We start from the raw sequence: 57,671 nt of genomic DNA on the forward strand, positions 1-57,671 counted from the left end.
GGGTGATCGAGGCGGTGGCGCAATGTTGCGCCGGCCTGTCGCGTCCCAGCGATTCGCTGGGCCGGATCGGCGGCGAGGAATTCGGGCTGCTGCTGCCCGAAACCAGCGAGACGGAAGCGCTGGCCGCTGCGCGCCGTTTCTGTGCCGCGATCGAGGCGTTGGAAATCCCGCACGATCCACCGTTGCGCGTGACCGCCAGTTTCGGCGTGGCGGCGATCGGCCCCGGCCGCATGACAAGCCAGGATTGGCTCACCGCGACCGATGCGGCGCTCTATGAGGCCAAGCGCGGCGGCCGCAACCGCGCGGTACTGGCCCCGATCGAGGCAATCCGCGCGGCCTGACCACCCAGGCGTCATCGCCGCCGTAATGGATTGATTAACAGTGATTTTCAGGTGACGCTCCTTGCCTTCGCCCATATATCGATCCTGGGGTCGATCTTATGTTGGGGGGAATATGTCGCGCATAATCATGCTATTGGCCGGTACAGCCTTGGGCGGGAGCGCGCTGGCGCAAACGCCGCCGCCCGCGCCCGTGGCCCAGGCGCAACAATGGACGGTCCGCGATTTCGCCGCGCTGCCGCTGATGGAGCGGCCGAGCCTGTCGCCCGACGGGCTGCACATCGCCAGCCGTGTCGCGGTGAATGGCGAACAGCGACTGGTGATCGCCGACGTCTATGAAGGCCCCAATCGCATCCGGTCGATGGGCCTGGGCGACAATGACCTCAACTGGTGGAAATGGGTCAATGACGACTGGCTGATCGCCGGAGTCGGCAATGAATCCAACGTCCAGGGCATGCCATGGTATCTGAGCCGCGTCGTCAGCATCAAACGGGACGGCAGCAAGGTGACGCTGCTCGCCAAGAATGCCGCCGCGCAAAATGCCGATGACGTCATCTGGATCGCGCGCGACGGCAGCCCGCGCATCCTGTTGTCCTATCAGACCTCCATCTATTATTCCGAGCCCGGCTTCTGGCCGAAGGTGGACGAAATCGACATCAGCACCGGCCGGATGCGCAGCATCGTCGCGCCGCGGCAGCATGTGCGCGGCTGGTATGCCGATGCCGGCGGTACGGTGCGGATGGGCGTGGGCTATAATGATGCCAGCCGGACGTCGACCCTGCTTTATCGCGCGGACGGCAGATCCAGCTTCCGCGTCGTCGATCGCGCCAACCGGCGACGCGACGAATCGATGGTGGTGCCGCTGCTCTTCACCGCCGATCCGGGCAAGGCGATCGCCAGCGACGATCATGAAGGCGCCGACGCACTCTACGAATATGACCTCGGCACGCTGGAACTGGGTCGCAAGATATTCGCCGCGCCCGGTTTCGACCTGGGCGGGATCGAGGAGGATGCCGCGGGAACCGGGCTGGCCGGGGTCCGCTACACCGCCGATGCGCCCGCGGTGCACTGGTTCGACCCCAATCTGGCGAAAATCCAGGCCGATATCGACAAGGCGGTGGGGGACCGGCGCGCGCGCATCATTTCCACCAGCCGCGACGGCCAGAAGATGATCGTCCATGTCGGCACACCCGACCAGCCGGGCGCCTATTATTATTACGACACGGCCGCCGGGGCGATGAGCGTGTTGTCGCGCGTCAGCGATCAATTCCCCGGCAAGACCCGCCTCTCCCCGGTCAAGACGATCCGCTACAAGGCGCGCGACGGACTGGAGATCGCAGCGGTACTGACCCTGCCGGCAGGGCGCGAGGCCAAGGATTTGCCCCTGATCCTGATGCCCCATGGCGGCCCCTTCGCCCGCGACAGCGAGGAATGGGACTGGTGGGTGCAGTTCCTGGCCTGGCGCGGCTATGCCGTGTTGCAGCCCAATTATCGCGGATCGGCGGGCTATGGCACCGCCTTTGCGGAAAAGGGCGAGGGGCAATGGGGCCTGGCGATGCAGGACGATCTGAACGACGCGGTCGACTGGGCCGTGGGACAAGGGATCGCCGACGCCAAGCGCGTCTGCATGGTGGGCGCATCCTATGGCGGCTATGCGGCCATGCGCGCCGCCCAGCGCGACGGCGGCCGTTATCGCTGCGCCATGTCCTATGCCGGCGTGTCGGACCTGGCGGCGATGATGCGCTATGATGGCCGCTTCCTGTACCATGGCACGCGCAAGGACTGGATGAAGGAACAGGCGCCTGATTTTACGACCGTGTCCCCGGTGAACTTCGCCGCGCAATTTTCGACGCCGATCCTGCTGATGCACGGCAAAAAGGACCGACGGGTTCAAGTCAACCAATCCCGCGAAATGGCCGAGAAACTGAAGGCCGCCGGCAAGGTGGAGGGGCGCGACTATATCTATGTCGAACAGCCATTGGCCGACCATTTCTTCTCGCGCGAAGCCGATCGGATCGAGTTCCTCGAAAAGCTCGACGCCTTCCTGAAAGAGCATAACCCCGCATGACGCGGGACGAAGATACGCAACAGACATGCATTGTCATTAAAATGCAATGAAATCGTCACCATGGAGTCATGCAACCGTCATAGTGGCGCGGCACCGCCAAGGCCGGCGGTGGAGATGATGCCCGATGCGCCCGACCGCCCTATTTTTGTCCATGCTGGCCGTGCTGGCGCTGCCCGCCGCCGCGCACGCCAGCGAGGACGAGCAACTTTGGACCACCGCCAGCGCCACGGTGAAGCTGGGCGAGCATTGGCGGCTGTCGCAGGAGGTGGTCGCCCGCTTCAGCGACGACCGCAAGGGTCTGTATGAAATCGAATCCAACACGCTGGTCGGCTACAAACTGTCCAAGGCGGTGACGATCTGGGCGGGCTATACCCATGATCCCCAATATGCCGGCGGCGACTTCACCGTGATGGAGCATCGCGGGCGTCAGCAGGTGACGTTCGACAATATCGCCAGGATCGGCCCGGTATCGGTCAGCGCCCGGATGCGGATGGAGGAACGGTGGCGCGAAGGCGTGGACGGCACCGCCTGGCGGCTGCGCCCCTATGTGAAGCTGGTCATGCCGTTCCGGGAAGGCGGCAAGACCGCGCTTGTGCTGAGCCATGAAAGCTTCTTCGACCTCAACAAGACCAATTTCCAGCGGGTCCAGGGCGAAGAACGGATGCGCAACCTGATCGCCATCACCACCCCGGTGGCGAAGAATGTGAATGCCGAGATCGGCTATCTGCACCAGCACGGTTTCCGCCGCCACGCCGACGACAGCAACGACAATGTCGCCTCCGTCTCGCTGAGCTTCAGTTTCTAGAGCCGTTTGCGATCCGATTAGATCGGATCAATCGCGCTCGTTTTTAGTGTTACGCGATGTCCGGGTCGTCAGATGATTGGCTTCGCCGAACTATCTTTCCATTTGATTGGAAATCGCTTTAGGGGCCGGGGCGATCCAGGCCGCCCCGGCCCTGCTTGCCGCCTCCGCCAGCCGGGCCTATAGGCGCGGCATGACCGCCGAACCGTACGCCAAGCAACTCGCCGCGCTGGAATCGCGCGGGCGGTTGCGTCGCCTGATCCCCCGTTCCGGGCGCGACTTCGCCTCCAACGACTATCTGGGCCTGGCCGGCGATCCGATCATCGCCCAGGCAGTCGCCGACGCGATCGGGCGCGGCGTGCCGGTCGGCTCCGGGGGATCGCGGCTGCTGCGCGGCAATGCGCCCGAACATGAGGGGCTGGAGACCAAGGCGGCCGATTTCTTCCGCACCCAGGCGGCGCTGTTCGTCGCCAACGGATACGTCGGCAATCTGGCGCTGTTTTCGACGCTGCCCCAGCGCGGCGACCTGATCGTTGCGGACGAACTGATCCACGCCAGCGCCCATGACGGCATCCGCATGAGCAAGGCGCAGGCCGTGTTCGCCCGGCATAATATGGTGCAGAGCTTCGCCGACCTGATCCTGGCCTGGCGCAAGGAGGGCGGAACGGGGCGCATCTGGATCGCGGTCGAGACGCTCTATTCCATGGATGGCGACATGGCGCCGCTCACCGATCTCGCCAAGCTGGCCGCGACCCATGGCGGGATGCTGCTGCTGGACGAAGCGCATGGCACCGGGGTCTTCGGGCCGGGTGGGCGCGGCCTGTCGGCCGGGCTGGACGGGCTGCACAATGTCATCACGCTGCATACGTGCGGCAAGGCGATGGGGGCGGAAGGCGCGCTGATCTGCGGTCCGCGCATCCATATCGACTATCTGATCAACCGCGCCCGCGCCTTCATCTTCTCGACCGCGCCGTCCCCGCTGATGGCGGTGGCGGCCTCGGCGGCGCTCGACCGGATCGAGCAGGCGAGCGACCTGCGCGACCGGCTGAAGACGCTGCGGCAGGATGCGGCCGAAGCGATCTGCGCGCCGCTCGGCCTGCCCTCGCCCCGCAGCCAGATCGTGCCGGTCATCCTGGGCGACGATATCCGCACCATGGCGGTGGCCGCAGCCTTGCAGCAGGCGGGCTTCGACGTGCGCGGCATCCGCCCGCCAACGGTGCCAGCCGGGACAAGCCGATTGCGCATCTCGCTGACGCTCAACGTCGGCCGCGCCGATGTCGCCGCGCTGGGCCACGCACTCAGGAAGGCGATGGCATGAGGAGGGGCAGGGCATGAGCGTCCTGATCGTCACCGGGACCGATACCGGCATCGGCAAGACCGTGTTCGCGGCTGGCCTGGCCGGAGCGCTGCGCGCGCATTATTGGAAGCCGATCCAGGCCGGGGTCGATCCGGAGGGCGACAAGGAAAGCGTCGCCGCCCTGTCCGGCCTGCCCGCCACGCATATCCTGCCCGAAGCCTTTCGCCTGGCCACCCCCGCCTCCCCCCATCTCGCCGCGCGGATCGACGGCGTGGCGATCGGGCTGGACCAGCTGGCGCTGCCCCAGGTGGACGGACCGCTCGTGGTCGAGGGCGCGGGCGGCGTGCTGGTGCCGATTTCCGAGACGTTGCTGATGGCCGACCTGTTCGCCCATTGGGGCCAGCCTGTGATCCTGTGCGCGCGCACGGGTCTTGGCACGATCAACCACAGCCTGCTGAGCATTGAGGCGCTGCGGGCGCGCGGCGTGCGCGTGGCGGGCATTGCCTTCATCGGCGAGGCGCATGACGAAAATGAGCGGATCATTCCGCAACTGGCGGGCGTGTCGTCGCTCGGCCGCTTGCCGCATCTCGACCGGCTCGATCCCGCCGCCCTGGCCGCCGCTTTCGCAGCCCACATCCGGCTTCCCGAATATTTCAACGATCGATAATTTTCGACCAACGACATGGACTTCATTCTTTGACGGGCGTTCAAGTCCGCGTCAGAACGGACGGCCCAAGGCCGATCGCCATTATGATGCAAGGGATGCAACCCATGAAAACCCTCCTCCTCGGCGCAGCCGCCACGGCGCTGGCGCTGGCCGCCACCATGGCGCAGGCCGACCAGCCGGCAACACCTGCCGCAGCGCCGGCCGCCTCTCCCGCCACCGCCGGCAAGCCCACCTATGGCAGCTATGGTTTCGACGCCGCGGGCATGGATCCGTCGGTGAAGCCGGGCGACGATTTTTACGACTATGCCAATGGCACATGGGCGAAGAACACGCCGATCCCCGCCGACAAGTCCAATTATGGCGCATTCAACACGCTGGACGACCTGTCGCGCACGCGGACCAGGGCGATATTGGAAAGCGCGCAGAAGGATAGCGGCAGCAAGATCGGCAATGCCTATGCCGCCTATATGGACGGCGCCACGGTCGAGGCGAAGGGACTGGCGCCGATCAAGCCCTGGCTGGACGAGGTCAGGGGCGTCACCGACCTGGCCGGCTATGCCAGGGTCGCGGCCAAGGGCGCCCGCGCCGGCGTGCCCGGCCCGTTCCGCTTCTATGTCGGGCAGGACGACAAGGACCCCGAAACCTATATCCTGTCGATGATGCAGGGCGGGCTGGGCCTGCCCGACCGCGACTATTATCTGGACCAGGGCGAGAAGATGGCGGCGATCCGCACCGCCTATGTCGCGCATCTGGAAAAGATGCTCACCCTGGCGGGCGAGAGCGACGCCAAGGCGCGCGCGGCGGCGCTGATGGCTTTCGAAACGGCGATTGCCAAGGTCCATTGGAGCCAGGTCGACAGTCGCGACGCCGACAAGACCTATAACAAGATGACGCTTGCCGACCTGCAGAAGGCCACGCCCGGTTTCGACTTCGCGGCCTATTACAAAGCGAACGGGCTGACCCCCGCCAGCCTGCTGGTCGCTCAGCCCAGCGCCGTGACGGGTGAAGCCGCGCTGATCGCCAAGACGCCGGTCGGCGTGCTGAAGGACGCGCTGCTACTGGCCAGTCTGCACGCCTATGCCGACTATCTGCCCGACAGCATCGCCAATAGCGACTTCGCCTTCTACGGCACCACCCTGTCGGGCACGCCGGAGCGTGAGGAACGGTGGAAGCGCGGCGTCACCTTCCTCAAGGAGTCGCTCGGCGAGGAAGTCGGCAAAGTCTATGTCGCCCAATATTTCCCGCCCGAAACCAAGGCCGCAATGGACGGGCTGGTCAAGAATGTCCTGACCGCCATGGGCCGCCGCATCGACGGCCTGCCATGGATGAGCGACACGGCCAAGGCGCGCGCGCACAAGAAGCTGGCCGCCTTCACCCCCAAGATCGGCTATCCCGACAAGTGGCGCGACTATGCGGGGTTGGAGATCAGGCGCGACGACCTGCTGGGCAATGCACAGCGATCGAACCAGTTCGAGTTCGACTATAATATCGGCAAGCTTGGCAAGCCCATCTATCGCTGGGAATGGGGCATGACCCCGATGGAGATCAACGCCTATGCCAATTTCGGCATGGTCGAGATCGTCTTCCCCGCCGCCATCCTGCAACCGCCCTTCTTCGATCCCAAGGCGGACCCGGCGGTCAATTATGGCGGCATCGGCGCGGTGATCGGCCATGAACTGAGCCATCATTTCGACGATCAGGGCGCGAAATATGACGAGACGGGCAAGCTCAACCAGTGGTGGACCGATCAGGACGTCGCCAATTTCAAGGCGCTGACCACGAAGCTGGGCACGCAATATGACGCCTATGAGCCCTTTCCCGGCGCGCATGTGAAGGGCGCCTTCACCATGGGCGAGAATATCGGCGACCTGGGTGGCCTGGCGGTCGCACTCGACGCCTATCATGCTTCGCTGGGCGGCAAGACTGCGCCGGTGATCGACGGCCTGACCGGCGACCAGCGCTTCTTCCTGGGCTGGGCGCAGGTATGGCGGCGCAATTATCGCGAGGCGAATCTGCGCCAGCGGCTGGTCACCGATCCGCACGCGCCGTCGCAATATCGCGCCGACATCGTCCGCAATTTCGACGCCTGGTATGAGGCTTTCAAGCCAGCGCCGGGCGGCAAAATCTATCTGGCGCCCAAGGATCGCGTGAAAATCTGGTAAGAGATGACGGTCGGCCCGGCGCATTTTACGAATCCGGGCCGATCTTCATTGTTGCCACTGCGAACAAGGCTGCGGCCAATGGCTTGTCACGCGAGACGAGCCGTTTTTGCGAGTCCCGTCATCTTCTGAATCGCACGATTCGCCGTTCGGCACTTTCTCACCCGGAACGATTTCAACAGTTTGGTCGTCTGTTCATCAGATTGTCACTAACAGGAGAAAAAAGTTGAAGGGTCTCAACACCAGCGCTTTTCTGAAAGCCGGCATCGCATCGATCGCGTTGTTCGCGGCCTATCCCGCGCTCGCACAAGGCCAGGCCGCCCCTGCGGCGCCTGCGACATCGGCAGCCCCGGCCGCTGGCGCCAGCAATTTCAGCGACAGCGATATCAAGCAGTTCGCCGCCGCCGCAGTGGAAGTGACCAAGATCCAGTCGGACGCCTCCATCGCTGAAGCCGACAAGCAGCCCAAGATGCTGGCCGCGTTGCAGGCATCGGGCCTGCCGCCCGAAAAGTTCAACCAGATCGGGCAGGCCGCAGCCGCCGACCCGGCGCTGCAGCAGCGCATCCAGGCCGCCGCGCCGCCTGCCCCCGCTGCGCCAGCCGCACCGGCAACTCCGGCCGCGCCGGCACAGCCGAGCCAGCCGCCGCAATAATCCGATAGCGAAGGGGCCGGTCGATGACCGGCCCTTTTGCTTGATGCCCGGCACGCCGGTTCGCCCGCATTGTTCCCATGATGGTAAAAAATATCGGGGGGTGACGACCGCTTATCCGCCCGTCTATCCTGCGCTCCATGCAGGAACTGGCTCTTTCCATCGCGCTGATCGGCATATTGGGGATTGGCGCACAATGGATCGCCTGGCGCACCGGCTGGCCCGCCATCGCGTTGATGCTGGCCGCTGGCGTGATCGGCGGTCCGGTCCTTCACCTCATCAACCCCGAACATGTGTTCGGCGAACTGCTGGAACCGATGGTGTCGGTGGCGGTCGCGCTGATCCTGTTCGAGGGCGGCCTCAGCCTCAATTTTCGCGAATTGCGCAAGACCGACGGCGCCGTCACCCGGCTGGTGCTGCTGGGATCACCGATCGGCTGGGTGCTGGGATCGCTGGCCTGCTATTATGTCGCCGGGCTGGTATGGCCCGTCGCAATCCTGTTTGCCGGCATATTGGTCGTCACCGGCCCGACCGTCGTGCTGCCGCTGTTGCGCCAGTCCAATGTCGCGGCGCGACCCCGCGCGATCCTGAAATGGGAGGCGATCGTCAACGATCCGGTCGGCGCGCTGCTGGGCGTCGTCACCTATGAATATCTGCGCCGCGCGGGCGAAGGCGGCACATTGGCGTCGGTCATCCTGTCGCTGCTGGCCGCGGCGGTCATCGCCGGCCTGATCGGCTGGCTGGCCGCCCGCGCCGTCGGCTGGGCCTTCCCGCGCGGGCATGTGCCCGAATATCTCAAGGCTCCGGTGCTGCTGGTCGTGGTGATCGGCGTGTTCGTGGGATCGAACATGATCCAGCAGGAAACCGGGCTGCTGGCCGTCACCGTGATGGGCGTGGCGCTGGCCAATATGCGGCTCGATTCCCTGCGCGACATCCAGCCGTTCAAGGAAAATGTCACGGTCCTGCTGATTTCGGGCGTGTTCGTGATCCTCTCCGCCTCGCTCAATCTGGAGGTGCTGCGCCAGTTCGAATGGCGATTCCTGGCTTTCCTGCTCGCGCTGCTCTTCCTCGTCCGCCCGGCAACGGTGCTGCTGAGCCTCGCCTTTTCTCCCGTGCCGTGGAACGAGCGGCTGCTGGTCGCCTGGATCGCGCCACGAGGGATCGTTGCGGTAGCGATTTCGGGACTGTTCGCGTTGCGGCTCGATCGGCTGGGCTATAGCGACGGGTCGATCCTGGTCACTCTGTCCTTCGCCGTGGTGGTGGCGACCATCCTGTTCCACGGATTTTCGATCAAGGCGGTCGCACGCCTGCTGAAGGTTACGGGCGCGTCGGAACAGGGACTGTTGATCGTGGGGGCCACGCCCTTCACCCTCGGCCTTGCCGCACAGTTGCGCCAACTGGAGGTGCCGGTGACGATCGCCGACACGAGCTGGCAGAGGCTGGCGCCTGCCCGGCACCAGGGCATCCCCACCTATCATGGCGAGATATTGTCGGAAGCGACTGAAGAACGGCTGGACCTGACCCAGTTCCAGGTGCTGGCGGCCGCGACCGACAACGAGGCCTATAACGCGCTGGTGTGCAACGAGTTCGCGCCGGAAATCGGGCGCGACAATGTCCATCAGTTGGGCGACGCCAGCGACGATCATGATCCGCGCAGCCTGCCCGAATCGCTGCGCGGGCGGGCGCTGTTCGCGTCAGGCCATGGCGTGGAGGACATCATGCAGCGCGAGGAACAGGGCTGGACCTTCCGCAAGACGCGGATCAGCGAGCAGTTCGACTATGATGCCGCGCGCGCGGCGCTGCCGCCGGATGGCGACATGCTGCTGCTGTTGCGCAAGACCGGGGCGCTGCGCTTCTTCACCCATGCCTCACGTCCCACGCCCCAATATGGCGACACGATCCTGTCCTATGTGCCGCCCGCCCAGCCCCGGCGACAAGGAGAGGAAGAATGAGACGATTTACCCAGGCTCCGATCCTCCTATGTGCGGCGCTCGCCGCCTGCCAGCCACCCGCGCAGACACCCGCGGCCGATGCGGTGAACGAGGCCGACAATGCCGCCAATGCCGTCGCAAGGAATGGCGCGGATAATGGCGCCGAACCGCAACGGTCGATCCTGCGTCCCGAAGTCGTGCCCGAGTCCGAAGCGCCGAAGATCGAGCCGGAAGAGGCGGTGATCGGCTTCGGCGCGTCGCCCATGGCGCTGGATGAGACGGCGAAGGCGACACTGGAAACGCTGCTCTCCGGCGCGGCGATGAAGGCCGGCGGCCCGATCATATTGCGCGGCCATAGCGATTCGCGCGGGGCCGATGGCGACAACAAGGTCGCGTCCCGCATCCGCGCCGAAAAGGTCCGGGACTATCTGGTCGACAAGGGCGTGGACAAGGCGCGCATCACCCTGATCGCGCTGGGCGAGGCCCGCCCGATCGCCCCCAATGCGAAGGAGGACGGCAGCGACGATCCCGACGGCCGGGCGAAAAATCGCCGGGTCGAAGTGACGGTCGCGCTCCCGACCGTCATCGTGCCGCCGCCGGTGGTGCCGAACGCGGCCGAGGCGGCAAAGCCATAGATTTGGCCACCTTGCTGGCTTAAGGGACCGACATGACATCCCCCGTCTGGCACCCCTTCACCCAACATGGCCTGAATGAGCCGATACCCCATGTCGTGCGGGCGCAAGGCGCGCTGCTGCACCTGGCCGACGGCGGCACGCTGATCGACGCGATTTCGAGCTGGTGGGTGACCACCCATGGCCATTGCCATCCGCGCATCGCCGCCGCCATCGCCGCGCAGGCGGGGCAACTCGATCAGCTGATCTTCGCGGGCTACACCCATGATCCGGCCGAAACGGTGGCGCGGGGGCTGATCGATCTGGCACCCCGCGCCGAAGGACAGCCGGCACTGGCCCATATCTTCTATTCCGACAGCGGCTCGACCGCGGTCGAGGTCGCGCTCAAGATGGCGCTGGGCTATTGGCACAATCTGGCGCTGGACGGGTTGGCGACGGAAGAATCGGGGGGGCCGCGCAGCTGCATCCTGGTGCTGGAGCATAGCTATCATGGCGACACGATCGGCGCGATGTCGATCGGCGAGCGCGGCGTTTATAACGCCGCCTGGCAGCCCTTGCTGTTCGATGTCGGAACCATCCCCTTTCCCGCGCCCGGTCGCGAGCGGGCCTGCCTCGAAGCACTCGACGACGCCTGCGCCGACAAGCCCGCCGCCTTCATCGTCGAACCGCTGATATTGGGCGCTGGCGGGATGCTGATCTATCCCGCAGCCGTGCTGCGCGAGATGGCCGCGATCTGCCGCCGCCATGGCGTGTTGTTCATCGCCGACGAGGTGATGACCGGCTGGGGCCGCACCGGCACCCTCTTCGCCTGCGAACAGGCGGGCGTCGTGCCGGACATCATGGCGGTGGCTAAGGGTATCACCGGCGGCGCGATCCCGCTGGCGGCGACCCTGGCGACCGCCCCGATTTTCGATGCGCATCGATCGACCGACCGCGCCCGGCTGTTCTATCATTCGTCCAGCTACACCGCCAACGCCATCGCCTGCGCCGCCGCGGTCGCCAATCTGGCGATCTGGCGCGAGGAGGATGTGCTGGGTCGCATCGCCGCGCTGGCGCAGGGAATCGCGAAGCGACTCGAACGGCTTGCTAGACACCCCGCCTTCGCCAACCCGCGGCAGCTGGGCGCGATCGCCGCGATCGACCTCATCGCCGCCGATGCGGGCTATCTGTCCGATCTGGCGCCGCGCCTGCGTGCCTTCTTCCTGGAACGCGGCCTCTTGCTAAGGCCGCTGGGCAACACCATTTACCTGATGCCGCCCTATTGCCTGGACGAAGATCAGCTCGATCGACTCTTCCTGGCGCTCGCCGCAGCAGGCGATCATTTCGGCGAATAAACCCTTGGCTTTCAATTTCCGCAATTTGGCGCTATGGCGGCGCGATTTTGCGAATTCGGGATTATATGGCTAAAGAAGAACTGCTTGAAATGCGCGGACAGGTTGTGGAGCTTCTCCCCAACGCCATGTTCCGTGTCCGGCTTGAAAATGACCACGAGATTCTCGGCCACACCGCCGGCAAGATGCGCAAGAATCGCATCCGCGTGCTGGTGGGCGACGAAGTGCTTGTCGAGCTGACCCCCTACGACCTGACCAAGGGTCGGATCACGTACCGCTTCAAATAAGCCGCTTGTTCATGCGGCTTATTCTTGCTTCGGCTTCTCCCAGACGGCGTGACCTTCTGGGACAGATCGGCGTCGTCCCCGATGCCGTCGATCCCGCCGATATCGACGAAACGCCCCTGAAAGCCGAACGGCCTGCCGCTTACGCCGCGCGCGTCGCGGCTGAAAAGGGCGTGGCTGTGGCCGCGCGCCATCCCGGCGCGCTGGTCCTGTCGGGCGATACCGTGGTGGCCGTGGGGCGCCGCATCCTGCCCAAGGCGGAAAGCGAGGCGGAGGCGCGCGCCTGCCTGGCCTTGCTGTCCGGACGGCGGCACCGGGTGCTGAGCGCGATCACGCTGATCGATGGCGAGGGACGCGCGCGGCATCGCCTGTCGGACAATATCGTCATCTTCAAGCGGCTGGAGCAGCCCGAGATCGACGCCTATATCGCCAGCGACGAATGGCGCGGCAAGGCAGGCGGCTATGCGATACAGGGCCGCGCCGCGGGCCTCATCCGCACCATCATGGGCAGCCACAGCGCGATCATGGGCCTGCCGCTTTACGAAACCCGCACGCTGCTCAAGGCAGCGGGCTATCTATCCGACTAGGAACGCACATGGCCGAATGGCTCTATGAAGAAGGCATTGGCGAGGCGCGGGCCGCGTTGATCGAGAAGGGCAAGCTGGTCGAGGCCCTGATCGAGCGCGAGGGCGACGCCGTCCGTCCGGGCGCGGTGGCGCAGGGCCGGTTGGTCGCCACCATCATCCCCAAGAAGCGCGGCATCGTGCGCCTGATTTCGGGCGAGGAAGTGCTGCTGGAACCGATCCCGCCCCGGCTGGCCGAAGGCGCCAACGTCCTCGTCGAAATCATCCGCGAGGCGATCGCAGAAGAAGGCCGCCCCAAGCGCGCCAAGGGCCGCATGCCCCAGCCGGGCGCCAAGCCCCATGCCGGCCCCAGCCTGTTGCAGCGCATTCGCGCCACCGGCGTGCCGGTCGTCCCCTGTCCCGCGCATGAGGAAGACCGGCTGGAGGCGCATGGCTGGAGCGAGCTGATGGACGAGGCGACGAGCGGCGAGGTCGGCGCTGAAGACGCCGCCCTGCGCCTGTACCTGACGCCCGCCATGCTGCTGATCGACGTCGACGGATCGCTCCCGCCCGCGCAGCTTGGCCCCAAGGGCGCGAAGCTGGCGGCGCAGACGGTGCGGCGCATGGGGCTTTCCGGTTCCATCGGCATCGACCTGCCGACGATGAACAACAAGGACGAACGAATGGTCGCCGCCGCCCAGATCGACAAATATCTGCCGCTGCCGTTCGAGCGTACGGCCGTGAACGGCTTCGGCTTCCTCCAGATCATCCGCCGCCGCGAGCGCGCCAATCTGATGGAGATAGTGCGCGAAGATGCGGTGCTGACCGCCGCGCTGGCGCTCCTGCGCCGGGCCGAACGCCATGGGCAGGGCGGCGCGGCCACCATCACCGCCATGCCCGCGATCATCGACCTGCTGCACAAGCGGCAGGACTGGATCGAGCAACTGGCCAAGCGCCGGGGCGGCGCGATCACCTTGCAGGCGGATGCGGCGCTGGCTCTGGCGGGCGGCCATGTCGCCTAAGGCATCGTCCAAGCCCGGCGCCTGCCCGGTCTGCGACCAGCCCGCCCAGCTCGCCACGCGCCCCTTCTGCAGCGCCGCCTGCCGCGACCGCGACCTGCTGCAATGGCTGGGCGAAGGCTATCGCGTGCCGGGCCAGCCCGTTGATGAAGCGGCACAAAAAAACGGCAATTATGGGCTGGACAGCGAGCCGGATTGACGCTTATAGGCACGCCTCCATCCGGCGGACGCCTCCCGCCGAAGACCCGTGCCCGGGTAGCTCAGTTGGTAGAGCATGCGATTGAAAATCGCAGTGTCGGCGGTTCGAATCCGTCCCCGGGCACCATTTGTTCTCATCATATTGAAAACATTAGAAAATCGTCTCAAAGACGGTCTTCTAACCCTCACTCCCCCACATTGCTGCTACACAATCGAGCAGTCAAAACCGTTGAAAACCCTCGGAAATCAGCGGATTCGGGTTCCAAGAACTGCTACACAAAGCTGCTACACAAGTTGCCGTCGGGCATGTGTTTCCGGGGCGGGCAGTTCTATTTTCGACGCCGTGTTCCGCATGATGTCCGTCAGCATATGGGGCGGGCAGAGATTTGGCGGTCATTGAGGACGGACAGTCTGAAATGCGCTGTTCGACGCTTCCCGTTGATCGTCTCCCAAGTCGAATCTGAAATCGAAGGGGTAAGGCTGAGGGCAGGGATGACCATCGATCCAGTCTTGCTCGAAGGCGTCGGCTCTTCTGCCCAAGTCGGACCTCGCCAACCAGTGCCTGCGGCGGCGTCGACGGTCTATTTTCCATCCCCGCCTGTTGTCCCGCCCCAAAAGTCGTGCCTGACCTTCGGCAACGTCTATGACCGTTATATCAACGATCCGACACGGGGCTGGTCTGTTCGAACCCGCGACTCTTATGAGACATGCCGGAAGCTCGCCACCGACATTATTGGGGCTGATTTACCCATTGCCGATTTCACCCGGACGCATTGTCGGGATTTCATCGAGACGCTGAGATTTTTGCCGAAAAACGCGAGCAAGCGTTTCCCGCGCCTCTCGCCTCGACAGGCGGCGGAGAAGGCGCGGGAAGGGAAATTGGACAATCTCATTAGCTCTGCCAATGTTAACGCCTATCTCACCGATCTATCGAGCTTCCTGAACTGGGCGGTTCGAGAGGAATATTTGGAGCGGAATCCTGCCCGAGGGCTGCGGCTCCCGGATGAGGTAGCCAAGCGCAACAAGCGCTTCCCCTTCTCTTCGGTGCAATTGAAGAAAATATTCAACGCGCCGCTCTATCGCGGGTGCGTGGATGGTGAGCGCTCCTATTTTCTGCCGGGCACCGAGCGCCCCCAGAACGCCCGGTTCTGGATTCCGCTGATCGCGCTCCACACAGGGATGCGGCTCAATGAAATCTGTCAACTCGATGTGACGGATTTGCGGGCCATAGAAGGCGTCCAGTGCTTTGTGGTGAGCGACGAGTCATTGGTGGGCAGCACCGATAAGCAGTTGAAGACAAGAACCAGCGAAAGGGTGATTCCAATCCATCCGAACCTTTGTGATTTCGGGCTGTTCCAATTTGTCGATAAGCGACGCAGGGCCGGTGAGACGAAGTTATTTGGAGAGATCGCTCCGGGACCGAGGGGTGTCCGAGCCGTGGCATTCTCCAAGTGGTTCACCCTCTTCACGCGAAAGGCGGGAGCGGCGCAGGACCGAACCTGTTTCCATAGCTTCCGGCATAATTTCCGTGATGAATTGAGAGCGGCGCGGATCGACCACGATGTCGCTCTAGCAATTGGTGGGTGGACGAACGGTGCCTCGACGAAGAGCAATGCTTCAGAAAATTATGGAAGAGGTCATGGAATAAATGTGCTGGATGAGGCGATGCTGCGGCTACGCTTCGAGAACGTTGATCTCAGCCATTTAAGACGCTGATCTGTCTTACTTGCAAAGGTTTTATCACGCGACTGGATGCGAACCTCGAGCCATTGAAAATACGCGTTTGCGCGGTAAGGAGGTAGGCAGAGGCGATTTATCAAGGACCGAAATGTCTTACAGCGTCAGGCATCAAGTATTCGTCAGTTCCACCTTTACTGACCTTATCGAAGAAAGAACCGAAGTGATCCAAGCTCTCTGGGAGCTAGATTGCATCCCTACAGGTATGGAAGCATTTGTCGCTTCCAATGAGAGTCAATGGGAGGTCATTCGGAAAGTCATAGACGAGTGCGATTATTATGTGCTGATAATCGGTGGTAGGTATGGCTCCGTCACGGACGATGGCGTCAGTTACACTGAGAAAGAATACCGCTACGCCAAGAAGATTGGCCTACCCGTGCTCGCCTTCGTTCACGGAAATCCTGAAACGATACCGGCTGGCAAAACTGAGAAAGTGGAAGCGAATAGGCTGAAGCTTGAGGCATTTAGAACCGCGGTTATGGCGGAGCATCCGATCCGTAGTTGGTCATCAGCTTCTGAGCTCGGTGGCTTGGTGTCGCGTTCGTTAGTTCGTGAGATCAAGGTTAACCCCCGGCCGGGATGGATCAGAAATGATGGTTCGTCACCTATATCAGTGTCTGATCCGAAATTAAGGTGAGTGGTATCAGCAGGTTAGCTTGACGGCGTGACCTGTCATTGATTCATGGGTTTTGCGAAAAACTACCGAGGATCAACGATGTGGACCGATACCACTCGCGCGCTTCATGCGCGACGCGGGCTGATTTTGCCAAGTGATTTGACGAATGCCGAGTGGTTGGTGCTGGAACCGCTGCTGCCATCAGCCTCGCATGTGGGGCGGCCCCGCAAATGGCCGATGCGCCGGATTGTCGAAGCGATGCTTTACCTGCTGCGTGGTGGCTTGCCATGGCGGATGCTGCCCCCATGCTTTCCGCCGGTCTCGACGGTGCGACGCTGGTTTTACCTCTGGCGCGACAACGGCCTGTGGCTGACGATGAACCATGTGCTGCTCATGGCTTCGCGCGAGATGACAGGCCGCGAGGCCTCTCCGTCGGCGGGTGTGATCGACAGCCAGAGCATCAAAACCACGCAAAGTGGTGGTCCTTGTGGCTATGACGCTGGCAAGAAGGTGAAAGGCCGCAAGCGCCATATCCTGACCGACACCGAGGGAAACCTGGTGCATGCCGTGATCCACACCGCTGACATTCAGGACCGCGATGGTGCGCCGATGGTGCTGCGCGAAATCATCGGGCGCTTTCCGTGGCTGCGGCACGTCTTCGCCGATGGCGGCTATGCTGGCGACAAACTCAGGGGGGCTCTGCGGCAAATGGGGAAATGGACCGTCGAAATCATCAAGCGATCAGACACGGCCAAAGGCTTTGAGGTGCTGCCCCGCCGATGGGTTGTCGAACGCACGCTGGCATGGCTCAACCGGAACCGACGCCTCGCCAGGGACTTCGAGCAAACCATCGCATCGGCAACCGCGTGGCTCTTCATTGCATCCATTCAACTCTTCACCCGCCGCATCGCAAGGGCATCAAATCACGCCGGATAATTATGAATCAGACACTCACTTTTGGAACGCATCAACTCGCTGACCGAAGAGAATCGCACTCTGCGGGAGAACTTGGCCAGCCACGTTGACGACGAGTCTGACCCCACGCTCGAAAGCGGGGCAGATGAGGTCGAGATATATGGCACGAGAAGCATATATGACTCCCGTCCGGGCGGAGGGTATGGAACAGGGGAATGGCATGCCCTCACTACATGGGATGAAATTTTCCGCGATATAGGACCTGCACTGATTAATGAGACCACCGAATCTGACCTGAAAAAATATTCTTTTGCGTTTCCATGCTCTTGATGAACTTCCTCCAAATTTTTCTCATAGAGGAAATGTGTCGTTGGCGCTTGAAAGCTTCAATGAAATACTTATCCAACTACGTGCGCTTGGCTTAATTGACCAAGGAATTAAAAAGCGTGGTGTAAATGACAGGTCAAGTTATTGGCGCATTACACCACTTGGCGATCGCCACTTAGTCAGCCTTCTGGCAAGGCGTAAGCCGGTTGCGGTGCCCGAAGCATAGTTGCTGAGTTAGCGGTTTCTGACAGTTGATTTCTTGTTGCAAGTTTTGACGCACGGCCTGCGCACGGAGCGTTGCCGGTGGAGCCCGAATCCGCTGATTTCCGAGGGTTTTCAACGGTTTTGACTGCTCGATTGTGTAGCAGCAATGTGGGGGAGTGAGGGTTAGAAGACCGTCTTTGAGACGATTTTCTAATGTTTTCAATATGATGAGAACAAATGGTGCCCGGGGACGGATACTGCGCTTCGCTTTCGCCGTGGTTTTCGGGATCATCGTTGTTTGTCATGAGGCTGCTCCTGTCGGCGGTATGAAGACCGGGGACGGCACCGAACCACCGACATATTCGGGCTGATGGTGAAGTGAGGGTGGACCGGCAGCATCAGCGCCGATCGCAGGCCACGATGGTCAGGCGGCGATCGATTCGGCCATCGAGACCTTGATACGATGGACCGTCGCGACGCCGACTCGATGCTTCCGGGCCGTCTCGTTGATGCTGGCTCCCTTCGTCAGGGCGCGCTTGATCTTGTCGACCTTGGTGGGATCGACGGGAGGACGACCGCCCTTCTTCCCGCTGCGTGCGATGCCTGCTTTGACCCTTTCGGAGATCATGGCCCGCTCGAACTCGGCGAAGACCCCCAATGTGGATCGGCGTGCAAAAAGGACCCCGTTAGCGGGGTGATCGGCGTCTAAAAGGGACCCCTCATTTCGATGGTTTAAACAGCTGCCTGGATTTTCAGGCGGCGAGATCGGGATGTTGGTTTTGGAGACAGTTGTTCGGATCCGGCGCGAGTATGCCGGGGGCAAGGCGATCAAGGCGATCGCGCGGGATCTGCATGTGTCGCGGAAGGTCATCCGTAAGGCGATCCGAGCGCCGGAGGGCGCATTCGACTATCAGCGCAAGATTCAGCCACTGCCCAGGATCGGTCCGTTTCAGGATCGTCTGAACACGCTGCTGGAAGAGAACGAGGTGCGCGGCAGGCGTGAACGGCTGCGGATGACGCGGATCCATGACCTGCTGGTGCGCGAAGGCTTTGAGGGTTCCTACGATGCCGTGCGGCGCTACGCGGCGCGATGGAAGATCGAACGGCGCAAGGATGCCGGCGATGGCGTCACCGCCTTTATCCCGTTGATGTTCAGGCCAGGCGAGGCCTACCAGTTCGACTGGAGCCATGAGGATGTCGAGATCGCCGGCAAGCCGATGCGGGTGAAGGTCGCGCATATGCGACTGTGCGCGTCACGCGGGGTCTATGTCCGAGCCTATCCTCGCGAGAGCCAGGAGATGCTGTTCGACGCGCATGCGCGCGGCTTTGCCTTCTTTGGCGGCGTGCCGGAGCGCGGCATCTACGATAATATGAAGACGGCGGTGACGAGCGTGTTCACCGGCAAGGAACGAGTCTTCAACCGGCGGTTCCTGATCATGACCGACCATTATATGGTCGAGCCCACGGCCTGCTCGCCTGCGGCGGGATGGGAGAAGGGCCAGGTCGAGAACCAGGTGCAGACGATCCGTGGCCGCTTCTTCCAGCCCCGGCTGCGGTTCGCCAGCCTCGAAGAGCTTAATGGCTGGCTGGAGGCCGAGTGTCGGCGCTGGGCGGAACGGCAGGCCCATCCCGAACAGGGAGAGCTGACCGTGGCGCAGGTGCTGGAGATCGAACGATCCGCGCTGCAGCCGATGCTGGGGCCGTTCGACGGCTTCAATGAGAGCGAGCATGCCGTGACGGGCACCTGCCTGATCAGCTTCGACCGCAACCGTTACTCGGTGCTCTCGACGGTGGCACGGCGCACTGTGCAGGTCCGCGCCTATGCCGATCGTATCGTCGTTCGCTGCGGCGAGGAGGTTGTCGCCGAACATCCTCGCTACTTCGGGCGCAACCGCACGATCTATGATCCCTGGCATTATCTGCCGGTGCTGGCCCGCAAGCCCGGCGCGCTGCGGAACGGCGCCCCCTTCCAGGGCTGGGATCTGCCACCGGCGCTTGCCCGCCTGCGCCGCAAGCTGGGTAATGGCGACGATGCTGATCGCCGGTTCGTCCGTGTGCTGTCGGCTGTGTTGACCGATGGCCTGGAGCCTGTCGAAGCGGCGGTGCGCGAGGCACTGGCGACGGGCACGGCAAGCGACGACCTGATCCTGAACATCCTGGCGCGACGCCGGGAACCGCCGCGTCCACTCACGATCATCACCTCCGAGGACAGCGCGCTGCGCCATCCTCCGATCGCCGACTGTGCCCGTTACGACCAGCTGAGGACCTTCGATGCAGCGGCATGACATGATCGAGGCCATGCGCGGGCTCGGGCTCAAAGGCATGGCAGGCGCGTTCGACGATGCGGTCACCACCGGCCTTCAGCGCCAGCGCACCACGATGGAGATATTGACCGATCTTCTGAGGGCGGAAGCGACGCATCGCCACGCCGCGTCGATCCGATACCGGATGGCGGCCGCGAGGCTGCCGATCGTGAAGGACATCGACGCCTTCCGGTTCGAGGGCACCCCGATCAACGAAGGACTGGTGCGTTCATTGCACAGCGGCGCGTTCCTGCCCGCGCGGCGCAATATCGTCCTGGTCGGCGGTACAGGCACCGGAAAGACCCATCTGGCCATCGCCATCACCGCTAATGTCGTGCGCTCGGGTGCGCGGGGCCGCTACTTCAACACCGTTGATCTTGTGACCCGTCTCGAAGAGGAGGCCAGGATCGGCAAAAGCGGCACACTCGCCGCCCAGCTATCCCGCCTCGATCTCATCGTGCTCGATGAACTGGGGTATCTGCCGTTCGCCCGATCGGGCGGCCAGTTGCTGTTCCATCTGATCAGCAAGCTCTACGAGCAAACCAGTGTCATCATCACCACCAACCTCGCCTTCGGGGAGTGGCCCACCGTGTTCGGTGATCCCAAGATGACCACCGCGCTCCTGGATCGCGTCACCCATCATTGCGACATAGTCGAGACCGGCAATGACAGCTGGCGCTTCAAAAACCGGAGCTGATCCTCCCCATCGGCCCTCAATTAAAAGATGCTTTGCGCTGCGCGCGCCTTCGGTCGGGCTACGCCCTCCCTACGCCGCGCGCAGCGCAGGAGAGCGCGTCAGATCAACCTTGCGCCATCTTGAAATGGGGTCCCTTTTGCGCGCCGATAGGGGGTCCCGTTTGCACGCCGATTGACACGCTAGGTCGCGATAGGCTGGGAACCGTGCGGCCTTGAGCTGATAGGATACCGATCGCACCTCCCGTTCGGCGGTCTCCGCCTTGAGCAGTTGTGACAGGATCGGAACCGCCGCATCGAACGCTGGCGCGCCCTGCTCCATGAGATCGGTGACGGCCTGAGCCATGCCATGCATCTTGAGGCTGCGCAGCATGACGATGATGGCGCCGCTGGCGGGATCATGACGCATGGCGGTTCTCCCGACGCAGGGCGTCATAGCGTTCCACATTGGCCATCGGCTCGCTGACCAGTCTTAGCGCCTGTGGCGCCGTGATCGGCGGTGTTGTCAGCGGCTTACCGTCGATCAGCCGGTGCAAAAGGTTGAGGATATGAGTCTTGGTCGGAACACCGGCCTCCAGCGCCATGGTGACCGCCATCAGCACGACCTGCTCATCATGATGCAGCACCAGCGCAAGAATCTCGACCATCTCCCTGTCGCCGCCGGGGGATCGCAGCAGATGGCGCTGTAACCGCTGGAAGGCCTCAGGCATCTCGAGGAACGGCGCGCCGTTGCGCAGGGCGCCAGGCTTGCGCTGGACGACCGCCAGATAATGGCGCCAGTCATAAACAGTGCGTCCCGGCCCATCATGGGATCGATCGATGATCCGCTGATGTTCACATAGCAGCTGCCCCTCTGCGACGACGAGGAAGCGGTCCGGGTAGAGCCGCACGCTGACAGGACGGTTGGCGAAGGACGCCGGAACGCTGTAGCGATTACGCTCCAGATGGACGAGGCAGGTCGGTGAGACCCGCTTGCCATACTCGACGAAGCCGTCGAACGGCCGTCCCATCGGCATCAGGCTCGCCACCTCATCGGCCCAGGCATCGGCGACCGAACCAAGCTCAACACCATGTGGGATATCCTGCCACAGCGCCTTGCAGCGCGCTTCAAGCCAGATGTTCAACGCGTCGAGCGTCTCGGTCTGGGGAACAGGCTGCCAGAGCCGATGGCGCGCATCCTGCACGTTCTTCTCGACCTGGCCCTTCTCCCAGCCCGCTGCCGGATTACAGAACTCGGCCTCGAACAGATAATGGCTGACCATCGTCAGGAAGCGGGCATTGACGGTCCGTTCCTTGCCGCGTCCGACCTTGTCGACCGCGGTGCGCATGTTGTCGTAGATGCCGCGCCGCGGCACCCCGCCCAGCACGCGGAACGCATGATTATGGGCTGTGGATCGGCGTGCAAAAAGGACCCCGTTAGCGGGGTGATCGGCGTCTAAAAGGGACCCCTCATTTCGATGGTTTAAACAGCTGCCTGGATTTTCAGGCGGCGAGATCGGGATGTTGGTTTTGGAGACAGTTGTTCGGATCCGGCGCGAGTATGCCGGGGGCAAGGCGATCAAGGCGATCGCGCGGGATCTGCATGTGTCGCGGAAGGTCATCCGTAAGGCGATCCGAGCGCCGGAGGGCGCATTCGACTATCAGCGCAAGATTCAGCCACTGCCCAGGATCGGTCCGTTTCAGGATCGTCTGAACACGCTGCTGGAAGAGAACGAGGTGCGCGGCAGGCGTGAACGGCTGCGGATGACGCGGATCCATGACCTGCTGGTGCGCGAAGGCTTTGAGGGTTCCTACGATGCCGTGCGGCGCTACGCGGCGCGATGGAAGATCGAACGGCGCAAGGATGCCGGCGATGGCGTCACCGCCTTTATCCCGTTGATGTTCAGGCCAGGCGAGGCCTACCAGTTCGACTGGAGCCATGAGGATGTCGAGATCGCCGGCAAGCCGATGCGGGTGAAGGTCGCGCATATGCGACTGTGCGCGTCACGCGGGGTCTATGTCCGAGCCTATCCTCGCGAGAGCCAGGAGATGCTGTTCGACGCGCATGCGCGCGGCTTTGCCTTCTTTGGCGGCGTGCCGGAGCGCGGCATCTACGATAATATGAAGACGGCGGTGACGAGCGTGTTCACCGGCAAGGAACGAGTCTTCAACCGGCGGTTCCTGATCATGACCGACCATTATATGGTCGAGCCCACGGCCTGCTCGCCTGCGGCGGGATGGGAGAAGGGCCAGGTCGAGAACCAGGTGCAGACGATCCGTGGCCGCTTCTTCCAGCCCCGGCTGCGGTTCGCCAGCCTCGAAGAGCTTAATGGCTGGCTGGAGGCCGAGTGTCGGCGCTGGGCGGAACGGCAGGCCCATCCCGAACAGGGAGAGCTGACCGTGGCGCAGGTGCTGGAGATCGAACGATCCGCGCTGCAGCCGATGCTGGGGCCGTTCGACGGCTTCAATGAGAGCGAGCATGCCGTGACGGGCACCTGCCTGATCAGCTTCGACCGCAACCGTTACTCGGTGCTCTCGACGGTGGCACGGCGCACTGTGCAGGTCCGCGCCTATGCCGATCGTATCGTCGTTCGCTGCGGCGAGGAGGTTGTCGCCGAACATCCTCGCTACTTCGGGCGCAACCGCACGATCTATGATCCCTGGCATTATCTGCCGGTGCTGGCCCGCAAGCCCGGCGCGCTGCGGAACGGCGCCCCCTTCCAGGGCTGGGATCTGCCACCGGCGCTTGCCCGCCTGCGCCGCAAGCTGGGTAATGGCGACGATGCTGATCGCCGGTTCGTCCGTGTGCTGTCGGCTGTGTTGACCGATGGCCTGGAGCCTGTCGAAGCGGCGGTGCGCGAGGCACTGGCGACGGGCACGGCAAGCGACGACCTGATCCTGAACATCCTGGCGCGACGCCGGGAACCGCCGCGTCCACTCACGATCATCACCTCCGAGGACAGCGCGCTGCGCCATCCTCCGATCGCCGACTGTGCCCGTTACGACCAGCTGAGGACCTTCGATGCAGCGGCATGACATGATCGAGGCCATGCGCGGGCTCGGGCTCAAAGGCATGGCAGGCGCGTTCGACGATGCGGTCACCACCGGCCTTCAGCGCCAGCGCACCACGATGGAGATATTGACCGATCTTCTGAGGGCGGAAGCGACGCATCGCCACGCCGCGTCGATCCGATACCGGATGGCGGCCGCGAGGCTGCCGATCGTGAAGGACATCGACGCCTTCCGGTTCGAGGGCACCCCGATCAACGAAGGACTGGTGCGTTCATTGCACAGCGGCGCGTTCCTGCCCGCGCGGCGCAATATCGTCCTGGTCGGCGGTACAGGCACCGGAAAGACCCATCTGGCCATCGCCATCACCGCTAATGTCGTGCGCTCGGGTGCGCGGGGCCGCTACTTCAACACCGTTGATCTTGTGACCCGTCTCGAAGAGGAGGCCAGGATCGGCAAAAGCGGCACACTCGCCGCCCAGCTATCCCGCCTCGATCTCATCGTGCTCGATGAACTGGGGTATCTGCCGTTCGCCCGATCGGGCGGCCAGTTGCTGTTCCATCTGATCAGCAAGCTCTACGAGCAAACCAGTGTCATCATCACCACCAACCTCGCCTTCGGGGAGTGGCCCACCGTGTTCGGTGATCCCAAGATGACCACCGCGCTCCTGGATCGCGTCACCCATCATTGCGACATAGTCGAGACCGGCAATGACAGCTGGCGCTTCAAAAACCGGAGCTGATCCTCCCCATCGGCCCTCAATTAAAAGATGCTTTGCGCTGCGCGCGCCTTCGGTCGGGCTACGCCCTCCCTACGCCGCGCGCAGCGCAGGAGAGCGCGTCAGATCAACCTTGCGCCATCTTGAAATGGGGTCCCTTTTGCGCGCCGATAGGGGGTCCCGTTTGCACGCCGATTGACACCCGTCTCGATCTCTCGCACGCTGTAGGCAGTCTGCCAGATGTTCCTCGCCAGCCAGATGTCCCTCGCCAGGATGTGGACAGTCACCTCGGTAGCGGGAATATTGGAAGCTTACGCGGCCCCATTGCTCCACGCGCCAACAAACGGGCGGAAGAGCCGGTGTCGCCAAATCGCAAAGCTCGGCCTGCGCTCACAAAGGCTGTCGCGCGCCATTCCTACAAATTTTGTGGAGACAATGTGCTTTTGCAGCGACCGTATATCCGGAAATCGCTTCCCAGTTGCCCCAGAAACCATTGATTTATCGATGATTTCTGGAGCGGGCGAAGGGATTCGAACCCTCGACCCCAACCTTGGCAAGGTTGTGCTCTACCCCTGAGCTACGCCCGCTCTGGCGGCCGGAGGATGTGTCCCTCTCGGCGGGTGGCGGGGAACTAGCAGCGCTTGTCTAAAGGGGCAAGGGGAGAATTGCACAAAAATGAAATTCTCCTTCGCACATGAAAAAACATAATTTTTCCAGTGTGTTAGCTTTGTGGATATTATTTCGCCGCCGGACGGGCACGTCATTCGATGCGCGAATCACCCCCAGGACAGTGGCGAAAAGGGCGGCTTGGCGCGCGCCGTCCTTGTGCTAGGCTGTGCCGACAAGTTTCTTGCCGTGGCGGGATCATTTGCCCCCGCCCTTCGTAATGACCAGCAACCAGCAGGGAGACCAGCCATGTCGTCCGATCATTTGACGCGCCGCGGCCTGTTGCAGGGCAGCGCCGCCATCGCCGCCGCCGGCCCCGTCCTGTCGCAGGACACCGCCGCAGCGACACCCCGCCGCACCGGAGGAACCGCAATGATGCCTGTCGAACTGACCGTCAACGGGCGTGAGGTGCATCTGCAACTCGACCCGCGCACCAGCCTGCTCGACACGCTGCGCGAGCATCTGCACCTGACCGGCACCAAGAAGGGATGCGATCATGGCCAGTGCGGCGCCTGCACCGTGATCGTGGAGGGGCGGCGGATCAACAGTTGCCTGACGCTGGCGGTGATGCATGATGGCGAGAGCGTCACGACGATCGAGGGGCTGGGCACGCCCGACAAGCTGCACCCGATGCAGAAGGCGTTCATCGTCCATGATGGCTATCAATGCGGCTATTGCACGCCGGGGCAGATCTGCTCGGCGGTGGCGGTGCTGGACGAGATCAAGGCGGGCATCCCCAGCCATGCGACGGCGGAGCTGGACGATGTCGCGCTGAGCGATGCGGAACTGCGCGAGCGGATGAGCGGCAATATCTGCCGCTGCGCCGCCTATCCCAACATCATTGCCGCGATGCGCGATGTTTCTGGTCAATCTGGGCATGGGGAGACCGCGGCATGAAGGCCTTCACCTATGAACGCGCCGCCAGCGTCGAGGCGGCGGCGAAAGCGGCTGCATCCGTACAGGGCGCGCGCTTCATCGCGGGCGGGACCAACCTGCTCGACCTGATGAAGCTGCAGATCGAGACGCCGACCCATTTGATCGACGTCAATCCTCTGGGGCTGGACCGGATCGAGAAGACCGACGGCGGCGGGCTGCGCATCGGCGCGCTGGTGCGCAACACCGACTTGGCCGCCGACAAAAGCGTGCGACAAGATTATGCGGTGCTGAGCCGCGCGTTGCTGGCCGGCGCATCGGGCCAGTTGCGCAACAAGGCGACGACCGGCGGCAACCTGTTGCAGCGCACCCGTTGCCCCTATTTCTACGACACGCGCATGCCCTGCAACAAGCGCAAGGCCGGCAGCGGTTGCGGCGCGCTACAGGGGATGAGCCGCAGCCTGGCGATATTGGGCGTGAGCGACGCCTGCATCGCCCAGCATCCCAGCGACATGGCGGTGGCGATGCGGCTGCTGGACGCGCAGGTCGATACGATGGACGCAAACGGCGCGGCGCGGGCGATCCCGATCGCCGACTTCCACTTGCTGCCAGGCGACACGCCGCAGAAAGAAAGCGCGCTGAAACCCGGCGAGATCATCACGTCCGTCACCCTGCCCAAGCCGATCGTCGGCACCCATGTCTATCGCAAGGTGCGCGACCGCGCCTCCTATGCCTTCGCCTTGGTGTCGGTGGCGGCCGTGTTCGGCAAGGACGGAACGGCGCGCTTCGCCTTTGGCGGGATCGGCGCGAAGCCGTGGCGCGTGGAGGCGGCCGACGCCGCTGCCAAGAGTGGTGCGAAGGCCGTGGCCGAAGCGGCCCTCGCCGGCGCACGCACCACCCATCATAACGACTTCAAGAAGACACTGGTCGAACGGACGCTCGCGTCCCTCTACCGCCAGCGGGAGGCACGGGCATGAAGTTCGACACGCCAGCGGGCATCAACCCGATCGACAAGGGCCGGGTGATCGGCATTCCGCACGACCGCATCGACGGCGCGGCCAAGGTGACGGGCAGCGCGCCCTATGCCTATGAGCGGCACGATGCCGCGCCCAACGCCGTCTATGGCTGGATCGTGGGGTCCGCCATCGCCAAGGGGCGGATGGCCTCCATGGACCTGCGCGCTGCGGAGGCCGCGCCGGGCGTGCTGGGCATCGTCACCCACGCCAATGCCGGCAAACTGGGCAAGGGCAGCATGAACACCGCGCCTTTGCTGGGCGGACCGCAGGTGGACCATTATGAGCAGGCCATGGCGCTGGTCATCGCCGACACGTTCGAAAATGCGCGTGACGCGGCCAAGCTGGTGCAGATCGATTATATGCCGGAGGACGGCAAATATGATCTGGCGGCCGAGAGTCTGAAGGGCGTCATGCCGCCCGACAGTTTCGGATCGCCGGCCGATACGAAGGCGGGCGATTTCGACGGTGGTTTCGCCAGGGCGGCCATCAGGATCGACCAGCGCTATACGACACCCGACCATAGCCATGCGATGATGGAGCCGCATGCGACGACCGCCGCCTGGAATGGCGACAGGCTGACGCTGTGGACGTCGAACCAGATGATCGCCTGGGGCGTGGGCGAAGTCGCCAAGACGCTGGGCATCGCCAAGGAGAAGGTGCGGCTGGTGTCGCCCTATATTGGCGGCGGCTTCGGGTCGAAGCTGTTCCTGCGCGCCGACGCACTGCTGGCGGCGCTGGGCGCGAAGCAGGTGGGGCGGCCGGTCAAGGTCGCCATCGCCCGGCACCAGATTCCCAACAACACCACCCACCGCCCGGCGACGATCCAGCGCATCCGCATCGGCGCGGACAGGGACGGCGTGATCGACGCGATCGGCCATGAAGTCTGGTCGGGCGACCTGCCCGGCGGCAGCCCGGAAACGGCGGCGCAGCAGACGCGGCTGCTCTATCGCGGCGCCAACCGGATGACCGCGCACCGGCTGGTGACGCTGAACCTGCCCGAAGGCAATGCGATGCGCGCGCCGGGCGAGGCGGTGGGCCTGCTGGCGCTGGAAGTGGCGATGGACGAACTGGCCGAAGCCTGCGGCGTCGATCCGGTCGAACTGCGCATCCGCAACGATGTGCAATATGATCCCGAAGCCGGTCCGCAGCGCCCCTATTCTAGCCGCAAGCTGGTGGAATGCCTGCGCGCCGGGGCCGATCGTTTCGGCTGGGACAAGCGCAAGGCCAAGCCCGGCCAGGTCCGCGACGGGCGCTGGCTGGTGGGCATGGGCATGGCCGCGGCCTTCCGGAACAATCTGGTCAGCAAGTCGGGCGCGCGGATCGGCGTGGATGCGCAGGGCCAAGTGATCGTCGAGACCGACATGACTGATATCGGCACCGGCAGCTATACGATCATCGGCCAGACCGCAGCCGAGATGCTGGGCGTGACGCTGGACCAGGTGACGGTCCGGCTGGGCGACAGTCGCTTTCCGGCATCGGCCGGGTCGGGCGGGCAATGGGGCGCCAACAGCTCGACGGCGGGCGTCTATGCCGCGGCGATGGCGTTGCGCGCGAAGCTGGCGGAGAAGGCGGGCTATCCCGCCGACAAGGCGCAGTTCGACGATGGCCTGGTGAAATTCGACAATAAATCCCAGACGCTCGCGGCACTGGCCGGGCGCGAGGGGCTGTGGGCCGAGGACAGCATGGATTATGGCGATCTCGACAAACGCTATGCCCAGGCCACTTTCGGCGCGCATTTCTGCGAGGTGGGCGTCGATATCGACACCGCCGAAGTGCGCGTTCGCCGTATGGGCGGGGCCTTCGCCGCCGGGCGCATCCTGAACCCCAAATCCGCGCGCAGCCAGGTGATCGGCGCGATGACCATGGGGGTGGGCGCGGCGCTGATGGAATCGCTGGAGGTCGACACTCGCTTCGGCTTCTTCGTCAATCACGACATGGCCGAATATGTGGTGCCGGTGCATGCCGACATTCCGCAGCAGGACGTGCTGTTCATCGACGAACTGGACGACAAAAGCTCGCCGATGAAAGCCAAGGGCGTGGGCGAGCTGGGTATCTGCGGCGCAGGCGCGGCGGTGGCCAATGCGATCTACAACGCCACCGGCATTCGCCTGCGCGACTATCCGCTGACGATCGACAAGCTGTTGAAAGCGCAGGCGGCATGACGACGGCCCGACCCAAGGTATAATGGAGCGCCGCGCCGCCGCCCCCTAGCCTCCCCGCGATAAAAGACGGGAGGATGGGCGTGAGGGTGATGGCGGCGCTGTTGGCGGGAAGCGCATTGATCGGAGCCGGATCGGCGTTGGCGCAGGCGCCCGATGCCGGGGACGCCGTGCGCCAGCCGATCATCGTCACTGCGCCCGGCGGCGCGGTCGATCTGGACGACGCGCTCACGCTGGCCGCCGCCGACATCGGCAAAAGCGGCAGTCCCGATTTCCTCGGCGCGCTGACCCGCAATTTCGCCGGCGTCACCTTGCAGGATGCGCAGAACAACCCCTGGCAGCCCAATCTCGTCTATCGCGGCTTCGTCGCGTCCCCGCTCCAGGGGCAGGCGCAGGGCATCGCCGTCTATCTGGACGGCGCGCGCTTCAACCAGCCCTTTGGCGATACGGTGCAGTTCGACCTGCTCCCCGAAGCGGCGATCCGGGGCGTCAGCCTGCTCGACAAGAGCGCCGTCTATGGCCTCAATGCCCTGGGCGGGGCGCTGGTCATCGACACGAAGACGGGGCTAAGCGATCCGGGGCTGGAAGCCAGCCTGTCGCACGGCCGCTTCGGCACGACCGAGGCGAGCGTGGCGGGCGGCATGGCCTGGGGCGACTGGAGCGCATTCGGCGCCTTCCAATATAGGCGCGACGATGGCTGGCGCGATCATTCGCCCTCTACCCTCTATAATGGCTATGCCGATGTCGGCTTCGACACGGCGACCGGCGGCCTGCACCTGAAGCTTGTGGGCGCGAACACCGACCTGACCGGCAATGGCGTGTCGCCGGTGGAATTGCTGGCGGCGGATCGGCGCGCGGTCTTCACCTGGCCCGATAACAGCCGCAGCCGCTATGGCCGGGTCAGCCTGCACCCCTGGGTCGCGCTGTCCGGCACGACCCGGATCGAAGCCACGCTCTATGCGCAAAAACTCACCCTGCGCACTGTCAATGGCGATGCTGCCGATATTGAAGGGTGCGAGGATGACGACGATGCCGGTTTCGTCTGCCTGGAAACGGTCGGGGGCGATGGCGAGGAGGAAGAACAAGCCGTCCTGACCGACGCCGATGGCAATGCCATCATCGATATGCTGGGCGGCGAGGGCTATGGCGTGCTCAACCGCGGGCGCACGGCGACGCGAGCGATGGGCGCGCTGGTGCAGCTGATCGACAAGCGCGCGATCGGCGCGGGCGAGAATGTCTTCGCGCTCGGCTTCAGCTACGACACCAGCCGCACCCGCTTCGACACCTCGACCGAACTGGGCGCGCTGATCGACGATCGCAGCGTCGAGGGGCTGGGGTCGATCATCGTGCAGCCGGATGGCGCCATCGCGCCGGTCGGCCTGATCGCCCATACAGACTATTGGGGCGCATTCGTGCAGGACCGGTTGCCGATCACGGCGCGCCTGTCGGCGGAAGTCGCGCTGCGCTACAATCATGCGCGCATCGTGATGCTGGACCAGATCGGCACGGCGCTGAACGGCCGCCATCGGTTCGAGCGGGTCAATCCCGGCATCGAGTTCGACTATAAGCTGTCGGACGGACTGACGCTGCGCGCGGGCTATGCGGAAAGCAACCGCGTGCCGACGCCGGCCGAACTGTCCTGCGCCGACGAAAATGCGCCATGCAGCCTGACCAATTTCTTCGTCGCCGATCCGCCGTTGAAGCAGGTGGTCGCCAAAAGCTGGGAGGCGGGCGCGAAGGGCCATGCCCAGGCGGGCGGCTTCACCATCGACTGGCTGCTGTCGGCGTGGCGTACCGACAATCGCAACGACATCCAATATGTCGCGTCGGAGATTCGCGGCCGCGCCTATTTCCGCAATATCGGCAGCACGCGGCGGCAGGGGGTGGAAGCGACCTTGCGCGCCAGCCGGGGCGGCTTGCACGCAGGGCTGAGCTACGCCTTCACCGACGCCACCTATCGCGCGCCGCTGACCCTTTCCAGCCCCGCCAACCCGTCGGCGGACGAAGAAGGACTGGTCGAAGTCGCGCGCGGCGACCGGCTGCCCGGCATCCCGCGGCACAGCGCCACGCTGAACCTCGATTATGCGGGGAACGGCTGGTCCGTGGGCGGCGACTTCATCGCGCGGTCCGGCCAATATCTGGTCGGCGACGAGGGCAATGACGAACCCAAACTGGGCGGCTATGCGCTCGTCAACCTGCGCGCGAGCCTAACCCTGGTGAAGGGCATCAGCCTGTTCGGCACGCTCACCAATGCGCTGGGCCGCCGCTACGCGACCTTCGGCACCTTCAGCGAAGTGGATGAGATCCAACTGGAGGAGACGCCCGGTGCGTCCAACCCGCGCGCTTATGGGCCGGGCGCACCGCGCCGCTGGCAAGTCGGCGTGAAGGCCCTATTCTGACCATCTAACATCAGGAGAGAAAGAGCATGACCGCCTATTTCGTCGCCGTCCGCAACAGCATTTCCGACCCCGACACCTTCGCCACCTATGGCGATCTGGCCGGCAAATCCATGGCGGGCCATGCAATCACGCCGCTCGCCGTCTATGGCAAGACCCGCGCCACCGATGGGCCGGCGACAGAGAGCGCGGTCATCATCGCCTTCCCGACCTTCGAGGAGGCCGAGGCCTGGTATGACAGCCCCGCTTATCAGGAGGCGCTGAAGCTCCGGCTGGCGAGCGGCGACTATCAGACCTTCATCATCCAGGGCGTCGACTGACCCTTTCGCCCAAAATATCCACTTTTCGGCGCTTTCCAGATTCCCATAAGTGATTGTTTATAAAGAAAAATAGGAAGTCGTGCGTTCAGATCCGGCGCATGACTTCCTAAAAACCGTTATTTAACAACGGCTTGAATTTCGGAAATTTGTGACAACTGTCCAACTCGCTGTTGCATTCACGGCACATCCACCCGCGGCAGCAGCGTCGCCTCCAGCCCCGGATAGAGGTGCGACACGCTGCGCTGCAATTCGTAGCGCCCCGCCGCCATTGTCGCGAACCGATCGGGAATGGGCAGCTCGCCCGCCTCGACCATGTCCAGCCCGCCCTGCACCGCCTGGGTCAGCGTCGCTTCCAGCCAGTCGATCCAGTCGCGCGTCTGGTCGATCGCCGTCGTGCCGCCCGGATCGAACGGGCCATGCCCCGGTACGACGCCTTTGTGCGGCAATGCCTTCAACCGATCGAGGCTGATGCGCCATGTGGCCAGATCCGCCGTCGGCGTGCTGGGCGCGCGATCGTGGAAGACCAGATCGCCACCCAACAGCAGGCCGGTCTGCGGATCGAGCAGGGCCAGGTCAGCCGCGCTATGCCCGGACAAGGCGAGCAGGCGCAGCGTGCGACCCCCGAAATCTTCTTCCACCTGCGTGATCGCCCTGCCCGGCAGCGTCAAGTCGGTGCCACGCATCCAGTCGCCCAGCAGGCGGTACATGCCGTCGGCATAGCCCTGCCCCTCCGCCCGCAGCGCCTCGATCGTGCCGGGCAGCGCCGCGACGATGGACGGATCGAAGGCGGCAAGGCCCAATCCATGATCGGGATGGAGATGGCTGACATAGAGTCGCACCACCGGTTTGCCGGCCAGTTGCTCTGCCACTTGCCGTAGCGATCGGGCGTAGCGGACGGAAGGGCCGCAATCCCACAGCACCGTCCCGGCCGGCGTGGCGATGATCGCGATATTGGCGATGGCGCCGCCATTGCCCGCCTCGATCGGCTCGTCCGCCCCGCGCACCAGCCAGACGCCGTCACCGATCGCTTCGGGGGTGATGGCATAGCCGGCCGCGCGCGCAGGGACCGACGCCAGCGCCACCACGCCACCGAGCAGCGATCGCCGCGACAGGGTCATCGGCCGCCCGGCATCGGCGCTGGAACAGGTGATTGCCGCGCCACGGACAGCGCCGCGCGATAGTCGCGCCCGTTGGTGTCCCGCGCCTCGACCCGCAGCGCCTCCCCGGCCCCGCCATCGACCATCAGCGTGATCGCCGGATCTTCGGCCACCGCCGCCCATATCTCCATCTCGCCCAGCGTCCGTCCATCCGCGCCCTTCACGCGCAGCGCTTCGAGATGATAGGTGGCGATATTGGCGACGAAGCCGGTATCCATCGGATGGCGGAAATTGAGCCGCACCCGGCTGCGCCCGTCCGCCATCGGCCAGGCTTCGCCGCGTATCTCGCCCAGATGGTCGGCCCAGTCGCCCCTGACCCGGCTGACCGGCGGCGCAGAGCAACCGCCGCCCGCCGCATCGACCCATCCGCCCGACACCAGCCATTGCCCGCTGGCCAGTTGCACCGCGCCGCGTACCGGGGTGCGCTGGTCGAGCTTGATGCGGGTTGCGACATAGGCGGCGGCGTGGAGGGGGCGATAGTCGATGGCGATGGGAATGGGATTGAGATCGACCAGCAGCACCATGCGGGTCACGCCCGCTATAGCGCGCGCGTCGATCACCACCGGAAAGGCGCGCTGATTTTCCGCGATCATCGGGAAATCGACCTGCACGCGCGGATCGAACCGCACCGGATCGTCGCCGAACAGGGTGCGGGCATGGGCGTCCCACATCGGCGACCCCAGCGGATCGGCCCCAGTTCGTTCGGGGGTTCGTTGAGGCGCTGTCGCCCCGGCATCGGCCGCGACCCATGCCAGGGCGAGCGCGACCCAAAGGCTTGCCTGCCTTCGCACTGTCCTTCTCCCTTAAGCCGGGGTCTATTCTCGTCCCGCGTCGGTTACCATTGGCCCTTGGGTCACCCGGAGACGATCATGCGCCGCTTCCTCATCCCCGCCCTGCTGATCGCGTCGCCGGCGGTCGCGCAGCCGCCTTTGTTCAATCCGGCCGGCTATCGCATCGCCCATTATCGCGCGCCGGTCCGGCAGGCGCCGGCCGGCGTCGGCCGGATCGCCCCGGCCGCCGCGGCGCAACTGGTGCCGGGACGCGACGCGCTGTTCATCGACGTGCTGCCGTCCGAGGGCGGGCATCGTGAGGCGGACGGGCGCTGGCGGCTGGCCGAGCCGCACGAATCCATCCCCGGCGCGCACTGGTTTCCCGAAACCGGGCGCGGCGATCTGGCGCCGGGGATCGGCCCATGGTTCGCACAAAGGGTCGCCCGCCTGACGCACGGGCGCCGCGACGCGATGCTGATCCTCTTCTGCCGCGCCGATTGCTGGATGGGATGGAATGCGGCCAGGCGGTTGCGCGCTGCGGGCTACAGCAATGTCTGGTGGCTGGCGGAGGGTACGGATGGCTGGAGCGACCTGAAAAGGCCGCTTTCCCGCATCGAACCGGACGGCGGCATCATGCCATAGGACCAAAGGTCAATTGTGCGCGCGGCCCCTGTGGCCGCACTCTCCATGCAATCCGGCAGAGAAAGCCGTCCGATTCCATGGAGAGTGATTTGACTGACCTGCGCATCCCGGCCTGCTTGCTGACCGCCGCCGTCCTGGCCTTTTCGCTGCCCGCTACGGCCAAGGATATCGTCGTCCATATGAAGAATCAGGGCGCCGACGGAGCGATGGTGTTCGAGCCCAGCTATGTGAAGGCCGCGCCCGGCGACACGATCCGCTTCCAGCCGTCCGACGCCAGCCATAATGCCGAAACCATGGCGACGATGCTGCCCGCCGGTGCGACGCCGATGAAGGGCGCGATGAACAAGGAAGCGGTGCTGACCGTCACCAAGCCCGGCCTCTACGGCATCAAATGCATGCCGCATTATTCGATGGGCATGGTCGCGCTGGTGCAGGTGGGCAAGGTGACGCCGGCGGACATCGCCGCCGCCAGGGCGGTCAAGCTGCCGCCCTTCGCCGCCAAGCGCATGACCGCGGCGCTGGCCAAGGTGAAGTAAAGCCACGCCTTTCTCAATTTTTACGCATAGCAATCGGGAGTAGACACATGCTGCAACAGGCGATGGAGCGTTTCACGGGAAAGACGCTGATCCGCGACCAATATGACAATTATATCGGCGGCGCGTGGGTCGCGCCGGTGCAGGGCGGCTATTTCGACAATATCTCGCCCGTGACCGGCCAGGTCGTCGGCAGGATCGCGCGCGGCACCGCCGCCGACATCGAGCTGGCGCTGGACGCCGCGCACAAGGCGAAGGACGCCTGGGGCAAGACCTCGTCCACCGAGCGGTCCAACATCCTGCTCAAGATCGCCGACCGGATGGAGGCCAATCTCGACCTCATCGCGATGGCCGAGACGATCGACAACGGCAAGCCGATCCGCGAGACGACCCATGCCGACATCCCGCTCGCCATCGACCATTTCCGCTATTTCGCGGGCTGCGTCCGCGCGCAGGAAGGGTCGATCAGCGAGATCGACCATGACACGATCGCCTATCATTTCCACGAGCCGCTGGGCGTGGTCGGCCAGATCATCCCGTGGAACTTCCCGATCCTGATGGCGGTATGGAAGCTCGCCCCGGCACTGGCGGCGGGCAACTGCATCGTGCTCAAGCCCGCCGAACAGACGCCGATGTCGATCCTGGTGCTGCTCGAGGTGATCGGCGACCTGCTGCCGCCCGGCGTGCTGAACGTCGTCAACGGCTTTGGCGTGGAGGCGGGCAAGCCGCTCGCCAGCAACAAGCGGATCAGCAAGATCGCCTTCACCGGCGAAACGACGACCGGCCGCCTCATCATGCAATATGCCTCGGAGAACCTGATCCCCGTCACGCTGGAGCTGGGCGGCAAGTCGCCCAACATCTTCTTCGCCGACGTGATGGACGCCGACGACGATTATTTCGACAAATGCCTCGAAGGCTTCGCCATGTTCGCCCTCAACCAGGGCGAAGTCTGCACCTGCCCCAGCCGCGCGCTGATCCAGGAATCGATCTACGAAAAGTTCATCGAACGGGCCATCGCGCGGGTGAAGGCGATCAAGCAGGGCAGCCCGCTCGACCCCAGCACCATGATCGGCGCGCAGGCGTCGAACGACCAGTTGGAGAAGATCCTCTCCTATATCGAGATCGGCCTGAACGAAGGCGCTGAGCTGCTGACCGGCGGCACGCGCGCATCGCTGGATGGCGAACTGAGCGAGGGCTATTATGTGACGCCCACGGTCCTGAAGGGCCACAACAAGATGCGCATCTTCCAGGAGGAGATTTTCGGCCCGGTACTGGCCGTCACCACCTTCAAGGACGAAGCCGACGCGCTCGCCATCGCCAACGACACGCTCTACGGGCTGGGCGCGGGCGTATGGACCCGCGATGGAACCCGCGCCTATCGCATGGGCCGGGGCATCCAGGCCGGTCGGGTATGGACCAACTGCTATCACGCCTATCCCGCCCATGCGGCGTTCGGCGGCTACAAGCAGTCGGGCATCGGGCGCGAAAACCACAAGATGATGCTCGATCATTATCAGCAGACCAAGAATCTGCTGGTCAGCTACAGCCCCAGGGCGCTGGGCTTCTTCTAATCGGGATGGCAGTTCGTCGAAGGCGGATTCCTCTCCATTATGCCTTCGACGGCGGCGGGCATCCTTTCCCCGATGCCCGCCGCATCGTCTTTTTCAAAGGAGATCGGGATGACCGGGCCGCCCCCACGCATATTGGCGACACCAGATGCAGAAGCGCTGATGCACAGCCTGACGCAGAAGCACGGGCCGCTGATGTTCCACCAGTCGGGCGGATGTTGCGACGGGTCCGCGCCGATGTGCTTCCCGCGCGGCGAATTCAAGGTCGGCGGTCAGGATGTGCTGCTGGGCCATGTCGCGGGCGATATCCCGGTGTGGATCGGCGCGGCGCAGTTCGACTATTGGCGCCATACCCAGGTGACGATCGACATCGTGCCGGGACGCGGTGCGGGCATGTCGCTGGAAAGCCCCGAAGGCGTGCGCTTCATCGTGCGATCACGGATCTTCGACGACGCGGAAAATGCGCTGCTGGAAGCGGCAGGCGATCCGCCCCGGGGCGAAACCGTTACGGCATAGGACGGGCGTGACATTGGGACGCGACGCGGTGCATAACCCCCGGAAAAGGGGAGGCCATGGGGGAGAGGAACATGACCATGCTGGCGTCGGAAATCGGTTTCGCATCGAGCCATTCGCCCGATCCGGCGACGGCGATGGCGGACGTCGCGCGGCAATTGGGCGATGCGCCGCTGGCCGGGATGCTGCTGTTCTGCTCGCACCGCTTCGATCGCGATGCACTGGCCCGCGCGGTCAACCGGCATAGCGAACATGTCGTCGCGATCGGTTGCACCAGCTCGGGCGAGCTGACCGAGGCGGGCTATGACGAGGACAGCCTGAGCGTGATCGGTTTTCCGGCCGACGCCTTCCACCTGACGTCCCATATTTTCGACGATATCGATGCATTCGATCCCGTTGCCGCGCGGGAGGCGATCCGATCGCTCGCCGCCATCGCCGATCGCGACAGCCGGCGGCTGGGCGACGCGGTCAATCATGTCGCGCTATTCCTGGTCGATGGCCTGTCCCACCGCGAAGAATTGCTGACGATGACGATCCAGGATGCGCTGGGCGACATCCCCCTGATCGGTGGATCGTCGGGCGACGGGCTGGCGTTCCGCGAAACCGCGATCTTCGAAGGCGGCCGTTTTCACAAGCGCGCCGCAGTAATCGCGATCCTGTCCACGCCGCGCCCGATCCATGTGTTCAAGGCGCAGCATTATCGTCCCGGCGCGGCGAAGATGGTCGTGACCGGCGCGATCCCGCAGGACCGGATCGTGACCGAGATCAACGCGGAACCGGCGGCGCAGGAATATCTGCGGCTGGCGGGCCATGCCGGCGAAGCGCTGGGCCTGGCCTTCTACGCCGCCCATCCGCCGATGGTGCGCGCGGGGGGCGACTATCATGTGCGGTCGATCCAGAGCGCCAACCCGGACGGCAGCCTGACCTTCTATTGCGCGATCGACGAGGGGATCGTGCTGACCGTGGGCGAGCCGATCGACCGGATCGCGGGGATGGAGACGATGTTCGCCGACATCGGCGCCCATGTCGGCCAGGTCGACCGGATCATCGCCTTCGATTGCGTGCTCAACCGCATCGACGCGGAACAGCGGCAGATCGGCCGCGCCGTGTCCGAACTCTATGGCCGCCATCGGGTGATCGGTTTCAACACCTATGGCGAGCAATATCATGCGCTGCACGTCAACCAGACGTTCAGCGGGCTGGCGATCGGGCGATGACGGAAACGACCCTTCCTTCCACCGAGGCGGAACTGGCTCAACTACGCGAAGACAACCGCAAGTTGCGCAAGATCAACGCCGCGCTGATCGATCGGGTGGAACGGTCCAGCGACATGGCCGGCAACGCCTTTTCGATGTTCGAAACCGCGATCACACTGGAAGCGATGGTGCGCGAGCGGACGACCGAGCTGGAAGACGCGCTGGGCAGGCTTGCCACCGCCAATGCCGACCTCGCCCAGGCCCATGCCAGCGCCGAAGCGGCGCAGCTGCGGCTGCGCGACGCGATCGATTCGATCAACGAAGGCTTCGTGCTGTTCGATGCGGAAGACCGGCTGGTCCTGTTCAACGACGCCTATCTGGGCTTCTGGCCCGAAATCGCCGACCAGTTGCACGAAGGCATGTCGTTCGAGGATGTCGCGCGGCTGGCCGCGGCGCACCACCGCCCCCCCGGATCGGTGGTCGCGCCCGACCGCTGGGTGTCCGACCGGCTGGCGCGCCACAGCGTCGCCGATGGCGGCCATGTCCAGGCGCTGGCCGACGACCGCTGGGTCCAGATCAACGAACTGCGCACCAGCGAGGGCGGGATCGTCGGTATCTACACCGATATCACCGAAGTGAAGGCGGAGGATGCCCGCAACCGCGCGCTGGAACTGGCCGAACGTAATCTGGTGCTGCAATCGACGCTCGACAATCTGTCCGAAGGCGTATGCCTGTTCGATGCGCAGGGACGGGTCGCCGCCTGGAACGAGGCGTTGCAGCATGTGCTCGACCTGCCCGACGACTGGGCGCAGGAAGGCGCCAGCCATGGCGCGCTGCTCGGCTGGTGCCGCGATCGGCTGGGCATGGCGGACGGGGGCTGCCTGGACTGGCGGGGCGACCAGCCCGGCGCGGCCCGCCATGCGCTGGTCGCGGCCGGGGATCGTCATTTCGAAGTCCGCAGCACGGCGCTGGAGCGCGGCGGGCAGGTGATCGGCTTCACGGATGTCACCGACATGCTGCGCGCGCAGGCGGGCCTACAGGAAACCGCCGAGACGCTGGAGCGTCGCGTCGCCGAGCGCACCGCCGAACTGCGCGCCGAAGTCGCCGAACGGCGCGAGATCGAGGCGCAGTTGCGGGACGCCAAGACGGCGGCGGAGAAGGCGAACCTGTCCAAGACCAGCTTCCTCGCCGCCGCCAGCCATGACCTGTTGCAACCGTTGAACGCCGCCCGGCTTTTCGTCGCGGCGCTGGGCGATCGGCGGCTGGCGCTGCCCACCCGCGCGCTGGTCAACCAGACATCGACCGCGCTCGATTCGGTCGAGGATCTGCTGGAGGCGCTGCTGGAGATCAGTCGGCTCGATGCCGGCGCGATCCAGCCGGAAATTGGCGACTTCCGCCTCGACACGCTGCTGGGCACGTTGCGGGTGGAATTCGCGCCCGTCGCCCGCGCATCGGGGCTGATGCTGGACATGGCGAACGAACCGCTCTGGGTCCGCTCCGATATCCGACTGGTGCGGCGCATCCTGCAGAATTTCCTGTCCAACGCGCTGCGCTATACCCAGCAGGGATCGGTGCGGGTCGATTGCTTGGTCGGCGAACAGGCCATTCGCGTGAGCGTGACCGACAGCGGTCCGGGCATCGCGGCCGACAAGCAGGCGCTGGTGTTCGAGGAGTTCCGCCGGCTCGACACCCGCACCAGCGGCAAGGGGCTGGGCCTGGCCATCGTCAAGCGGGCGAGCGACATGCTGGGCCATCGCGTGACGCTGGAGTCCGCGCCCGGCCGCGGATCGACCTTTGCGATCGAGCTGCCGCTGGGCGAACCGGTAGCGGACCTGGACAACGGATCGGAGACGATCGGCCGCGACCGCACGATGCGCGGTCTCGACGTGCTGGTCATCGACAATGAACGGGCGATCCAGACGGGGATGCGCACGCTGCTGGGCGGCTGGGGCTGCACCGTGCGGACCGCCGGCGGCTTCGCCGAAGCGACCGGCCTGTTTGCGCCCGGCGAGGCGCCGGACATCATTCTGATCGACTATCATCTCAACGACGGCGAAACGGGCGAAATCGCGCTCGACCGCCTGCGCGGTCATTTCGCCATGCCGGTTTCCGCCGTCATGATTTCCGCCGATCGCGGCAAGGAGTTGAAGGCGCGGCTCGACGCGCATGGCATCCCGCTGCTCAACAAGCCGGTCAAGCCGGCCCAGTTGCGGGCGTTGCTGCGGACCATGCTCAAATAGGGGCCGCGCAGTCCTCTGGACCTGCCGGGATCAGGCGCTACTAGAGGAAGCGAAGCTGATGCAGGGGGACGCAATGCATCCGATGCAATTGTTCGAATTGCTGGTCGCCATGCTGCTGGCGATCATCCTGTTGCATTATGCGGCGCACAAGATAGGCCTCCCGCCCGCCGTGGCGCTGCTGACCGGCGGCGCGCTCTTTGCCTTCCTGCCCGGCCTGCCGGTCATCTCGCTCGATCCGGAACTGGTGCTGGTCGTCTTCCTGCCGCCACTGTTGATGGATGGCGCCTGGTTCATCGCCCTGCGCCACCTCCATCGTCACATGCTGGGCATCATCGCCCTGGCGGTGGGCGCGGTGGTCTTCACCACGGTGATCGTGGCGGTGGTGACCCACTGGCTGGTGCCGTCCCTGCCGTGGGCCGCCTGCGCGGCGCTGGGTGCGATCGTCTCGCCACCGGATGCGGTGTCGGCGCGCGCCGTGCTGCAACATGTCCGCCTGCCCCGTCGCCTGTCCATCCTGCTGGAGGGCGAAAGCCTGTTCAACGACGCCAGCGGCCTCGTCCTCTTCCGCTTCGCGATCGCAGCGGGCGTCACCGGGGCGTTCAGCTTGATGGAGGCGATGGAAAGCTTTGCGCTGCTGGCGATCGGCGGCGCGCTGGTCGGCGCGGCGGTGGGCATGGCCTGGGTCCGGCTGACGCCGCGGCTGGACGACAAATATCTGATGATCGCTTCGTCGCTCCTCGCACCATGGGCGTCCTACCTGTTGGCGGAGACGGTCCATGTGTCCGGGGTGATCGCCACGGTCACCACGGGACTCATCTGCGGCTGGTTTCAACATGTCGTGTTTTCCGCCACGGTGCGGATGAACGGCACGGCTTTCTGGGCGGTGATGATCTTCCTGATGGAGGCGTTCGTCTTCCTGCTGATCGGTTCCTCGCTGCGCGGGGTGATCGACCGGGTCGGCGGCTTCCAACTGGTGCTGGCGCAAATGGCCGGGCCGGTGCTGGCGATCCTGATCGCGCTGACGCTCGCGCGCTTCCTCTGGGTTTTCGGGTCCGACGGCGTCACCCGCCTGCTACGGGCGATGGGCGTGCGCCGCTATACGCCGATTGGTCCGCGATCGGCGGTGGTGCTGGGCTGGGCCGGTATGCGCGGCGTTGTGACGCTGGCAGTGGCGCTGAGCGTGCCGGAAGGCTTTCCCGGCCGCGACTTCATCCTCGTCGCCGCCTTCGCGGTCATCATCGGCACCGTGCTGATCCAGGGCACCACGCTGGGTGCGGTGATCCGACTGCTGAAGCTGGAGGAACCGGCGAGCGACCGGGCGCGTCTGAGCATGAGCGAGGCGGAAGCCGCCATGGCGCAGGCGCAGGTCCGGGTGGTCGAGGCCCATGCCTATGACGCCGACGGCACATTGCTGCATCCGCGCCTTCTCGACCGATACCAGCGCCATGCGACGTTGTCGGTCACCTATGCAGGCCAGGAAGCGGAACATGCGCACATCCTTCATGCGCATTTCGATCTGGTGCTGATGGCGGTGGCGGCGGGACGGGCCGAATTGCTGCGCCTGCACCGGATCGGGGACATCGACGAACAGACGCTGCACGAACTGGAGCGCGACCTGGACCTGGAGGAAATGAGCGCGCTGTCGGCAAAGGCTTAGGGATCAGTCCAAACCCGGCTTGAACAGCAGACACATCGGCGAATGCGGACCATGAAGAGGATATCAATCCGCGCCGAAATGCACCCGGTTCGCTTTGATGACCGCCTGGGTGCGACTCAAGACGCCCAGCTTCTGGAGGATAGCCGAGACATGCGCCTTGATCGTGGTCATCGACACGTTGAGGTCATGCGCGATCTGCTTGTTGAGACGGCCGTTGACCAGATGGCCCAGCACCGTCTTCTGCTGCGGCGTCAGGCTGTCGATGCGGCGGGCGATGTCGTCCTCCTCCGCTGACGGCGTCGCGCCCTCGCCCATCGTTTCGGGCAGGTAGATTTCGCCTGACACGACGCGATGCAAAGCCTCCACGATCGCGCTGCGCTTGAGCGACTTGGGAATGAAGCCTGCGGCGCCGGCGGCCAGCGCCTCCTGCACGATCGAGCGGTCGAACGCGCCCGACACCATCACCACCGGCAGGATCGGGAATCGATCGCGCAGCAGCTTGAGCCCGTCCAGACGGCGCACGTCGGGAATGTTGAGGTCGAGCAGGATCAGGTCGAAATTATCCTGCTTTTCCAGCGTGGCGACGGCCTCTTCCAGTCCGGCCGCCTCGAAAATCTCGATATTATCGAAACTGATTGCGATCACGCTGCGCAACCCGTCGCGCACCAGGGGATGATCGTCGATGATCAGCACCCGCTCCATCACCGCTTCCCCGCCCATATAAAGCCCCATATCCTGCCCCTGCCCATGATGATCGGACACATCATGGGACGTGGCAAGCCGCAATGCGCCGGGCGGGATGGCCGGGGCCGATTGCGCATAATATCCACGTCCCATGACGATCATTTGCCTGGTTCCTTATTTAGGCAGCTTGAACACCCAAAGGGCGCCGCCTTGGTTGATGTCCTTGAACGACTTGGCGACTTCGCCGCCCCACAGCGGCACCGCGCCGCCCCAGCCGGACATCACCGCCACATATTGTTCGCCATCCTGTTCCCAGGTGACAGGTGATCCGACCACGCCCGACCCGGTCTGGAACTTCCACAATTCCTGGCCGGTCTTGGCGTCGAACGCCTTGAGGAAACCTTCGGGCGTGCCCGTGAAGACGAGGTTGCCGCCGGTCGTCAGAACGCCGCCCCACAAAGGCGCCTTGTTCTTATATTCCCACACGATCTTGCCGGTCTTGGGGTCCATCGCCCGCAATGCGCCGATATGATCCTCCGCGATCGACTTGATGGTGAAGCCCGCGCCCAGATAGGCCGCACCCTTCTTGTAGGCGATGGGCTCGTTCCAGATATCCATGCCCCAGTCGTTGGATGGGATGTAGAACAGGCCGGTATCCTGGCTGTAAGCCATCGGCATCCAGTTCTTGCCGCCCAGGAAGCTGGGCGAGGCGAAGACCGGCTTGCCCTTGCCCTCGCCGGGCGCGGGCGGACGGCCTTCGGGGATGTAATTGGGCTTGCCAGCCTTGTTGAAGCCATTGGCCCAGGTCGTCTGCATGACGAACTTGTTGGCGCTGATGAACTTGCCGTTGGTGCGGTCCAGCACGAAGAAATAGCCGTTGCGGTCGGCCTTCGCGCCCAGCTTCATCGGCTTGCCGTTGATGGTGGCGTCGAAGGGAATGAATTCATTCACCCCGTCGAAATCCCAGCCGTCGTGCGGCGTGGTCTGGAAATGCCATTTGATGACCCCGGTGTCCGGGTCGATCGCCAGCGTGGAGGCGGTGTAGAGATTGTCGCCGGGACGCAGGTGGCTGTTCCACGGCGCGGGGTTGCCGGTGCCGAAAAAGAGCAGGTTGGTTTCGGGGTCATAGGTGCCGCCAAGCCAGGTCGCGCCGCCGCCGCTCTTCCACAGGTCGCCCTGCCAAGTGGCGTTGAGCTTGCCGGTGATGCCGTTATCCTTGCCCTTGAGCGTGCCCATATGGCCTTCGATCACGGGACGATGCCAGATCAGCTCGCCCGTGTTCACGTCGCGGGCTTCCACCGCGCCGACGACGCCGAACTCGCCGCCCGAATTGCCGGTGATGACCATGCCCTTGACGATCAGAGGCGCAGCGGTGGCGCTGTAGCCTTCCTTGTAATCAGCGATCTGCTTGTTCCAGATCACCTTGCCGGTGTTGCGGTTGAGCGCAACCAGACGCGCGTCGAGCGTGGCGAAGATGATCTTGTCGCCATGGATGGCGGCACCGCGATTGACAACGTCGCAGCAGGGCATGATGCCGTCGGGCAGGCGGGCGTCATATTGCCATTTTTCCTCACCGGTGCGGGCGTCGAAGGCGAACAGGCGCGAATAGCTGCCCGTCACATAGATGGTGCCGTCATAGACGAGCGGCTGCGCTTCCTGGCCGCGCTGCTTTTCTCCGCCCAGCGAGGCGGCGAAAGCCGGCACCAGCTTGGACACATTGCTCGTGTCGATCGCCTTCAGCGTGCTGAAACGATGCGCCTGCGGCCCCATGCCATAGGTCAGAACGTCGCCGGTCGATGCCGCGTCGTTCATCAGATCCGCATCGGTCGGCCCTTCAGCCAGCAGCGGTGCGGCGCCAATCGCCAGCGTCATCGCGGCAACGCCCGACAGCGCCCGCATGATCGGTCCCTTCATAACCATCCTCCCTTGTTGAACGGGCGCTCGACGCCCCCCGTTGTCGTGCAGACTATGCTGCGCGGCGGGCGCAGCAATTGAACCTTCGGTCGGCACTCACCCCGCGGCGTTCGCCGGTGTCCAGGTGATGCCATAGCGCGCGAACAGCGCCTTCATCTCGCCGCTGGCGGCCATGGCGGTGGCGATTTCCTCGACCGCATCGCCCAGCGTGCGGCTATTTTCCTTCACCGCCATGCCGATGTCCCAGCCGGGCGAGGCGAAGGCAGGGAGCGGCCCCTTGCGCAGCGCGATCCGGCTGGCGCCATCGCCCGCGCGGTGCAGCCCCTCCTCGATCTGGGCGCGGCTGGCGAGTACGGCGTCGGCCTTGCCCGCCGTCATCGCTTCCACGGCTGCCGATCCGCTGGGATAATGGGCGACATCCTTGGTCAACAGGCCGCCGAAAGATCCGATCAGGTAGAAATCGGGAATGCTGTCCAGCTCGGCCGCCAGCCGCCGCCCGCGCCATTCGGTCGGCATTCCTTCCAGCGCTACCGCCCCCCCCACGCCGGCGAAGGCGAAACTCTCGCGATAATAAGGTGCGACGATCGCGACCTGATCGTTGCGCGCGGCGAAGGTGCGATCGAAGGGAACATGCAGCATGACGTCGCCCGGCGTGAAGCCCAGCAGACCGCCCTTCCATACGCCGTTGCGCAGATCGTCGTCGGCGCTTTCGTCCGCCACGAGTTCCGCCACGTCGGCGCGGACGCCCAGTTTTCCGGCGATCGCCTGCGCCAGGTCGACGTCGAGGCCGACGAGCTTGCCCCCCTCCTCCCACGACCAGGGTCGGTTATCCTTGTAGACGACCACCCGCAGCGTGCCGAGCGCCTTGACCTTTGCCAGCGGCGCGGCGTCGCTGCGACCCGGCAACAGGCCCAGCGCCAGCGCCGCCCCTGCCCCGCCCATCCATGCGCGACGGCTGAGCATCGGGATCAGCCTTCGTGCTTGGTTTCGAGCCAGGCGCGGATCGCCCAGCCGGCCTTCTGCCCCAATACGTCGCCGAAGGGCGGCATATAGACCTTGCCGTCATGGCTGGAACCGTGGCGGAAGCGTTCGGCGAACCACTGGTCGCCCGACTCGCCCGCTTCCAGATAGCGCAGGTCGGGGGCGATGCCGCCGCTTTCCGCGTCCAGACCATGGCAGCGCGCGCAATTCTGGCCATAGGCCGACTGGCCGATCTCGATCGCCTTGGCGTTGCCGCTATAGGGGTTCTTTTCCAGCCAGGTGTCGCCGATTTCCGGCAATGCGGACGTATCGACGGCTTGCGGCGTCACGTCGCCATGCGCCAGCAATGCACTTGTCGCGGTCATGCCCAGCGTAGCGATGGCGCCCAGCAATGCGACCCTACCCAATATCTTCATTATATCCTCACCCGGTCGGTTTTCCCCTGATGGCCGCCAGTGTAGGCAAGGGCGGGCCGCGTCCCCATTGGCCATTGGTACAATCCCGTAGCGAGCGGGCTGCGGATAGACCGTTGGGAGAAGATTAGGGGCAGGAGACGGGTATGAAGCGCATCATCATGGCAGGGTTGATATTAGTGCCTGCCGTCGCGCAGGCCGAAACCCTCTATGTCTCCAATGAGCGCGGCGACAGCGTCAGCGTGATCGACGCCGCGTCGGGTACGGTGACGGCGACCTGGCCGGTGGGCGGCCGGCCGCGCGGCATCACGGTGTCGAAGGACGGCAAATATCTCTATCTTTGCGCCAGCCTGGACCATGCGGTGCAGGTGATCGACCGGGCGAGCGGCAAGGTGGTGGCGGAACTGCCGTCCGGGCAGGACCCGGAACAGTTTTTCCTGTCGCGCGACGGCACGACCCTGTTCGTCGCCAATGAAGATGACGCCGCGCTGACCGCGATCGACCTCGCCAGCCGCACCGTCGCCTTCCAGGTCGATGTCGGCGGCGAGCCGGAGGGGGTGGCGCAAAGCCCGGACGGCCAATGGGTCGTCGTCACGTCCGAAGAAGATAATCTCGTCAACTGGATCGACATCAAGGCCAAGGCGATGGTCGCCGAAACCCCGGTCGATCTGCGCCCCCGCCATGTCGAATTCACCGCCGACGGCAAGCAACTATGGGTCGCGGCGGAAGTCGGCGGCACGGTGCAGATCATCGACACCGCCAGCCGGCAGGTGGCCGAAACGCTGCGCTTCGCTATTCCCGGCATCCCCGACCATCGCATCCTGCCCTGCGGCATAAGCTTCACCCCCGACGGCAAGACCGCGGTCATTGCGCTGGGCCGGGCCGACCATGTCGCGCTGGTCGATGTCGCGACCCGCAAGGTGCGGGTCTATGTGCCGGTCGGCAAGCGCGTCTGGCATGTCGCGATCAGCGCCGACGGGACGCGCGCTTATGCCGCCAATGGCCTTTCGGACAATGTCAGCGCGATCGACCTGGCCAAGGGCGCGGTGACCCAGACCATCGCGGTCGGCGCAGCGCCGTGGGGCATCGCCGCCGCGCCCTGATTCGCCTCCTGTCCGAAGGGACGAGAACCTAAGTCCAATTTCTCGGTTCCCCCATCCGTCCCACTCTCCGCCCCAGCCGGACACAAGTCGGCGATATACAGGGAGGATGATAATGAAGGGGACGTTGCGCCTGATGAGCGCGGCTGGAGCATTGATGCTCGCCGCCACCGCGGCGCCGGCCATGGCCGGAACCACCGCGGATCTGCTGAAGCGGCTGCACGAAAAGGGCATCCTGACCGATGATGAATATCAGGAGTTGGCGAAGGGTCAGACCGCCGAGGCGGCGCAGACCGCCGCGGCTCCTGCCCCGGCGGTGACCCCCGACGCATCCGGGGGGGCGGGCTATGTGCGCATGACCGACAGTGGCGTGGGTCTCCAGATTGGCGACGTGACGCTGAAATTCTCCGGCTCGGTCAACGGCTTCTACGTCCATGACAATGGCGATACGCCCAGCGCCACAACCACGGTGACCGGCGGTGTCGCGACCGTGGGCGGCAGCAGTTCGGCCGTCCGCAACGGCCTGCTCCCCGGCTTCCTGAAAGTGGAAGCCTCAACCAGCCTGGACGGCTGGGACGTGGGCGCCCATTTCGGCATGTATCCCGGCATCAATTCGGTCAATTATGCGGCCGGCGGCGGCGCCAACAGTGCCGGCAATCCCCGCGCGCTGCAAACCGCGGGCATCGACTTTCGCCAGACCTATCTGACCTTCGGTCGCGCCGGCTTCGGCGAGGTGAAGATCGGCCGCGACATCGGCCTGTTCCAGTCCGAATCGATCCTCAACGACATCACCCTGCTGTCGTCGGGCACACCTGCGGGCAATGTCGCCCCCTCCAACACGACGCTCGGTCGTATCGGCACCGGCTATATCTACACCGACTTCCAGCCGCAGATCACCTATACCACACCCAGTTTCAGCGGCTTCACCGCCAGTGTGGGCATATTCGAACCCTTGTCCTCGCTGACGGGGCCGGCCGAGACTAACAAGCAGCCGGGCTTCCAGGCGAAATTCGTCTATGACGGCAAGTTCGGTGACGTCGGCACCCGCCTGTGGGTGTCGGGCGTGACGCAGAAGCATAATGTCGATGCCGGGCCGGACTATACCGGCTGGGGCTGGGACGCAGGCGCGAAGGTCACGTTCGGGCCGGTCACGGTGGTCGGCACCTATTATGACGCATCGGGACTGGGCACCACCGCGCTCAACCTGTTCGACACTGATGGCCTGGGCAACAAGCGCGACAGCCACGGCTTTTACCTGCAGGGGTTGGCCACGTTCGGCAAATTCTCGGTCGGCGGCAGCTATGGCGAAAGCAATCTCGACTACGCCACTATCGCCGATGCGCTGGCCAATCCGACGCTGGTCGACAAGAATAGCAGTTGGGTCGGTCAGGTCCGCTACGGCCTCAACAGTTGGGTGACGCTGCTCGGCGAATATGTGAACAGCCGGTCGGAAGCGCATAACGGTAATCGGGCGACGTCGGACGCCATCGCGGCGGGAGCGATTCTCTTCTTCTGACGCGTCATGTGACCAAAGGACCAATGTCATGGGGCGGGGGCTGCATCCTAATAAGGTGCAGCCCCTTTCCATTTGCAAAAGGCATGGAAAATAAGGAGAGGGGCGTCGAGGGGATCGCCATGAAAATTTTCATTCTGCCCGCTATCTTGCTGTCCGTACCCACAGCCGCCTTGGCCCAGGCGCCCGATGATGCGCCGGGCGACTCATCGCAGATCATCGTCACCGGCGCGGGGTTGGACCTGCCGCCCGGCACGCCGGCTTACGGGTCGGTGGTGATCGACCGGCAGCGGCTGCTCGACAGCGCATCGGGGCGGATAGAAAGCGTGCTGGGCGATGTCGCGGGCTTCCAGCAATTCCGGCGGTCGGACAGCCGATCGTCAAACCCATCCAACCAGGGCGCGACCTTGCGCGCGCTGGGCGGCAATGCATCGAGCCGGACGTTGATGCTGCTCGACGGCGTGCCGATCGCCGATCCCTTCTTTGGCTATATCCCGTTCAGCGCGCTGGCGCCCGAACGCCTGTCCGTAGTCCGCGTCACCCGCGGCGGCGGCATCGGCGCCTTCGGCGCAGGTGCGGTCGCCGGGACGATCGAACTGGCCAGCGCGACGCGCGCGCAACTGCCCGATTTTTCCGCCAGCGCCTTCTATGGCAGCCGCGATTCGACCGAAGTCTCCGCCGGACTGACCCAGGATCTGGGCGGCGGCTATGTCTCGCTGTCGGGCCGCTGGGACCGGGGCGACGGATTCCAGACCACGCCCGGGGATCAGCGCGTCGCCGCCACCGTGCCGGCCGCCTATGACGGCTGGTCGACCAATCTCCGTGCGGTCGCCCCGATTGCCGCCACGTCGGAACTGCAATTCCGCGCGACCCTGTTCGAGGATAACCGCACGCTACGCTTCGCCGGGGCCGACAGCATGAGCCAGGGGCAGGACGCCAGCATCCGCTATATCAATCGCGGCGCGTGGCAGGTCGATGCGCTGGCCTATATCCAGGCGCGCAACTTCTCCAACATCGTCATCTCCTCGTCGACCTTCCGCAAATCGCTGGACCAGCGCAACACCCCCTCCACCGGCATCGGCGGCAAGATCGAGATCCGGCCGCCGGTCGGCCCGGACCATGTGCTGCGGCTGGGCGTCGATACGCGCTTCGCCACCGGCGACATGTATGAGGACGCCTATAACGCCAATATTGCCACCAATCCGCGCACCTTCCTGCGCCATGCCGGCGGCGACCAGTGGACGAGCGGCATCTTTGCCGAGGATGACTGGACGCCGGAAGGTCTTGGGGGCCGGCTGGTTTTGACCGGCGGGGCGCGCGCCGATCGCTGGTCGATCCGCAATGGCTTCTACAAGGAGGTCAATGCCACCACGAGCGCCGTGTCCAAGGATTTCGGCTATGCCGACCGGTCCGCCTGGGAAATATCCGGCCGGGTCGGCGCGCTCTATCGCGCCAGCGACGCGATCGCGCTGCGGGCGGCCGCCTATAGCGGCTTCCGCCTGCCGACGCTCAATGAACTTTACCGGCCGTTCGTCGTCTTTCCGGTCACCACGCGCGCCAACGAAGCACTCAAGCCGGAAAAATTGAAGGGCGCCGAAGCCGGCATCGATCTGACCCCGGCCAAGGGCGTCACCTTGTCCGCCACCGCCTTCTACAATCGGCTGGACGACGCCATTGCCAATGTCACCATTTCAGCGGACGGGAACACGCGCCAGCGCCAGAATGTGAATCGCGTCGTGGCGAAGGGCATCGAACTCACGGCCAGCGCCCATGTCGATGATTTTAGCGTCTCTGCTTCCTATGCTTATAGCCACAGCATTGTGCACGCGCCGGGTGCGCTGTTCGACGGATTGTCCCCTGCTCAGACGCCGCGCCACGCCGCCAGCGGAACAATAGCATGGGCGCCGGCCCATGGTCCGTCATTATCGACGACATTGCGTTATACATTCAAGCAATATGAGGACGATCTGCACAAAGACGTGCTGCCCGCCGCCATCACCTGCGACGCCATCGCGCGCCTGCCGATCGGCCATGGCGTCAGTCTGGTGGCGCGGGGCGAAAATCTGTTCGATGAACGGGTCGTTACGCGGCAGGTGACGACCAACGGCATTCCCTCCACAGACCTGGGTACGCCGCGCACGCTGTGGATCGGCGTCAGCTTCGGGGGCTGACACGATTCGGGCGATCCTGCTCCCCACGGCTTTACTGTTGGCAAACCTGGTCGCCTTCGCCCTCTTTGGCATGGACAAGCGGCGTGCCCGGCTGAGGCTGCGCCGCTTGTCCGAACGTACGCTGCTCTTATGGGCGCTGGCGGGCGGGTCGGCGGGTGCGCTCGTCGGTCGGCGGCTGTTTCGCCACAAGACGCGCAAGCAGCCCTTCTCGACCCTGTTATGGCTGATCGTCGCGGCGCAGGCGGTGGCGGCCGCCGCCTGGGCAATGCGTTGATCGTCGGATGTCCGGGGGAGAAATGGTGCTGCCGGTGAGGATTGAACTCACGACCTCAGCCTTACCAAGGATGCGCTCTACCACTGAGCTACGGCAGCACTCTATTTCTGTCCCGAGGCGCCGTTCGCGCTTCGGAGGCCGGGCCTATGGCCGCCCCCCGTCCCGATGTCAAGGCGGGTTGCGGCCGAGTACGCATTTTGCTTAAGCCCATGGCATGGCTGAAACGCAGGACGAGAAAAAGACAAGGCTGGCGCAGGCGCTGCGCGACAATCTGCGCCGGCGCAAGGCCCAGACGCGCGAGGCTTCGCGGGAGGGCGCAACGCCGCCTCCCGCCGAAGACCCGAAGGACTGATGCTTAGAGCGGCGCGCAGGCGGCCTTCAGCCAGGCGAGCGCGTCGCCCTCCAGTTGCGGGCCGACCAAGTCCAGCACCGTTGTATGATAGGCGTCGATCCAGGCGCGCTCCTCGCTGCTCAGCAGGTCGATAGAGATGAGGGCGCGGTCGATCGGCGCGAAGGTCAGCGTCTCGAAACCGAGCATGTCCTTTTCTGCGCCGGGCACCGTGCGTTCCTCGACCAGCACCAGATTCTCGATGCGGATGCCATATTCGCCAGTCTTGTAATAACCCGGCTCGTTGGAGAGGATCATGCCCGCGACCAGCGGCTCGTCCCCGCCGCCGAAGGTGGCGATCCGCTGCGGCCCTTCATGCACCGACAGGAAGCTGCCGACGCCATGGCCGGTGCCATGGGCATAATCCAGACCTTCGGCCCAGAGATATTGCCGCGCCAGCACATCGAGCTGGCCGCCCCGCGTCCCCTTCGGAAAGATGGCGCGGGCGAGCGCGACATGGCCCTTGAGGACCAGGGTGAAGCGGCGGCGCATTTCGTCGGTCGGCGTGCCGATCGCCAGGGTGCGGGTGACGTCGGTGGTGCCGTCGCGATACTGTCCGCCCGAATCGACCAGATAGAGGCTGTTCAGCTCGATCGGGCGATTGGTCTTTTCCTCGGCGCGATAATGGACGACGGCGCCGTTCGGCCCCGCGCCGCTGATCGTGTCGAAGGACAGATCCTCCAGCAGGCCGGTCTCCTTGCGGAATGCCTCCAGCCGGTCGGACGCAGACAGTTCGGTCAGGCCGCCCTTGGGCGCTTCGACCGAAACCCAATGCAGGAAGCGGCTGAGCGCCGCGCCGTCGCGTGCCTGTGCAGCCTTATGCCCCGCAATTTCGATGTCGTTCTTGATCGCCTTGGGTAGCACGGCCGGATCGCGCAGCGACAGCACGGTCGCGCCGCCTTGGTCCAGCCCGGTGAAGATCGCGGCCACCGCCCGCTCGGGGTCGGCGACGACGGTCTTGCCGGCGAAATCCTGGAGCGCAGCGGCGAAGGTCTCACCGTCCAGGACACGCACCGCATTGCCCAGATGCTGAGCGACGGCCTCGTCCATTTTTTCCGGGGCGACGTAGAGGTCGGCGGTCGCGTCGGCATGGACGATGGCATAAGCGAGCGCGACCGGCGTGCGATCCACGTCCTTGCCCCGGATGTTGAAGGTCCAGGCGATCGAATCGAGGGCGGAGAGGACGACGGCGTCGGCCTTTTTCGACACCAGCCAGTCGGCCATGGCGGCGCGTTTCTCCGCAGCCGACCGGCCGGCGAAGCGGTCGCCATGGACAACCAGCTTGGCGTCGCTGCGCGCCGGCCGATCGGGCCAGACGGCGTCGACCGGGTTGGTGTCCACCGCCACCAGTTCCGCGCCCTTCTCGGCCAGCGCCTGCGTCGCCTGTTCCACCCAGGCGCGCGTGTGGAGCCAGGGATCGTAGCCGATCCGCGCGCCCTGGCCGGCATGATCCTTCAGCCAGGCGGCGATGGAGGTCTGCGGCACGCTTTCATATTGCCAATGGGCGCCGTCCACCTGCTCGCGTACTTGCAGCGTATAGCGGCCGTCGACGAAGATCGCGGCTTCCTGCGGCAGCACCACGGCGCTGCCTGCCGACCCCTGGAATCCGGTCAGCCAGGCGAGCCGCTGCGCATAGGCGCCGACATATTCGCTCATATGCTCGTCGGTCAGCGGCACCACGAAACCATCGAGCTTCTGGCGCACCAGTTGCGCGCGCAGGGCCTTCAGGCGGTCTTCATAACTGGACATCACAATTCCCTTGGATCATGTCGGGCCTCTTGCGTCGGCCATAATGCCGACAACATAGAGGGGCGAGCGCGCTTATTCCAGCGCATGACCCCGTCTGGACCATGGATAGTTAATGACCGATCAAATGCAGCCCCCCCTTCTGCCCCCCGTCGCCGAGCGCCGTCCGCACAGCGTCACGCATCATGGCGTCACGGTGGACGATCCCTGGGCATGGCTGCGCGACCCGGGCTATCCGGATGTGAAGGACAAGGATGTGCTGGCCTATCTGGAGGCGGAGAATGGCTGGTTCGACGGCGCGATGGCGCCGCACAAGCCGCTGCTCGACACGCTGTTCGCCGAGATGAAGGGGCGCATCAAGGAAGACGACCAGTCGGTGCCGCAGAAGGATGGCGACTATGTCTATTGGCGCGCCTTCGAAACCGGCGCGCAATATCGCAAATGGTATCGCAGGCCCGTTGCCGGTGGCGACGACCAGTTGATCCTGGACGAACCCGCTCTGGCGGAGGGGCATGACTATTTCCGGCTGGGCGCGATGTCGGTCAGCCCTGATGGCCGCTATCTCGCCTACGCGATCGACACCAATGGCTCGGAACGGTTCGAGGCGCGGATCAAGGACCTGTTTTCGGGCGACATCCTGCCGGAGGTAATCCCCGACACATTGTCGTCGCTGGTATGGACGGCGGATAGCAAGGGGCTGCTCTATGGCATGGCCAATGAGAATTGGCGGACCGACAACGCCCGGCTGCACTGGCTGGGACAGGATGTGGCGAGCGATGTCGAGCTGTTCCATGAGGATGATGAGGGGTTCCGCGTCTCGATCGGCCTCACCTCCTCGGAAAAATATATCGTCATCGCGACCGGCGACCATGTGACCAGCGAAGCCTGGCTGATTCCGTCGGATGATCCCACGGCCGCGCCGCTACTGGTCGCGGCGCGCCAGCCCGGCCGCGAATATGATGTCGATGAGCATGAGGGCACGCTCTACATCAAGACCAACGACAACCATCCCAATTTCCGGCTGGTGAAGGCGACGCTGGACGCGCCCGACCGGTGGGAGGAAGTCATCGCGCCCGACGCCCATTTCTACCTGACCGACTTCACCCTGTTCAAGAACTTCTACGTCACCGAAGGGCGGCAGGACGGGTTGGACCAGATCGAGCTGCGCGATTATGCGACACACACGCCCAAGCGCATTCCCTTCCCCGAAGCGAGCTATTCCGCGTCGCTGGACGACAATCCCGAATATGACGTGACCAAGCTGCGCATCGGTTATGAATCGATGGTCACGCCCGACACCATCTATGATTATGATCTGGCGACCGGCGCGCTCGATGTTCTGAAGATGCAGGAAATTCCGTCGGGCTATGACGCCAGCCGCTACGCCACCGAACGGCTGATGATCGCGGCGCGGGATGGCACGCAGATCCCGGTGTCGATCGTCTACCCCGCCGACATGCCCCGCGACGGCAGCGCGCCGCTGCATCTCTATGGCTATGGCGCCTATGGGCTGGCGATGGAGCCAGGCTTTTCCACCAGCCGGCTGTCGCTGCTCGATCGCGGCTTCGCCTTTGCGCTGGCGCATATTCGCGGCGGCGATGACCTGGGCCAGCAATGGTATCTGGATGGGAAGCTGGACAAGCGGGTCAACACATTCACCGATTTCGTGGACGTGGCGAAGGGGCTGATCGACCTGGGCTATACATCCAAGGGCCGGATCAGCATTTCGGGCGGGTCGGCCGGTGGCGAGTTGATGGGCGCGGTGGTCAATAGCGATCCCGACCTGTGGGGCGCGGTGGTGGCGCATGTGCCCTTCGTCGACGTGCTCAACACCATGCTGGACGAAACGCTTCCCTTAACGCCGGGCGAATGGCCCGAATGGGGCAATCCGATCGAGGACGAGGCCGCGTTCCATACGATCCAATCCTACGACCCCTATACTCATGTCAGCGCGCAGGCCTATCCGCCGCTGATGGTGACGGCCGGGCTGAACGACCCGCGCGTCACCTATTGGGAGCCGGCGAAGTGGGTGGCGAAGCTGCGCGCGACCAAGACGGACGACAATATCTTGCTGCTCAAGACCAATATGGGTGCAGGCCATGGCGGCAAATCGGGGCGGTTCGAAAGCCTGCACGAGACGGCCGAAGAGTTCGCCTTCATCCTGTGGCAATTGGGCATCGAGGGGTGAAGGCAACGCCTTTCTTCCGGTCGGGTTGAGCCTGTCGCAGCCCGGCACTTTCTTCAAGGATGCCCTGCGACAGGCTAAAGGCGAACGGAGTGAGGTTATGGCGTCCAGTTTCACCAAGTCGTTCACCGCATTACCCGAACATATCGATGTTCTGGGCCATGTGAACAATGCCGTCTGGGTCCAGTGGATGGAGCAGGTGTCGGTCGAACATTGGATGACGCACGCCCTGCCCTCCCATGTCGACGCCTATATCTGGGTCGTGACCCGGCATGAGGTGGATTATCGCGGCAATGTGACCGAAGGCGAGACCGTGACGGCGCGGACCTGGATTCCCGATCCGCCGCGCGGCGCGCGTTTCGACCGGTTGATCGAATTCATCGGGCCGGATGGCAAGGTGAAGGTCGCCGCCCGATCGACCTGGGCGATGATAGACAAGGAAACGGCGCGATTGATGCGAGTGCCTGCTGAAGTAGCGGCACCTTTCCTGAACCTCAGATAAAGGAACTACTGACAAGACCGGGACGTTTCTCCGCCCGTCATGCACAATGACAGGAGAATAAAATGCATAATCATTTCGGGTCCACCCTGCGTGGTTTTCTTGCCGCATCCGCCCTTGTCCTGACGGCTACTCCCGCTTTCGCCGGTGACGAGGAACGGGCACTTGCTGCGATCGCGCAGGCCCAGGGCAAGATCAACGCCGCCCAGCGCCTGCCCACCACCAATCCCGCCACGCCTGAACTGCTGGCCAAAGCGCAGTCATCGCTGCGGCTGGCCCAGGAAAGCTACAAGAGCGGCAAGGAACAGGCCGCAATCAAGTCCGCCGTCGAGGCGCAGCAATATGCCGACACGATGATCGGCGAGAGCCAGCAGCAATCCAATATGGACGCGCAGGCGCAGGCGCAGGCGACCGTCGATGCCCAGGCCGAGGCCGGCGCCGCCAATGCCCGCGCCGACGCCGCAGAGCGGGCAGCCGCCTCCGCCGCCGCCGATGCCCAGGCAGCGCGCAACGCCGCCGCCCTCGCCGCGGCCACGCCGGCCACCACCACCGTGACGACCGAAACGGTCAAGCCGGCCGCGGCGCGGAGTACCGCGCCCAGACGCAAGGTCGTGCGCAAGACGACCACCACCGCGCCCCGCACCTCGGTCGCCGAACGAACGACGACCACGGTCACCACGCATAATTGACCGGCAGAACCGACCTGATGACGCCCTCTCGATCAAAGGATCAGGAGGGCGTCACGACCTCGAACATATCCGCGATGCCCGGCTCGCTTGGCATCGTCTCCCGCTCCGCCGCCTGACGCGCCCACATGAGCGCATAAAGACCGTCGGCCCGGACCAGATCGGCATGGCGGCCGCGTTCCACGATCACGCCCTTGTCGAGCACGATGATCTCGTCCGCATCGACCACGGTCGAGAGGCGATGCGCCACCACCAGAGTCGTGCGCTGACGACTGATGTCGCGCAATACGGTCTGGATTTCCGTTTCGGTACGGCTGTCGAGCGCGCTGGTCGCTTCGTCCAGCACCAGCACCGGCGGGTCTTTGAGCAAGGTGCGGGCGATCGCCACGCGCTGTTTTTCGCCGCCCGACAATTTGAGGCCGCGTTCGCCGACGCGGGTGTCATAGCCCTTGGGCAGGCTGAGGATGAAGTCGTGGATCGACGCCGCCTTCGCCGCGGCCTCGATCTCCTGCCGGGTCGCGCCTTCGCGGCCATAGCCGATATTATAGCCGACCGTGTCGTTGAACAGCACCATGTCCTGCGGCACGATGCCGATCGACGCGCGCAGCGACTGTTGCGTGACCTGTGCGATGTCCTGCCCGTCGATCGACACCTGGCCCGACTGGATATCGTAGAAGCGAAACAGGATGCGGGCGATGGTGGACTTGCCCGCACCGGACGGGCCGACGATCGCCAGTGTCTTTCCGGCTGGGACGGTAAAGCTGACATCGTGCAGGATTTCGCGTTCCGGATCATAGCCGAAGCGGACATGATCGAAACGGACAGCGCCGCCATGGGCTTGCAGGTCGCGGGCATCGGGGGCGTCGGCAATCTCCTGCGGCGTGTCGATCAGCTTGTACATCGCCTCCATGTCGATCAACCCCTGGCGGATGGTGCGATAGACCATGCCGAGCAGGTCGAGCGGGCGGAACA

The 57,671-nt window shown here is 64.5% G+C and carries 51 protein-coding genes, 3 tRNA genes and 3 pseudogenes (2 of these 57 only partly in view); 44 read left to right on the forward strand and 13 right to left on the reverse strand.

The features are described 5' to 3' along the window. The 20 genes and pseudogenes from SBA_RS02170 to SBA_RS02260 all read left to right on the forward strand — a co-directional run. Positions 1-341, forward strand: the final stretch of a protein-coding gene (locus SBA_RS02170; RefSeq protein ID WP_261935743.1) for a sensor domain-containing diguanylate cyclase. The gene continues 655 nt to the left of window position 1, outside the view; only the last 341 of its 996 coding nucleotides appear in the window; the start codon falls outside the window, past its left edge; it ends in the stop codon at positions 339-341. A gap of 112 nt (positions 342-453) precedes the next feature. Then, positions 454-2,406: an alpha/beta hydrolase family protein gene (locus SBA_RS02175; RefSeq protein WP_261935744.1), complete on the forward strand. Its 1,953-nt coding sequence runs from the start codon at positions 454-456 to the stop codon at positions 2,404-2,406. Positions 2,407-2,530: 124 nt separating this feature from the next. Next, positions 2,531-3,211 carry a DUF2490 domain-containing protein gene (locus tag SBA_RS02180; RefSeq protein ID WP_261935745.1) on the forward strand — a complete coding sequence of 227 codons (681 nt, stop codon included), beginning with the start codon at positions 2,531-2,533 and terminating at the stop codon, positions 3,209-3,211. Between the two features lie 190 nt (positions 3,212-3,401). Continuing rightward, complete coding sequence (locus SBA_RS02185; RefSeq protein ID WP_261935746.1) at positions 3,402-4,526, forward strand: 8-amino-7-oxononanoate synthase; 1,125 nt, start codon at positions 3,402-3,404, stop codon at positions 4,524-4,526. A gap of 13 nt (positions 4,527-4,539) precedes the next feature. Further along, positions 4,540-5,172: a dethiobiotin synthase gene (gene bioD, locus SBA_RS02190; protein WP_261935747.1), complete on the forward strand. Its 633-nt coding sequence runs from the start codon at positions 4,540-4,542 to the stop codon at positions 5,170-5,172. Positions 5,173-5,276: 104 nt separating this feature from the next. Further along, positions 5,277-7,334 (forward strand): M13 family metallopeptidase, encoded by a 2,058-nt coding sequence (locus SBA_RS02195; protein ID WP_261935748.1) that lies wholly within the window; start codon positions 5,277-5,279, stop codon positions 7,332-7,334. Positions 7,335-7,557: 223 nt separating this feature from the next. After that, positions 7,558-7,983 (forward strand): DUF4168 domain-containing protein, encoded by a 426-nt coding sequence (locus tag SBA_RS02200; RefSeq protein WP_261935749.1) that lies wholly within the window; start codon positions 7,558-7,560, stop codon positions 7,981-7,983. A 137-nt stretch (positions 7,984-8,120) separates the two neighbouring features. Continuing rightward, on the forward strand, positions 8,121-9,932 hold the full coding sequence (locus SBA_RS02205; RefSeq protein ID WP_261935750.1) for a cation:proton antiporter: 1,812 nt from the start codon (positions 8,121-8,123) through the stop codon (positions 9,930-9,932). Continuing rightward, the gene (locus SBA_RS02210) at positions 9,929-10,546 is read left to right on the forward strand and encodes an OmpA family protein (protein ID WP_261935751.1); all 618 of its coding nucleotides are present in this window, start codon (positions 9,929-9,931) and stop codon (positions 10,544-10,546) included. Before SBA_RS02205 ends, SBA_RS02210 begins: the two co-directional genes overlap by 4 nt. A gap of 32 nt (positions 10,547-10,578) precedes the next feature. Next, positions 10,579-11,877 (forward strand): adenosylmethionine--8-amino-7-oxononanoate transaminase, encoded by a 1,299-nt coding sequence (locus SBA_RS02215; RefSeq protein WP_261935752.1) that lies wholly within the window; start codon positions 10,579-10,581, stop codon positions 11,875-11,877. Positions 11,878-11,942: 65 nt separating this feature from the next. Next, on the forward strand, positions 11,943-12,161 hold the full coding sequence (infA, locus tag SBA_RS02220; RefSeq protein ID WP_003049127.1) for a translation initiation factor IF-1: 219 nt from the start codon (positions 11,943-11,945) through the stop codon (positions 12,159-12,161). Between the two features lie 11 nt (positions 12,162-12,172). Next, entirely contained in the window at positions 12,173-12,745 is a 573-nt protein-coding gene (locus SBA_RS02225; protein WP_224550402.1) for a Maf family protein, read from the forward strand. Between the two features lie 8 nt (positions 12,746-12,753). Further along, entirely contained in the window at positions 12,754-13,743 is a 990-nt protein-coding gene (locus SBA_RS02230) for a ribonuclease (RefSeq protein WP_224550403.1), read from the forward strand. Next, the gene (locus tag SBA_RS02235; RefSeq protein ID WP_261935753.1) at positions 13,733-13,939 is read left to right on the forward strand and encodes a DNA gyrase inhibitor YacG; all 207 of its coding nucleotides are present in this window, start codon (positions 13,733-13,735) and stop codon (positions 13,937-13,939) included. The genes SBA_RS02230 and SBA_RS02235 overlap by 11 nt, the downstream gene beginning before the upstream one ends. A gap of 50 nt (positions 13,940-13,989) precedes the next feature. Beyond that, a tRNA-Phe gene (locus SBA_RS02240) sits at positions 13,990-14,065 on the forward strand. Between the two features lie 242 nt (positions 14,066-14,307). Further along, positions 14,308-14,358: pseudogene (locus tag SBA_RS25245) on the forward strand (hypothetical protein); the annotation flags it as partial. Positions 14,359-14,430: 72 nt separating this feature from the next. Further along, complete coding sequence (locus tag SBA_RS02245; RefSeq protein ID WP_261935754.1) at positions 14,431-15,654, forward strand: tyrosine-type recombinase/integrase; 1,224 nt, start codon at positions 14,431-14,433, stop codon at positions 15,652-15,654. Between the two features lie 112 nt (positions 15,655-15,766). Next, complete coding sequence (locus tag SBA_RS02250; protein WP_261935755.1) at positions 15,767-16,312, forward strand: DUF4062 domain-containing protein; 546 nt, start codon at positions 15,767-15,769, stop codon at positions 16,310-16,312. Positions 16,313-16,390: 78 nt separating this feature from the next. Next, entirely contained in the window at positions 16,391-17,227 is an 837-nt protein-coding gene (locus SBA_RS02255) for an IS5 family transposase (RefSeq protein ID WP_261934954.1), read from the forward strand. Positions 17,228-17,576: 349 nt separating this feature from the next. Next, positions 17,577-17,759, forward strand: coding sequence for a hypothetical protein (locus SBA_RS02260; protein WP_261935756.1), 183 nt, complete (start codon positions 17,577-17,579; stop codon positions 17,757-17,759). A gap of 402 nt (positions 17,760-18,161) precedes the next feature. On the opposite strand, the gene SBA_RS25250 is transcribed toward SBA_RS02260, so the two are convergent. Beyond that, positions 18,162-18,395, reverse strand: coding sequence for a hypothetical protein (locus SBA_RS25250; RefSeq protein WP_390902365.1), 234 nt, complete (start codon positions 18,393-18,395; stop codon positions 18,162-18,164). Between the two features lie 112 nt (positions 18,396-18,507). Here SBA_RS25250 and istA (SBA_RS02270) point away from each other — a divergent pair, with 112 nt between their 5' ends. Further along, positions 18,508-20,022, forward strand: coding sequence for an IS21 family transposase (istA, locus tag SBA_RS02270; protein ID WP_261934293.1), 1,515 nt, complete (start codon positions 18,508-18,510; stop codon positions 20,020-20,022). Next, positions 20,009-20,737 (forward strand): IS21-like element helper ATPase IstB, encoded by a 729-nt coding sequence (istB, locus tag SBA_RS02275; protein ID WP_261934260.1) that lies wholly within the window; start codon positions 20,009-20,011, stop codon positions 20,735-20,737. Before istA (SBA_RS02270) ends, istB (SBA_RS02275) begins: the two co-directional genes overlap by 14 nt. A 180-nt stretch (positions 20,738-20,917) precedes the next feature. Here the strand turns inward: istB (SBA_RS02275) and SBA_RS02280 are convergent. After that, a pseudogene (locus SBA_RS02280) lies at positions 20,918-21,142 on the reverse strand (ATP-binding protein); the annotation flags it as partial. Further along, positions 21,132-22,121: pseudogene (locus SBA_RS02285) on the reverse strand (IS21/IS408/IS1162 family transposase); the annotation flags it as partial. The pseudogenes SBA_RS02285 and SBA_RS02280, both read right to left, overlap by 11 nt. Positions 22,122-22,233: 112 nt before the next feature. Between SBA_RS02285 and istA (SBA_RS02290) the strand changes: the two are divergent. Both istA (SBA_RS02290) and istB (SBA_RS02295) read left to right on the forward strand, forming a co-directional pair. Next, positions 22,234-23,748, forward strand: a complete 1,515-nt coding sequence (istA, locus tag SBA_RS02290; RefSeq protein WP_261934293.1) for an IS21 family transposase — start codon at positions 22,234-22,236, stop codon at positions 23,746-23,748. Next, positions 23,735-24,463, forward strand: a complete 729-nt coding sequence (istB, locus tag SBA_RS02295; protein ID WP_261934260.1) for an IS21-like element helper ATPase IstB — start codon at positions 23,735-23,737, stop codon at positions 24,461-24,463. The genes istA (SBA_RS02290) and istB (SBA_RS02295) overlap by 14 nt, the downstream gene beginning before the upstream one ends. A gap of 488 nt (positions 24,464-24,951) precedes the next feature. On the opposite strand, the gene SBA_RS02300 is transcribed toward istB (SBA_RS02295), so the two are convergent. Further along, positions 24,952-25,026 (reverse strand) — tRNA-Gly (locus SBA_RS02300). A 328-nt stretch (positions 25,027-25,354) separates the two neighbouring features. Here SBA_RS02300 and paoA point away from each other — a divergent pair. From paoA to SBA_RS02325, 5 genes are all read left to right on the forward strand, one after another. After that, positions 25,355-26,002, forward strand: a complete 648-nt coding sequence (paoA, locus tag SBA_RS02305) for an aldehyde dehydrogenase iron-sulfur subunit PaoA (protein ID WP_224548925.1) — start codon at positions 25,355-25,357, stop codon at positions 26,000-26,002. Next, positions 25,999-26,955 carry an FAD binding domain-containing protein gene (locus tag SBA_RS02310; RefSeq protein WP_261935758.1) on the forward strand — a complete coding sequence of 319 codons (957 nt, stop codon included), beginning with the start codon at positions 25,999-26,001 and terminating at the stop codon, positions 26,953-26,955. The genes paoA and SBA_RS02310 overlap by 4 nt, the downstream gene beginning before the upstream one ends. Then, positions 26,952-29,156 (forward strand): aldehyde oxidoreductase molybdenum-binding subunit PaoC, encoded by a 2,205-nt coding sequence (gene paoC / locus SBA_RS02315; RefSeq protein ID WP_261935759.1) that lies wholly within the window; start codon positions 26,952-26,954, stop codon positions 29,154-29,156. The genes SBA_RS02310 and paoC overlap by 4 nt, the downstream gene beginning before the upstream one ends. 74 nt (positions 29,157-29,230) lie before the next feature. After that, positions 29,231-31,552: a TonB-dependent receptor gene (locus SBA_RS02320; RefSeq protein ID WP_261935760.1), complete on the forward strand. Its 2,322-nt coding sequence runs from the start codon at positions 29,231-29,233 to the stop codon at positions 31,550-31,552. A gap of 26 nt (positions 31,553-31,578) precedes the next feature. Next, complete coding sequence (locus SBA_RS02325; RefSeq protein ID WP_261935761.1) at positions 31,579-31,869, forward strand: DUF1330 domain-containing protein; 291 nt, start codon at positions 31,579-31,581, stop codon at positions 31,867-31,869. A 176-nt stretch (positions 31,870-32,045) separates the two neighbouring features. Here SBA_RS02325 and SBA_RS02330 read toward each other — a convergent pair whose 3' ends face one another. After that, positions 32,046-32,987: a quinoprotein relay system zinc metallohydrolase 1 gene (locus tag SBA_RS02330; protein WP_261935762.1), complete on the reverse strand. Its 942-nt coding sequence runs from the start codon at positions 32,985-32,987 to the stop codon at positions 32,046-32,048. Beyond that, positions 32,984-33,817 (reverse strand): quinoprotein dehydrogenase-associated SoxYZ-like carrier, encoded by an 834-nt coding sequence (locus tag SBA_RS02335; protein ID WP_261935763.1) that lies wholly within the window; start codon positions 33,815-33,817, stop codon positions 32,984-32,986. Before SBA_RS02335 ends, SBA_RS02330 begins: the two co-directional genes overlap by 4 nt. A 78-nt stretch (positions 33,818-33,895) precedes the next feature. Between SBA_RS02335 and SBA_RS02340 the strand changes: the two genes are divergently transcribed. The 7 genes from SBA_RS02340 to SBA_RS02370 all read left to right on the forward strand — a co-directional run bounded on the left by SBA_RS02340 (position 33,896) and on the right by SBA_RS02370 (position 42,145). Continuing rightward, complete coding sequence (locus SBA_RS02340; RefSeq protein ID WP_261935764.1) at positions 33,896-34,438, forward strand: rhodanese-like domain-containing protein; 543 nt, start codon at positions 33,896-33,898, stop codon at positions 34,436-34,438. Between the two features lie 89 nt (positions 34,439-34,527). Then, positions 34,528-34,974 (forward strand): pseudoazurin, encoded by a 447-nt coding sequence (locus SBA_RS02345; protein WP_390902366.1) that lies wholly within the window; start codon positions 34,528-34,530, stop codon positions 34,972-34,974. A 47-nt stretch (positions 34,975-35,021) separates the two neighbouring features. After that, a complete protein-coding gene (gene adh / locus SBA_RS02350) occupies positions 35,022-36,542 on the forward strand; it encodes an aldehyde dehydrogenase (protein ID WP_261935765.1) in 1,521 nt (506 codons plus the stop codon). 108 nt (positions 36,543-36,650) lie between these two features. Beyond that, entirely contained in the window at positions 36,651-37,055 is a 405-nt protein-coding gene (locus SBA_RS02355) for a DUF779 domain-containing protein (RefSeq protein WP_261935766.1), read from the forward strand. A 71-nt stretch (positions 37,056-37,126) separates the two neighbouring features. Continuing rightward, positions 37,127-38,269 (forward strand): FIST N-terminal domain-containing protein, encoded by a 1,143-nt coding sequence (locus SBA_RS02360; protein ID WP_224548940.1) that lies wholly within the window; start codon positions 37,127-37,129, stop codon positions 38,267-38,269. Beyond that, entirely contained in the window at positions 38,266-40,488 is a 2,223-nt protein-coding gene (locus tag SBA_RS02365) for a hybrid sensor histidine kinase/response regulator (protein WP_261935767.1), read from the forward strand. The genes SBA_RS02360 and SBA_RS02365 overlap by 4 nt, the downstream gene beginning before the upstream one ends. Before the next feature lie 58 nt (positions 40,489-40,546). Continuing rightward, the gene (locus SBA_RS02370; RefSeq protein ID WP_261935768.1) at positions 40,547-42,145 is read left to right on the forward strand and encodes a Na+/H+ antiporter; all 1,599 of its coding nucleotides are present in this window, start codon (positions 40,547-40,549) and stop codon (positions 42,143-42,145) included. Positions 42,146-42,208: 63 nt separating this feature from the next. Here SBA_RS02370 and SBA_RS02375 read toward each other — a convergent pair whose 3' ends face one another. The 4 genes from SBA_RS02375 to pedF form a co-directional block, all read right to left on the reverse strand. Next, entirely contained in the window at positions 42,209-42,991 is a 783-nt protein-coding gene (locus SBA_RS02375) for a response regulator (RefSeq protein ID WP_224548943.1), read from the reverse strand. A gap of 12 nt (positions 42,992-43,003) precedes the next feature. Then, positions 43,004-44,743, reverse strand: a complete 1,740-nt coding sequence (locus SBA_RS02380) for a methanol/ethanol family PQQ-dependent dehydrogenase (RefSeq protein ID WP_315975791.1) — start codon at positions 44,741-44,743, stop codon at positions 43,004-43,006. Positions 44,744-44,839: 96 nt separating this feature from the next. Further along, complete coding sequence (locus tag SBA_RS02385) at positions 44,840-45,706, reverse strand: substrate-binding periplasmic protein (RefSeq protein ID WP_224548944.1); 867 nt, start codon at positions 45,704-45,706, stop codon at positions 44,840-44,842. A 5-nt stretch (positions 45,707-45,711) separates the two neighbouring features. Next, a complete protein-coding gene (pedF, locus tag SBA_RS02390; protein WP_261935769.1) occupies positions 45,712-46,140 on the reverse strand; it encodes a cytochrome c-550 PedF in 429 nt (142 codons plus the stop codon). A gap of 143 nt (positions 46,141-46,283) precedes the next feature. Here pedF and SBA_RS02395 point away from each other — a divergent pair, with 143 nt between their 5' ends. From SBA_RS02395 to SBA_RS02410, 4 genes are all read left to right on the forward strand, one after another. Next, entirely contained in the window at positions 46,284-47,240 is a 957-nt protein-coding gene (locus SBA_RS02395; RefSeq protein ID WP_261935770.1) for a PQQ-dependent catabolism-associated beta-propeller protein, read from the forward strand. 112 nt (positions 47,241-47,352) lie between these two features. Then, the gene (locus tag SBA_RS02400; protein ID WP_261935771.1) at positions 47,353-48,753 is read left to right on the forward strand and encodes a porin family protein; all 1,401 of its coding nucleotides are present in this window, start codon (positions 47,353-47,355) and stop codon (positions 48,751-48,753) included. Between the two features lie 119 nt (positions 48,754-48,872). Continuing rightward, on the forward strand, positions 48,873-50,921 hold the full coding sequence (locus tag SBA_RS02405) for a TonB-dependent receptor plug domain-containing protein (protein WP_261935772.1): 2,049 nt from the start codon (positions 48,873-48,875) through the stop codon (positions 50,919-50,921). Between the two features lie 37 nt (positions 50,922-50,958). Next, positions 50,959-51,195, forward strand: coding sequence for a DUF1294 domain-containing protein (locus SBA_RS02410; RefSeq protein ID WP_261935773.1), 237 nt, complete (start codon positions 50,959-50,961; stop codon positions 51,193-51,195). A gap of 23 nt (positions 51,196-51,218) precedes the next feature. On the opposite strand, the gene SBA_RS02415 is transcribed toward SBA_RS02410, so the two are convergent. Continuing rightward, positions 51,219-51,293: transfer RNA gene (locus SBA_RS02415), tRNA-Thr, on the reverse strand. Between the two features lie 116 nt (positions 51,294-51,409). Between SBA_RS02415 and SBA_RS02420 the strand changes: the two genes are divergently transcribed. Then, complete coding sequence (locus SBA_RS02420; RefSeq protein ID WP_165363661.1) at positions 51,410-51,547, forward strand: hypothetical protein; 138 nt, start codon at positions 51,410-51,412, stop codon at positions 51,545-51,547. Between the two features lie 3 nt (positions 51,548-51,550). Here the strand turns inward: SBA_RS02420 and SBA_RS02425 are convergent, their stop codons facing one another. After that, a complete protein-coding gene (locus SBA_RS02425; RefSeq protein WP_261935774.1) occupies positions 51,551-53,332 on the reverse strand; it encodes an aminopeptidase P family protein in 1,782 nt (593 codons plus the stop codon). Positions 53,333-53,444: 112 nt separating this feature from the next. On the opposite strand from SBA_RS02425, the gene SBA_RS02430 reads away from it, so the two are divergent. The 3 genes from SBA_RS02430 (at position 53,445) to SBA_RS02440 (ending at position 56,702) form a co-directional block, all read left to right on the forward strand. Then, the gene (locus SBA_RS02430; protein WP_261935775.1) at positions 53,445-55,517 is read left to right on the forward strand and encodes a S9 family peptidase; all 2,073 of its coding nucleotides are present in this window, start codon (positions 53,445-53,447) and stop codon (positions 55,515-55,517) included. A gap of 97 nt (positions 55,518-55,614) precedes the next feature. Continuing rightward, positions 55,615-56,016 (forward strand): acyl-CoA thioesterase, encoded by a 402-nt coding sequence (locus tag SBA_RS02435; RefSeq protein ID WP_261935776.1) that lies wholly within the window; start codon positions 55,615-55,617, stop codon positions 56,014-56,016. 62 nt (positions 56,017-56,078) lie between these two features. Beyond that, positions 56,079-56,702 carry a hypothetical protein gene (locus SBA_RS02440; RefSeq protein WP_261935777.1) on the forward strand — a complete coding sequence of 208 codons (624 nt, stop codon included), beginning with the start codon at positions 56,079-56,081 and terminating at the stop codon, positions 56,700-56,702. 40 nt (positions 56,703-56,742) lie between these two features. Here the strand turns inward: SBA_RS02440 and SBA_RS02445 are convergent, their stop codons facing one another. Beyond that, positions 56,743-57,671 carry the 3' portion of an ABCB family ABC transporter ATP-binding protein/permease gene (locus SBA_RS02445; protein WP_261935778.1) on the reverse strand. 919 nt of this gene lie beyond the right edge of the window, so the window shows 929 of its 1,848 coding nt (coding positions 920-1,848); its start codon lies off the right edge, out of view — the gene reads right to left on this strand; the stop codon is at positions 56,743-56,745.

It is taken from the genome of Sphingomonas bisphenolicum (genome assembly GCF_024349785.1).
GTDB classification, from domain to species: Bacteria; Pseudomonadota; Alphaproteobacteria; order Sphingomonadales; family Sphingomonadaceae; genus Sphingobium; species Sphingobium bisphenolicum.

Excerpts from the sequence above, each read along its gene's own strand:
- SBA_RS02230 (WP_224550403.1), top strand. The coding sequence starts at position 12,754 with ATGGCCGAATGGCTCTATGAAGAAGGCATTGGCGAGGCGCGGGCCGCG.
- istB (WP_261934260.1), top strand. The coding sequence starts at position 23,735 with ATGCAGCGGCATGACATGATCGAGGCCATGCGCGGGCTCGGGCTCAAA.
- istA (WP_261934293.1), top strand. The coding sequence starts at position 22,234 with ATGTTGGTTTTGGAGACAGTTGTTCGGATCCGGCGCGAGTATGCCGGG.
- SBA_RS02435 (WP_261935776.1), top strand. The coding sequence starts at position 55,615 with ATGGCGTCCAGTTTCACCAAGTCGTTCACCGCATTACCCGAACATATC.
- SBA_RS02400 (WP_261935771.1), top strand. The coding sequence starts at position 47,353 with ATGAAGGGGACGTTGCGCCTGATGAGCGCGGCTGGAGCATTGATGCTC.
- SBA_RS02370 (WP_261935768.1), top strand. The coding sequence starts at position 40,547 with ATGCAGGGGGACGCAATGCATCCGATGCAATTGTTCGAATTGCTGGTC.
- SBA_RS02395 (WP_261935770.1), top strand. The coding sequence starts at position 46,284 with ATGAAGCGCATCATCATGGCAGGGTTGATATTAGTGCCTGCCGTCGCG.
- SBA_RS02320 (WP_261935760.1), top strand. The coding sequence starts at position 29,231 with ATGGGCGTGAGGGTGATGGCGGCGCTGTTGGCGGGAAGCGCATTGATC.
- SBA_RS02250 (WP_261935755.1), top strand. The coding sequence starts at position 15,767 with ATGTCTTACAGCGTCAGGCATCAAGTATTCGTCAGTTCCACCTTTACT.
- SBA_RS02425 (WP_261935774.1), bottom strand. The coding sequence starts at position 53,332 with ATGTCCAGTTATGAAGACCGCCTGAAGGCCCTGCGCGCGCAACTGGTG.
- SBA_RS02210 (WP_261935751.1), top strand. The coding sequence starts at position 9,929 with ATGAGACGATTTACCCAGGCTCCGATCCTCCTATGTGCGGCGCTCGCC.
- adh (WP_261935765.1), top strand. The coding sequence starts at position 35,022 with ATGCTGCAACAGGCGATGGAGCGTTTCACGGGAAAGACGCTGATCCGC.
- bioD (WP_261935747.1), top strand. The coding sequence starts at position 4,540 with ATGAGCGTCCTGATCGTCACCGGGACCGATACCGGCATCGGCAAGACC.
- SBA_RS02205 (WP_261935750.1), top strand. The coding sequence starts at position 8,121 with ATGCAGGAACTGGCTCTTTCCATCGCGCTGATCGGCATATTGGGGATT.
- SBA_RS02325 (WP_261935761.1), top strand. The coding sequence starts at position 31,579 with ATGACCGCCTATTTCGTCGCCGTCCGCAACAGCATTTCCGACCCCGAC.
- istB (WP_261934260.1), top strand. The coding sequence starts at position 20,009 with ATGCAGCGGCATGACATGATCGAGGCCATGCGCGGGCTCGGGCTCAAA.
- SBA_RS02245 (WP_261935754.1), top strand. The coding sequence starts at position 14,431 with ATGACCATCGATCCAGTCTTGCTCGAAGGCGTCGGCTCTTCTGCCCAA.
- SBA_RS02215 (WP_261935752.1), top strand. The coding sequence starts at position 10,579 with ATGACATCCCCCGTCTGGCACCCCTTCACCCAACATGGCCTGAATGAG.
- SBA_RS02310 (WP_261935758.1), top strand. The coding sequence starts at position 25,999 with ATGAAGGCCTTCACCTATGAACGCGCCGCCAGCGTCGAGGCGGCGGCG.
- paoA (WP_224548925.1), top strand. The coding sequence starts at position 25,355 with ATGTCGTCCGATCATTTGACGCGCCGCGGCCTGTTGCAGGGCAGCGCC.
- SBA_RS02175 (WP_261935744.1), top strand. The coding sequence starts at position 454 with ATGTCGCGCATAATCATGCTATTGGCCGGTACAGCCTTGGGCGGGAGC.
- SBA_RS02375 (WP_224548943.1), bottom strand. The coding sequence starts at position 42,991 with ATGATCGTCATGGGACGTGGATATTATGCGCAATCGGCCCCGGCCATC.
- SBA_RS02360 (WP_224548940.1), top strand. The coding sequence starts at position 37,127 with ATGACCATGCTGGCGTCGGAAATCGGTTTCGCATCGAGCCATTCGCCC.
- paoC (WP_261935759.1), top strand. The coding sequence starts at position 26,952 with ATGAAGTTCGACACGCCAGCGGGCATCAACCCGATCGACAAGGGCCGG.
- SBA_RS02195 (WP_261935748.1), top strand. The coding sequence starts at position 5,277 with ATGAAAACCCTCCTCCTCGGCGCAGCCGCCACGGCGCTGGCGCTGGCC.
- SBA_RS02405 (WP_261935772.1), top strand. The coding sequence starts at position 48,873 with ATGAAAATTTTCATTCTGCCCGCTATCTTGCTGTCCGTACCCACAGCC.
- SBA_RS02380 (WP_315975791.1), bottom strand. The coding sequence starts at position 44,743 with ATGAAGGGACCGATCATGCGGGCGCTGTCGGGCGTTGCCGCGATGACG.
- istA (WP_261934293.1), top strand. The coding sequence starts at position 18,508 with ATGTTGGTTTTGGAGACAGTTGTTCGGATCCGGCGCGAGTATGCCGGG.
- SBA_RS02440 (WP_261935777.1), top strand. The coding sequence starts at position 56,079 with ATGCATAATCATTTCGGGTCCACCCTGCGTGGTTTTCTTGCCGCATCC.
- SBA_RS02225 (WP_224550402.1), top strand. The coding sequence starts at position 12,173 with ATGCGGCTTATTCTTGCTTCGGCTTCTCCCAGACGGCGTGACCTTCTG.
- pedF (WP_261935769.1), bottom strand. The coding sequence starts at position 46,140 with ATGAAGATATTGGGTAGGGTCGCATTGCTGGGCGCCATCGCTACGCTG.
- SBA_RS02185 (WP_261935746.1), top strand. The coding sequence starts at position 3,402 with ATGACCGCCGAACCGTACGCCAAGCAACTCGCCGCGCTGGAATCGCGC.
- infA (WP_003049127.1), top strand. The coding sequence starts at position 11,943 with ATGGCTAAAGAAGAACTGCTTGAAATGCGCGGACAGGTTGTGGAGCTT.
- SBA_RS02330 (WP_261935762.1), bottom strand. The coding sequence starts at position 32,987 with ATGACCCTGTCGCGGCGATCGCTGCTCGGTGGCGTGGTGGCGCTGGCG.
- SBA_RS02420 (WP_165363661.1), top strand. The coding sequence starts at position 51,410 with ATGGCTGAAACGCAGGACGAGAAAAAGACAAGGCTGGCGCAGGCGCTG.
- SBA_RS02180 (WP_261935745.1), top strand. The coding sequence starts at position 2,531 with ATGCGCCCGACCGCCCTATTTTTGTCCATGCTGGCCGTGCTGGCGCTG.
- SBA_RS02430 (WP_261935775.1), top strand. The coding sequence starts at position 53,445 with ATGACCGATCAAATGCAGCCCCCCCTTCTGCCCCCCGTCGCCGAGCGC.
- SBA_RS02340 (WP_261935764.1), top strand. The coding sequence starts at position 33,896 with ATGCGCCGCTTCCTCATCCCCGCCCTGCTGATCGCGTCGCCGGCGGTC.
- SBA_RS02355 (WP_261935766.1), top strand. The coding sequence starts at position 36,651 with ATGACCGGGCCGCCCCCACGCATATTGGCGACACCAGATGCAGAAGCG.
- SBA_RS02365 (WP_261935767.1), top strand. The coding sequence starts at position 38,266 with ATGACGGAAACGACCCTTCCTTCCACCGAGGCGGAACTGGCTCAACTA.
- SBA_RS02235 (WP_261935753.1), top strand. The coding sequence starts at position 13,733 with ATGTCGCCTAAGGCATCGTCCAAGCCCGGCGCCTGCCCGGTCTGCGAC.
- SBA_RS02385 (WP_224548944.1), bottom strand. The coding sequence starts at position 45,706 with ATGCTCAGCCGTCGCGCATGGATGGGCGGGGCAGGGGCGGCGCTGGCG.
- SBA_RS02255 (WP_261934954.1), top strand. The coding sequence starts at position 16,391 with ATGTGGACCGATACCACTCGCGCGCTTCATGCGCGACGCGGGCTGATT.